A 43,030-nucleotide genomic window follows, 5' to 3' on the forward strand; every position below is an offset into this window, starting at 1 on the left:
ACGACCCGCTTAAGTTTCCCGCAGCCGATTTCGGCGTCGAGGAGTTTCCCGCGCCGGAGTTCGACGCGCCGGGGGGCGAGGGGGGGGCACAGGTCCCGTGGCGGGCCGAGACGAGCCGGCAGCCGGCTGCGGAGACGAACAGCCTGCAGTTGCTTGCGCTTCCCTGCGATGACGACCCCGACGACTTCGACCCCGCGACCGTCATCCTCAGGGGGCGGGAAACCGCTTCCTTCGAGGGGGAGCTTTCCCAGCAGGAAGAGGTGGCGGCGGCCAGCGTGGAGCTTCTCTGTTTCAGGGTGGCCAACGAGGAATACGCCATCAGCATCATGGACATCAAGGAGATCATCAAGCCGCGCGAGGTGACCGAGGTGCCCCGGGTACCCGACTTCGTGCGCGGCATACTCTCCCTGCGCGGCAACATCATCCCCATCTTCGACATGCGGGTGCGCCTGGGGCTTGCCGGCGGCTCCCGCTCCGAGCGCGAACGGGTCATCGTGGTGAGCCGCCAGGGCGGCTTCGCCGGGGTGCTGGTCGACGAGGTGGTCCAGGTGGTGCGCATACCCGAGGAGGGGATCGAGCCTCCCCCTGTGGTGCTTGAGGGAATAGACCGGGAATTCGTGCTCGGCATCGGCCGGGTCGCCGGCAGGATGCTGATCCTGCTCGACATGGAAAAGGTGCTGGACGTAGGGCTTTTGTAGCAGGCCGCGGGGAGGGAGTCGCATGGAGAAAAACAGGATCCTTGTAGTCGAGGACGAGGAGAGCTTGCTGAAACTGGAGAGCATACTCTTCACCTCGAAGGGGTACCAGGTGACCGGCGTCAGGGGCGGGGTCGATGCCTTGCGCTCCATCTCGCAGGATCGGCCGGATCTCGTGGTGCTCGACATCATGCTTCCCGACATGGATGGGTTCGAGGTCTGCCGCAGCATCAAGCAGGACCCGGAGACGAGGTCCATTCCCGTTGTCATGCTCACCGCGAAAAAGAGCAGCCGCGACCTTGAGGCCGGCCGCGTCGCCGGGGCCGACGCCTACATCACCAAGCCTTTCAAATCGGTGAAGGTGCTCGAGGTGATCGGGGGGCTTTTGGGGAACCAGGCGACCGGCAGGGGAGACCGTTCTTGACGACACAGGAGTTGCAGGAAATACAGGTTGCCTGCCTGAAGATGGGAGACGGGCTCTACGCCGTCGACATCATGAGGATCAGGGAGATCATCCGGGTCCCGAGGCTCGCCCCGCTCCCCCGGGCGCTCCCCTTCGTGGAGGGGGTGATCAACCTGCGGGGGAGCGTGATCCCGGTGGTGGACCTAAGGAAGAGGTTCGGGCTTCCCCCTGCCGAGAACGCGGAAACCGCCCGCCTTTTGATACTTTCCATTTCCGGCCAGCCGATTGCCCTCATGGTGGACGAGGTGACCGAGATGATCACCATTCCGCTTCGGGAGCTGAAGGCGCCGCCGCGAGGGGTGCGCATCGTCGGCGGCGAGTACATGGTCGGGCTCTGCCTGGTGCGCGAGGTGCCGGTCATGCTGCTCAATATAGACGCTCTGCTTACCTTCCAGGAAAAAGCTGAGCTCGGCATCTTCTCCCCCCAGACGGGGGGCACTTCCACGAACAAAAAGAGCTCCGCATGCTGATTGTCTGCCCCAATTGCAAGAAAAGGTTCAACGTGGATCCGGGAACGCCGGATCAGCCCAAGAAGCTTCGCTGCTCCAACTGCCGGGCCGTTTTCCGCCTGGTCAGGAAGGGGGAGCGCAGCGAGGGGGCAAAGGCCAAGCTCAAGGTGGTGATCGCCAACGAGAGTGCGGCCTTCTGCCAGGCCGTGGAGAAGGTGCTTGCCCACGAGTCGTTCCAGCTCTTTCTCTGCACCGACGGGAAAGAGGCCCTGGAAACGGTGCAGCAGGTGACGCCGGACGTGCTGCTTCTAGACGTCGCACTTCCCACCATGTTCGGTTTCGAGGTTTGCGAAAGGGTGCGTCAGGACCCGGCGCTGGCCAACGTGAAGATCGTGCTGATCGCCTCCATTTACGACAAGACCCGCTACAAGAGGTCCCCCAATTCGCTTTACGGCGCCGACGACTACATCGAGAAGCACCACATTCCCGATTCGCTGGTCCCGATGATCTACCGCCTTGCCTCCGGAAGCGAGCCGCAGGCCCAAAGCCCGACCGAAAACGAGCTGGCAGAGCAGGAGGAGACCCGCAGCGAGATCCGCCAGTGCGAGGTGGAGGAAACCTCCACGGTAGAGGCGGCAGCGCCGGCAGCGGAGCCCGCGGCGGCAGCGGCCGTGGCGGCGGTGCAGCCGGACCAGTCGGACTGGTCGGACCTGTCGGACAGCGCCCCGGCACCCGCGGCAGCGCCCTCACCTGCACCTGCTTCCGCGGAGACCACGCCTGAGCATGTGAAGGCACGGCGCCTGGCCAGGATCATCGTTTCGGACATCGTCCTTTACAACCAGGCCAAGGTCGAGCAGGGGGTGCGAGAGGGGACGTTCCACCAGCTGTTGGCCGACGACATCCGCGAGGGGGAAAACCTCTACCGGCAAAGGGTGTCCCAGCAGGTGCGCGACACCACCTCGTTCCTGAAGGAAGCCTTCGAGGAAGTAATCGCAAAAAAACGCGCCGAACTGAACGCCTAGGAGTCACTTCTGGCAACTGTCCTGGAAGACATATCGATAAAACTCAGCAGCCGCGACGAGGAGGAACGGCGCCTTGCCGTGCTGGCCCTGAGGGACCACCCCTTCGCGAGCACCATGCCGCTCATCTTCAAGGCCATGGGGGACGAAAGCTGGCGCGTCAGGAAAGAGGCGGTCACGGCGGTTCTCCAGGCGCAACCGCTCGAAGCGCCGGTGCTTGAAGCCTTGATCGCAGCGTTGCGCTCCTCGGAGAACGCGGGGCTCAGGAATTCCGCGGTGGAGGCGCTGGAATTGATCGGCGCCGCCGCGGTGCAGCAGCTTTGCGCGCACCTGAACGACTCCGACCCCGACCTGCGCAAATTCGTCATCGATATCCTCGGAAACATCGGCTGCGAAAAGTGCCTCCCGCTTCTGGTCCGGGCTCTCGACGACGACGACATGAACGTGCGGGTCGCCGCCGCTGAGAACCTGGGCAAAATTGGGGACGCGGCAGCTCTGCCGCACCTGTTGGCGGTGCTGGAGGGGGGGGAGATCTGGCTCAAGTTCACGGTGCTGGATGCTCTGGCCCTGATCGGCGCCCCGGTGCCGCTCGTCTCGCTTGCCCCGCTGCTTAAGGAAAGCCTGCTCAGGCGCGCGACGTATGACTGCCTCGCGGCCTTAGGCGACGCCCAATCCATTCCCATACTGCTGCAGGGGCTGCAGGAAAAGGCGAAGAACGCCCGCGAGGCGGCCGCCATGGCGCTGATGCGGGTGCGTGAACGTCTGCCGGCCGAAAAGCAGACCCCCCTGGTCGACCTCCGCTTGCAGGAAATGAGCGGCGGCCCGATCGCCAAGAAGCTGATCGATTCGCTGCACAGCGAGGACCCCGTGGTCTTGAGCGCGCTGGTCCGCATCGTGGGGACCATCGGGGACACGCGGGCGGCGCTGCCGCTTCTGCACGTCTGCCGCAGCGAACGGCTCAGAGACGTCTGCATCGACGCGTTTCGGCGCATCGGCCCCACGCTCTTGCCGGAGCTCGTGGACCACTTCCCGGCTGCGGTTCCCGTCGAGCGCGCCGTGATAGCGCAGCTCATCGCCAAGTTCGGCGACGCCGGCCAGGAAAAGCTCCTCCTCGACGGGCTCCTCGACGACTCGGCCCAAGTCAGGCGCTCTTGCGCGCTCGCCCTGGGGAGGCTCAAACCCCAGGGAGCCGTGACGCGCCTGGCCGAGCTGCTCGATGACGACGAGCCGCAGGTGCGCGAGGCGGCCCTGGAGGGGCTGCGGGCGTTTGCGGCCACCGAACCCGCCACCCTGAGCGTGCTGGCCTCGGCGCTCACGCGCGCGCAGCTTCCCGCCAAGAGGCGCAACGCAGCTCTCATCCTCGGGGCCCTTGCGGACGGCGAGCGGCTCACGCCGCTGGTGAAGGACGAGGATGCAACGGTGCGCCAGGCGGCGGTGTCGTCGCTGGGGCGGGTCGAACTTCCCCAGGCGCTCTCGCATCTGGCTCTGGCGCTTTCGGACGAGGAGCCGGAGGTACGCCTGGCTGCGGCGCATGCCCTCTCCGACCATGGTGGACCCGACGCGCTGGCGCCGCTTTTGCTGGCCTTGAACGATAGCGATCCATGGGTGCAGACGGCGGCGCTCAAAGGGCTTGCCCTCCTGGGGAACTCAGGCGCACTTCCCGGCGTCATCGCGCTCTTGGACCAGGCCAGCGGCCCGGTGCTGATCGCCGCCCTTTCGACGGTGGCGGCACTAGGGGGGGCAAATGCCCTCGCCCCGGTGGAACAGGCGCTCTCAAACGGCGACGAAGAGGTGGTGGAGGCGGCGATCGAGATCCTGTCCGGTTTCGGCTGCGGCTGGATCGATGGGCACAGCGACCTCCTTCTCGCTCACCCGCACTGGATGGTGCGGCGCAGCTTCGTGCGCGCCCTGGCGAAACTTCGGGGGGGTGAGTCCGTGGCGATCCTGGACCGGGCGCTGGCAAGCGAGTCGGACCAGCTGGTGCGAGGCGAAATTGCGGCATTGCTCGGCAGGCTGCGCTGATGCCGTTCTTCGAACCCGGACTGCACCTTACCGAAGAGGAATTCCGCCTGATCAGGGACCTGATCTATCATCACTGCGGCCTCTTTTTCGACGACGACTCCAAGTACCTTCTGGACCGGCGCCTTTTGCAGAGGGTCACCCTCCATAACCTCTCCGGGTTCAGGGAGTACTACCAGTTCCTGAAGTACGATCGCGCGAAAGAGCAGGAGATCTCCGACATCATGGATCTCCTCACCACCAACGAGACCTACTTCTTTCGCGAGGCGTTCCAGCTCCGGGCCTTCACCGACGAGATCGTCCCCGAGCTGATGAAGCTGAAACGCGACCGCACCCTGCGCATCTGGAGCGCCGGCTGTTCCACCGGGGAGGAGCCGTACACGATAGCGATGCTCTTTCTGGAAATGGGGTGCTTCGACGGGTGGCGCATAGACATAGTCGGCTCGGACATAAGCCACAGGGTGGTGCAGCACGCCCGCAAGGGGGTCTACGGCAAGGCCTCGTTCCGCGCCACCGAAGAGCGCTACCTGAAGCGCTTTTTCACCGAGACCGAAGGGGGATACCGGATCAACGACGAGGTCCGGGAACTGGTCACGGTAAGCCAGATGAACCTCTTCGACCAGAACCGCCTGGCTCTTCTGGGAAAAATGGACGTGATCTTTTGCCGCAACGTCATCATCTACTTCGACGAGGCCTCGAAGAAGAAGGTGATCGAAGCCTTTTACAACACGCTTAGGGGCGGAGGGTACCTCCTTTTGGGGCACTCCGAGTCCCTGATGAACATCACGACGTCATTCGCGCTCAAACACCTGAAAAACGATATGGTCTACCAGAAAACCAACAGTACCGGCGGCGGAGTGGTCACGTGAAAAGAATACGGGTAGTAGTCGTCGACGATTCGGCATATAATCGCCGCGCCATAACCAGGATGCTCGAGGAGCTTCCCGGGGTCGAGGTGGTGGGGTACGCCACCAACGGGGAGGAGGGAATCAGGCGCGTGATCGACCTGACCCCGGACCTGGTGACCCTCGATCTCGAGATGCCGAGGATGGACGGCTTCACCATGCTGCGCATCCTGATGGCCAACACGCCGGTCCCGGTCATCGTGATCAGCTCCACGAGCGGCGACGAGAAGGTGTTCAAGGCGCTGGAACTGGGGGCGGTGGACTTCATCGCCAAGCCCACCAGCGTCATCTCCGACGAGCTTTTGAAGATCCAGCAGGACCTGCACGAGAAGGTGCTGAGCGTCTTCAAGCTGAACATGGCGCGTGTGCAAAAGCGCAGCGAACCGGAACCCCCCGCCCCGGAGATCGCCATTGCCGCCCCGCCTGTCGGGGAGGCCGGGGCCATCGACATCGTGGCCATAGGGGCCTCTACGGGCGGGCCTCCCGCGCTGCAGCGGATCTTCGCCTCCTTCAAGGACGCGCCCCCCTTCGCCATGGTGATCTCCCAGCACATGCCGGCGGGCTTCACCACCGCCTTCGCCGAAAGGCTCAACCGCAGCACCGGTTTCGAGGTGAGGGAGGCAAAGGACGGCGACGAGGTGCTTCCGGGGCGGGCCCTGATAGCCCCCGGCGGCAAGAACCTGGTCTTCGCCAGGATGGCGGACAAGGTGGTGGCCCGCGTCGTCGAGCCCGGGCCCAAGGACCGCTACATCCCTTCGGTGGACGTCATGCTCCGCTCCTGCGCCGAGCTCTACCGGCAGCGGATGCTGGCGGTGGTCTTGACCGGGATGGGGAACGACGGGGCGCTGGGGGTGCGCGAGGCGAAGAAGGCGGGCGCCCAGATCGTGGCGGAGTCGGAGGAGAGCGCGGTGGTCTTCGGCATGCCGCGGGAGGCGATAGCCACGGGGCTGGTGGACAAAGTGGTGCCCATGGACGACATGGCACGCGAGATCATGCATCGCTGCGGCTTCATGCCGCGGTTTGGCTGACAACAAGACGAAAACCGGAGTGCGTATGCAAAAGGACGATGAACGTATGGTTCATAGCAGGGGCGAGGAGTTCCTGCAGGTTTTCAAAAAGGGTGCCGAGTTCACCCAGGACCTGCTCAAGGAGAACGAGCGGCTGCGGTTCAGGGTGCTCGAGCTCGAGAAGTTCCAGACTTCAGGCGGCGAGGCCGGGTCCGGAGCCGACCTGAGGAAGCTCACCGAGCGGATCGCCGATCTCGAAGCCGAGAAGCAGGAGATCCTGGACCGGATCAAGCACGTCGAGGAGGAGAACCAGGATTTCGCGGCGCGCTACCTGGAGATCGAGGACGAGAACAACAACCTCGCCAACCTCTACATCGCGAGCTACCAGCTGCACTCGACGCTCGACTTCAAAGAGGTGCTCCAGATCATCACGGAGATCATCATCAACCTGATCGGGGCCGAGGAGTTCGCCATCATGCTCCTGGACGAGAAGAGCGACGAGATCCAGGCTGTGGCCACCGAAGGGGTGGAGCGGAGCGAGATCCCGCCGGTGCGGTTGGGCAAGGGCGTCATCGGCGAGGTGGCAACCTCCGGCGAGAGCCATTTCGCCACCGACTTCGACGCCTACGAGCGCGACTTCACCGCGCCCATGGTCTGCATCCCGCTCAAGATCAAGGAGCACGTGATCGGCGTCCTCGCCATCTACAAGCTCCTGATGCAGAAAAAGGAGTTCGCGCCGGTCGACTACGAGCTGTTCACGCTCCTGGCCGGGCACGCGGCGACCGCCATCTTCAGCTCCAGGCTCTACAGCGATTCGGAGCGGAAACTGTCGACCATCCAGGGATTCATTGATCTCTTGACCAAATAATCAGCTATTGAAATGGGGGATACAGGTCAGATGTCAGATTACAACGTTTTGATAGTTGAAGATTCGCCGACCATGAGGCAGCTCATCGCCTTCGCCCTGAAAAGGATCCGCGGCGTCCGCATAGTCGAGGCCAACGACGGCGTGGACGGGTTGAAAAAGCTCTCCTCGGAGCGGTTCGACCTGATACTCACCGACATCAACATGCCGATCATGGACGGGTTGAAGCTGGTGAGCCTGGTGAGAAACGACGCCAACTACAAGGCGATCCCCATCGTGGTGATCACCACGGAGGGGGCGCAGGAAGACCGGGAGCGCGCGCTGGCCCTGGGGGCGAACGACTACATCACCAAGCCGATCCAGCCCACGAAGATCCTGGACGTGGCGAAGAGCCTGCTCAAGATCGCCTAGAGCCATTAGGCTCTTGCCGCGGCGGGAGAGGCGCTGGCTGAGCGCATCGCCCACCCGGCACCCTCCGAGGGGAACAAAAGCCGCCCCTGCGGCAGCCGCCCCTGCGGCCCCGCCGGATAAACTGTCGCGGTTGCGCAGGCCTTAGCGGCCGGCGGCGCTGCTGCCGGTGCGGCGCTGACGCTCCAGATCTATCCCGCTTCAGCGGTTTCAACACGAACAACTGTTTATTGCAGCAACTGCAATTTATTCAACAATACGCGCGTCCCCGAGCCGGACGCCTGGAAGGCGGTTTTTAATGGAAGAGAAATACGTTCCCTCAGCGGTTGAGGAGAAATGGCAGGGTTACTGGGCTGAGCACAAGAGCTTCAAGGCGAACGAGGATCCCAGCCGGAAGAAGTACTACCTGCTGGAGATGTTCCCGTACCCCTCGGGGAAGATCCACATGGGCCACGTCAGGAACTACTCCATCGGCGACGTCATCGCGCGCTTCAAGAGGATGCAGGGGTACAACGTGCTGCACCCGATGGGGTGGGACGCCTTCGGCATGCCCGCGGAGAACGCGGCGATCCAGAACAAGAGCCATCCCGCCAAGTGGACCTACGAGAACATCGCCTACATGCGCGGCCAGCTGAAAACGCTCGGCCTTTCCTACGACTGGGACCGCGAACTCGCCACCTGCGACCTCGACTACTACAAGTGGGAACAGCGCATCTTCCTGGAGATGTACAAGAAGGGGCTTGCCTACAAGAAATCCTCCGCCGTCAACTGGTGCCCCAAGTGCGAGACGGTGCTCGCCAACGAGCAGGTCGAGGACGGCTGCTGCTGGCGCTGCGATTCGCCGGTCCAGCAGAAGGAACTGGAGCAGTGGTCCTTCAGGATCACCAACTACGCGCAGGAACTCCTCGACGACACCTACAAGCTCACCGGCTGGCCGGAGCGGGTTCTCACCATGCAGAGGAACTGGATCGGGCGCTCTACCGGCTGCGAGATCGACTTCCCGCTGGAGAACGGGCTCGGGAAAATCAAGGTCTTCACCACCAGGCAGGACACCCTTTTCGGCGCCACCTTCATGTCCCTTGCCGCCGAGCACCCCTTGGCGCTGGACTTGGCCAGCGATGCGCAGCGCGCCGAGGTCGCGGCCTTCATCGACAAGGTGAAGAAGACCGACCGCATCAAGCGGGGGGCGGAAGACCTGGAGAAGGAGGGTGTCTTCACCGGCTCCTACTGCATCAACCCCGTCACCAGTACGAAGATGCCGATCTACCTCGCCAACTTCGTGCTGATGGATTACGGCACCGGCGCGGTCATGGCGGTACCGACCCACGACCAGCGCGACTTCGAGTTCGCCAGGAAATACAACCTGCCGCTCAAGGTGGTGATCCAGCCCGAAGGGGAGACCCTGGATCCGGCGACCATGACCGAGGCCTACACCGCCGAAGGGATCATGGCCAACTCCGGCCGCTTCGACGGCATGGGAAACGCCGACGCCAAGGAGGCCATCGCCGACTTCCTGGAAAAGGAAGGGATCGGCAAGAAGACGGTCAACTTCCGCCTGCGCGACTGGGGCATCTCGCGCCAGCGTTACTGGGGCAACCCCATCCCGGTGATCAACTGCGACCTCTGCGGCGTGGTGGCGGTCCCCGAGGCCGACCTGCCGGTCGTGCTTCCCATGGACGCCGAGTTCACCGGCGAGGGGGGGAACCCGCTGGCCCGCGTGGATAGCTTCACCACCTGCACCTGCCCGCAGTGCGGCGAGACCGCGCGCCGCGAGACCGATACCATGGACACCTTCGTGCAGTCCTCCTGGTACTTCCTGCGCTACTGCTCGCCGAAGTTCTCGGCAGGCCCCCTGGACCGGGAGAAGGTCGAGGCCTGGATGCCGGTGGACCAGTACATCGGCGGCATCGAGCATGCCGTATTGCACCTGCTCTACGCCCGCTTCTTCACCAAGGTGCTCAGGGACTTGGGTTACTGCAACGTGGACGAGCCGTTCTCCAACCTCCTCACCCAGGGGATGGTGATCAAGGACGGCGCCAAGATGAGCAAATCCAAGGGGAACGTGGTCGACCCCAACGCCCTCATCGAGCGCTACGGCGCCGATACCGCGCGCCTGTTCTCTCTCTTCGCCGCTCCCCCCGAGAAGGATCTGGACTGGAGCGACCAGGGGGTCGACGGTAGCTACCGCTTCCTGAATCGCGTCTGGCGCCTCGTTTACGACGTGCTCCCGGTGATCGGGGAGGCGGGCTCCGTGAACCCGGGAGAGCTCGGCGCCGAAGCCAAGAAACTCCGGCGTGCCGTGCACAAGACCATCAAGAAGGTGAGCGAGGACGTCGAAGAGCGTTTCCACTTCAACACCGCGATCGCCGCAGTCATGGAACTGGTCAACGCCATCCAGGCCTTTGCCGCCAAGGACGCGCCGGAAAACGTCGCCGTGGTGCGCGAGGCGGTGGAATCGGTGGTGCGCCTTTTGGCCCCCTTCGTGCCGCACTTCGCCGAGGAACTCTGGTTCCAGTTGGGCCACGCCTCCGTACTGGAAGCAGCAGGCTGGCCCGGCTACGACGCGGCCGCCGTGGTCGACGAAGAGGTGACCGTGGTGATCCAGGTGAACGGCAAGCTGAGAAGCAAGCTGACCGTCGCCCCTGACGCCAAGGAAGAGGAGATCAGAGCCCAGGCCCTGGCCGACGACAAGATCAAGCCCTATCTCGAAGGGAAGGACGTCAAGAAGGTCGTCTACGTCCCCGGCAAGCTGGTGAGCATTGTCGTCGCGTAACGGTGACAGCATGCCGGCAAGGAGCATGGCCCTGAGAACGATCGTACTGGCGCTTTTGGTCCTGGTTCTGGCGGGCGGCTGCGGCTATCGCCCGGTGGTGCAGCGGGGACCGCTCGCCGAGGCCAACGGCGTGGACATCGTTCTTTTCGCCAACAAGTCGTTCCGCCCCGGGGTGGAAGGGGTGCTGGCGCGCGACCTGATAGACGAGTTCGCGCTGCGCACAGGGCGGCGGGTGCTTCCGGGGGACAAGGCTCAACTGGAGCTCTCCGGAACCGTACTTTCCTACGCCACGTCGCCGGTTTCCTACAACCGGATGGACGCGATCCAGGAGTACTCGGCCGCCATGACCGTGCAGGCGAGTCTGCGCGAGAAGCGGACCCAGAAGGTGCTCTGGAAGGGGGAGCTGACCGAGCAGCAGGTCTACCCGGTCAACGCCAACATAGCATTGCAGCAGAATGCGGAAGAGGCCGCCGTAGCCAAGGTGACGCGCCGTCTCGCCGAGCGGATCTGGCAAAAGCTCGGGGAGCGCTTCTGAGGCTAAGCCGGGTCGAATCGATCACCTTAACGCCGCCCATTCAGCATCAGGCTGGTGGGCGGTTTTTTAACGGCAGTTCGGGAGCAGGCCATGGTCAGTGAAGACATCCGCTGGCAGCAGCGGTTCAACCATTTCGAGAAGGCGTTCTTGCTGCTTCGCGATGCCGTCGCGATACCGGCCCCCTCTATCGTGGAACGGGCGGGGCTGATACAGTTTTTCGAGATGGCTTTCGAGCTGGCCTGGAAGGTTTTGAAGGACTACGAGGAAGCAGAAGGGTTCAGCGTCAGGAGTCCGCGCGACGCGATCAAGCAGGCATTCGAGGCGGGAATGGTAACCCAAGGGCACGACTGGATCGATGCGCTGGAGGATCGCAATCTCACCACGCACACCTATAACGAAGCAACCGCCCAGGCTGTAGAGGAAAAGATACGCCACAGGTATTTCCCGCTGCTGGAGCTGCTGCATGCGGAGTTTCGCGCCAGGGCGGGCAGGTGAACATGCCTTACGGACTCCTGGAAAGAGACCTGGAGCACATCCTCGCAGCTGTGAAATCCCTGCCTGAGATCTCTCAGCTGGTGCTGTTCGGGTCGAGGGCCAAGGGTAACTTCAAGACGGGCTCCGACGTCGACCTTGCCATCAAAGGGGCGGCGGTCAATTACGACACGGCGCTCAAGCTGGCGGAGATTTTGAACGAAGAGAAGCCCCTTCCCTATTTTTTCGATGTAGTGCATTACGAAGGGGTCACCGAGCCCCGGCTGATTGAGCACATAGACCGGGTGGGCGTGGTGCTCTACAGCAAGGACGCGTAACGGCGATAGCGGATGGCTTTACCGATGAAGGAAACGAAAGAGGGACAGGCATGAAACCGGAAGAATTCATCAAGGCGGTCGACAAGGGGGAACTCGCGTCCCTTTACCTTTTGTACGGGGATGAGCCGTACCTGGTGGAGCGCGCCGTGAAGAAACTCCTGGAGCGCGCCGTGGATCCCTCCTTTCGCGACTTCAACCTGAACGTCTTCTACGGCAACGAGTGCAAGGGGGACGAGGTCTTCAGCGCCGCACAGACGCTGCCGATGTTCGCCGAGCGCAGGGTCGTGCTGGTGAAGAAGGGGGGGGAGCTTTCCGCCGGCGCCATGGAGATACTCCTCTCATACGTGCAGGACCCTTGTCCCGGGGCCTGCCTGATCCTGCAGGCGGAGAAGGTAGACGGGCGCAAGAAGTTCTACGCCGAGTTCAAGAAGCGCGGCGAAGCCGTCGAGTTCAAACGCCCCTACGAGAACCAGCTGGGACCCTACGTGCGCGACGAGGTGCGTGCCGCGGGGAAGAAGATAGACTCCGCCGCCGCCGAGCTTCTCGCCTTCCTGGTCGGCAACAACCTGCAGGAACTGGTCTCCCAGATCGAGAAACTCTGCATCTACTGCGGCAAGAAGGAATCCATCGGCGTAGCCGACGTCAAGGCCATCGTCTCCGACACCAAGGTCGAGAGCGTCTTCGAGTTCACCGACGCCCTGGGGGCGAAGGAGCTTCCGCGCGCGCTCAGGATGCTCACCTCCCTTTTGCAGGACGGCGAGGCGCCGCTGCGCATCCTCGGGGCCGTTTCGCGCCATTACCGGCAGTTGTGGCAGGTGCGGGAGCTTTTGGACCGCAGGCTTCCCCCCGCCGAACTGGCGAAGGCGTCCGGGATCAACCCGTATTTCTTGAAGAAGGTGACCGATCAGGCGAGAAACTACACGGTGGGGGAACTGAAGCAGATTTTCGAGCGTATGCTGGAACTCGACTTGGCCTTCAAGTCGGGAGCCCTGGAAGGAGCGGCCTTCGAGCGTTTCGTGATGGAGGCGTGCCGGAAGTAGGAGTCGCTCACTCCGGCCGGTAAAACCTCCCTCACCCCGGCCCTCTCCCAGAGGGAGAGGGAGGTTTGAGAGCTCAGTCGAGCGGATATTAAATCGTCTGCAGCGGCAACACAAAAAGGGAATCCCCGTATGGGAATTCCCTTTTTCAGCTTTTCCAGCTCGATCAGCCCGGGGATTAGCCCAGGGTGTTGACCAGCTTGGTGAGACGGGAAACGTTCCTGGAAGCGTTCGAGGAGTGGATGATCCCCTTGGTAGCAGCGCCGTCAATGACGGGGATGGCCACAGCCAGAGCGGCCTTTGCAGCCTCCTGGTCCTTGGTGGCAACCGCTTCGCGGACGCGCTTGATGAAGGTGCGCAGGGTGGAACGTTCGTGCTTGTTGCGCTCCGTTCTCTTAGCCGTCTGCTTGATCCTTTTCATTGCCGATTTGTGATTTGCCAAACTGCACCTCCGGGTATTTTAAAAATGTAGCTTTTTAGGGTTTTTTGAAAGAGGAATTATATAACACTGCGGCGGCCTACTGTCAACCGCAAAGTCGACGGTAAGGTAAAAAAACATGCCCAGTTCGCGAACTCGTCAACATAGCACGGTTGCTGCCCACAAGCCAGCGATATTTCTCATTATGGTGCGTGGCGATTCCGGGTGCCCAAGGTGGACCCTGGGAACGAGATTGAAGCGCTGCGAGAACTTGCGTTCCCCCCTTTGAGAAGGGTAGGGGGGATTTCCCTAACAAAGGCGAGGGATGTATTGACATTCATATCTTTGAATATTACCATTGTCGCACCAAACGGGCCGCGTCGCGGCCCCACCCACCGCCCAAGGAGAAATCATCATGCAGCAAGCCAACAAACGTGACTTCGACGCCGTTGCCAACAGTTGGGACCAGGAACCGCGCCGCGTGAAGCTGGCACAGGACATCGTGAGCGCCATGCGCCGCGAGCTCCCCCTCGATGCCGGGATGCAGGCGCTAGATTACGGCTGCGGCAGCGGACTGGTCACCTTGGGACTTCAGCCGCTCGTAGGGAAGATAACCGGTGCCGACAGCTCCAAGGGGATGCTCGAGGTCCTGCAGCGCAAGCTGGATGAAGGAAAGGTAGAAAACGTGACGGTGCAGCTGCTGGATCTGGAGCGTCAGACGCTAGAGGCTTCCTACGACCTCATCACCAGTGCCATGACGCTGCACCACATGCAGGACGTCTCCGCCTTGATCGCCTCGCTTGCCGCGGCGCTGAAGCCGGGGGGCTTTCTCGCGCTGGCCGACCTGGAGACGGAAGACGGCAGCTTTCATGGCGATTCTAAAGGCGTCTTGCACCACGGCTTCTCCCGGGAATTCCTGGCCGGGGAGTTCTCCAAAAACGGCCTGCGGGAGGTGCGTGTGGTGACCGCCGCCGTCATGGAAAAAAAGGGGGCGGACGGCGGTTCGCGTTGCTACCCCGTCATACTTTGTCTGGGGCGTAAGTAGCCCGGCTTCTTCTCCCCAATATGAAAAGCCCCCCTTGTTGCAGGGGGGCTTTTCTTCCTTCCTATCCTACTGCGTGCTTACAGCTACCACTCTTCTTTCTGCTTCTCGGCCAGCTTCTTCATGAAGAGCTCGGGGCTGGTCAGCCTCACGATTTCCTTGTCGCTGTAGCCCAGGTCCTTGAAGTTAAGCACGCCGTTGGGCGCATGGCAGTTGGCGCAGAAAAGAGCCTTGCTCTTGGTGACCAGGTGGTTGCTGCCGAAGTAAATGGTCTGCCAACCTGCAACTGCCTCCTTGGCTACCTTCTCGGGGTCTTTCATCCCCAGGGTCTTCGCCGCGGAGAGGACGCCGGCGCGGGTGTCGCCGTTGGACATCGGCTGGGCGAAGTCCATGGAGAGGAGCTCCCCGGTCTGCTTGTTGTAGAAGGCCTTCCCCTGGAAGATCTTGAACGGGGAGATCTTGCTCTTGCCGTCCATTCTGCTCCCTTTCGGGCCGATGAAGTGCGGGGTGTTCTTTACGGTGCCGTTGTACCAGGCGTAGACCGGGGTGGTCTCGTTTGCCTCTTTTTTCAGCGTCGTCGGCTCGTAGAACTTGTCGGGCGTCTGCTCCCAAACGGTGAAGTCCTTGGCGAAGGCGCCGCCGGTGCGCGGGATGTGGCAGGTCTGGCAGGCGACCTTGGCGCTGTGGCGGTTCAGGTCCGCGTCCTTGTGCGGTTTGCCCCCGTGGCAGGAGGTGTCAGAGCAGGAGATGAAGACGTTGTCGTTGGCCCAGTTGTTGGGATCGTGTCCGGTCGGGATCTTGTGGTTCTTCGCCTTGTGGCAGTCCACACAGACCATCCCTTTGGCCGCGTGCGCGTCGGTATCCTTGGTGAAGGAGAAGCCGCGTTTCACGATGACGCCGCCGCCTGCCGCCTCATGGCAGACCATGCAGTTCTTGACGGTCGGCTTGCCGATGGCGAGCGCCGCCTTGGTGCTCCTGTCCTGCCCCATCACCACCTGCCCCTTCTCGTTCTTCGAGGCCTTTCTCTGGCGGAAGTCGTAGTCGGTCGAGTGGCAGACCAGGCAGTCCACTGCCGCCTCAGCCTCGGGGCCGGTGCTCCCGACGTCGCTCAGGTGGTTGCCGGGGTGGCAGGTGTTACAGCCGGTGAACTTGCTCTTGCCGGTAACCGGACTCTTCGGGATTTCCTTCAGGTTGTTCACGATGTCGTTGCCGTTGCACATGACGTAGATGCGGTTCTTCATCCCGTACTCTTTCTTCGGGTCGACGCCGTCCACGTTGGTCACCTTGGAGGCGTGCTTCCAGTGCACCGTGTCCATGAAACCCTTGGCGCTGCCGGGGTGGCACTCCTCGCAGGTCTCGGGGCCTTTGTAGCCGCTCTTGGCGATGGACTCCTTGCCTGGATGCTCTGCCATTGCCGTGGTTGCCGCCAGGGCGAGGCCGAAAACTGCCGCTATCATGCCTGTCTTTTTCATCGGTATCCCTCTTTAGTTTCGGTCCCGCCCGTGGGGCGGGTGTGGTACACAGCGCAGGAAGTCAATGCGCTGCCGGTTAAATATTCATATAATATGATGTAAAAGCCCAAAATGAACGCTGTAATCTCGGGAAACTACAGCGTCAGGAGCAAATCGGAATAAAAAGTCACTGCCGGCGCATCAGCAGCCGGCGGTCTTCCTGAAGAGCTTGGACACGTTCTTGCCGTCGATCGTTTCGTACTTGCAGCGGATCTCGTCCCCCTCGACGATCCTGTGGTCCTTGAACTTGTCCAGGGTGAGGTCGTCGTTAACGGTGATCACCACCAGCGCCTCGGTCTTGTTGTCCTTGAGGGTGGCGGTGGCGGTCTTGGCGTCCTTGCCGGCGATATCGATCTTGGTGATTACGCCCACCATCTTGATCTCTTCTCCGGCGCTCGCGATGCCGCTGAAGCAGAGGATGGAGAGTGCCGCGACTGCTACCAGAACCATTACCGAAACTGCTTTTTTCATCTTCGTTCTCCTTTTCGGCGGGGCGGCACCCTTTGTTGCCGCCCCGCCGTTTGTTGTCAGAGCTCTATTCTGGAGCGGTTCCTTAGAATTTCACTTCCAGCGTCGCGTAGATGTCGCGGGCGCTCTTGACCGGCGTCATCAGCATCATGTCGGTCGGCTGGATGCTGGAAATCTTGACCGGAGCGCCAACCCAGTTGTTGCTCCCGGTGTATGCGAAGTCGTAGTACTGGAAGCCGATGCGGAAGAAGGCCTTGGAGATGTAAGAGGAGACCGGCTTGCTGTTGAGTTCCTGGATCAGGTAAGCTTCGTAGACGTCGCCGCGGGTACCGACCTTGGAAGTCCACATGTCGTCAGCAGCAGGTGCGAAGGTGATCCAGTTCTTGGAGCCGTGGTTGTACTCGAGGCCCAGCTTGGTCTTGCTCGGCTCGTAGTCGTAACGCGCGCCGACGTAGGTGGCCCAGCCGGTTTTGCTGGTGGGGGCTTCAGGGTTGAAGAAGCCGCCGGTCATCAGGCCTTGGAACCCGGCATTGCCGGAGACACTGTCGTTCGGATGGGTGACGCTCATCCCGACGTCGCCGAAGAAGTTGAGGTTGCCCGGGCCGACTTTCTTCAGCGTGCTCATGGCGCCGAGGCCGTACCAGTCGATCGCGCCGAGGTTGACGGCAGGAGCGGTATTGCCGAAGTAGGTGTCGTTCATGGCGGGGAAGTCGAAGATGTTGAAGCCGCGGTTGTACTGCAGCCAGACGCGCAGCGGGTCGGTGTCGACCGGGATGATGGCGAGCCCGAGCATGTCGGTGTCTTTCAGGTTGTTGTTGGCGGTTTCGAAGCCAGCCTCGAAGCCGCGGCCGTAACAGATCTTGGTGTAGGCGCCGGGAAGGGCTTCGATGTCGGGGGCCCAGCCGAGGGTCATGCCGTCGAAGGCGTAATCGACGAGAAGGGCGGGGGTGCCGCCGTTGCCCGGGCGCTCATTGTTCAGACGGAGGTTAGACGGCGCACCCTCGGTGGAGGGGCGACGGCCCACGGAGAACCAGATCGGCTGCTCGGCGATGTTGGACCAGGTTGCATAAGCGCGGTCGACGTTAAGGAAATCGCTGGAAGGAACGCGCCCGAGCGTGCCGTCGAAGACCCCGACGCGGTCGGCGAAGAACGGAGTGGCGCCGCCGTTGGTGACTGCCTGGTCGTCGCCGGATCCGAAGGTTTTGTATGCTAGCAGGCGGACGTTGACGGTCACGTCCTTGGTCGCCTTAGCATGCATGTTCAGGCCGAACCTGTTGGTATAGAGGGTGTCGTTGTTTGGCTTGTAAGCGGGGACACGCTTGGCGTAAGTGGTTTGCAACGCGCCTGCCATCTGTTGCATACCCTGGATCTGCGCCTGTTGCGCCGGAGGTAACGTGGCTATCTGGGCAGGGGTCATAGCCAACGTCTGCATCATTTGGCTTGCAGCGCTAAAGCTTGTGGTCCCCTGCATGGTCTGCACGAGCGGCATCAGGGCGGGAAGCGGAGTCCCTGCCAACGTGCCGCCGCCGAAGATTCTGCCCTGAAGGTCGTTCTGCGCGTTGGTGAGGGAGCCGAAGGCATCGGTGTACGCCTTGGTGCTGCCGTTCAGACTGTCCAGCCTGAAGCGGTAGTCGCCGCCGATGGTGAGCCACCTTCCCAGCGATTTTTCCTCGATCTTGTCCACCTTGCGGGTCAGATCCTCGATCTTCTTCTGGTCAGTGCCCCCCTTCTGCTCCTCTAGTTTCTGCACTTTCTTGGTGAGTTCCTCGATTTTCCTCTGCATTTCCTGCTCGTCCGCCTGCGCCACCGCAGGTACGGCCAGTGCGCAAACGGCCGCGCCGACCAACAGCTTTTCCAGTTTTCTCATGTACCTCTCCTTTTTGTTGCTGGTGTTAACCACCTTCACTCTGGGGGAAATAAATCGGCGCGATGTAATGTGCCGGAATAGCTTGGTTGGACCGGACCCGAATCCATACGAAAAAAAGTCACGTAACTTGCGAGGAAATTAATCCAGCTTATAATCCTTAGCTATTTATATGTCAATATATTTCTTATTGAATATTCCATTATTGCTATAGGAAATTTTAATTATATTGTCGCGCGGGGCGGAGCAGTGCGGACTCGGCGGTAATAGGTGTTGACGAGGCAGGTGCAGTTTTCGTACTATCCATCTATTTAACCATCGGGAAAAACACGTGAACCAAGCAAAAAAGCTCTACCTGGAAACCTTCGGTTGCCAGATGAACGTCAGTGATTCAGAGAAGATAGTTACCCTGATGAAGGGGATGGGATACCAGCAGACGCAGGACCCGGTCGATGCCGACCTGGTTTTATTGAACACCTGCAGCATCAGGGCTACCGCCGAGCAGCGGGTCTACGGGCACCTGGGGAAGTTCAAGTCGATCAAGAAGACAAAGCCGGGGCTCATCATCGGCGTGGGCGGCTGCGTCGCCCAGCAGGAGGGGGAAAAGCTCCTCAAGAAAGCGCCTTTCGTAAACCTTGTCTTCGGCACCCACAACCTGCACCTGCTGCAGGGGATGGTCGCGGCCGCCGAGGAAGGGAAGCGGAGCAGCCAGACCGACTTTCTTGACGACGAAAAGCGGTTCGATCTCTTCCCGCACTCCGAGGCGGAAGGGGGGGGGACCCGGTTCGTCACCGTCATGCAGGGATGCGACAATTTCTGCGCCTACTGCATCGTTCCGCACGTGCGCGGCCGCGAGATCAGCAGGAGCGCCGCCAAGGTGGTCGAAGAGGTACGGGCCCTGGCCGATTCCGGCGTCACCGAGGTGACCCTTTTAGGGCAGAACGTGAACTCTTATTGCTCCAAGCAGCCGGGGGAGCCGGATTTCCCGGACCTTTTGCGCTTGGTGGCGCAGGTCGACGGCATTGAGCGTATCCGGTTCACCACCTCGCATCCCAAGGACATGTCGCCAAGGCTCATAGAGTGCTTCGCCGATCTTTCGAAGCTTGCCCCCCACATTCACCTTCCCGCCCAGTCGGGAAGCGACCGGGTGCTGCAGAAAATGAACCGCGGCTACACCGCGCAGCAGTACCTGGCCAAGGTGGCGGCGCTCAAAGAGGCCTGCCCCGGGATCCAGTTCACCGGCGACATGATCGTCGGCTTTCCCGGCGAGGACGAGGCGGCCTTTCAGGACACCATGGCATTGATGGAGCAGGTGCAGTACGCCGATCTCTTCTCCTTCATCTACTCGGCGCGTCCGGGGACCAAAGCCGCAGAGTATGCCGACGACGCGACCCGTGCCGAGAAGCAGGGGCGCCTGGAAAGGTTGCAGGCGGCACAGAAGCAGACCACCCTGGCCAGGAACCGGAGCCTGGAAGGGACGGTGCAAAAGGTGCTGGTGGAGGGTTTGAGCAGCACAGGCGACTCCCTCTTCGGCAGGACCGGCGGCAACCGCGGCACCGTCATGGCGGGGGACCCCTCCCTGGCCGGACGGGTGCTGGACGTGAGGATAGTGGAAGGGTTGCAGACCCTGCTCAAGGGCGAAATCGTCCATGACTGAAATGAAAACGGGGGAGGCGAAGATGTATCTGGAGATGAAGGTGTTCGGCTTCGCGCTAGATGCCATCGCGCAGATGCCGGTGATCATACTGAAGGATGCCGAGGAAAAGCACGCGGTGCCGGTCTGGATCAACGCCCAGGATTCCGTCGCCTTTGCCGCCCAGTTCGTGGGGCGCGAAGCGGCTGCCAGGACCCGCCGCAAGGACGTCTTTACCGCCCTCGTCGAACAGATGGAGATGACGCTGTCCCGCATCGTCATCGAAAGCCTTAAAGACGGCGCTTTCACCTCCTCCGTGCGGCTGTTGCCCAGGGACGGTGAGGAAATCCGGCTGGAAGTGCACGTGACCGAGGCGATGCTCCTTTCGCTCAGGTACCAGCAACCCGTGCTGGTGGACCCCGACGTGCTGGCCCAGGTCTCCACCCTCGACCTCAAGGAGGACGGCCTGGCCGGCGAGAACAACGCCCGTCGTTTCGTCGACTTCCTGGATCACATGGATCCCGCCTCCATGGGGAAATACCCCATGTAGAAGAGGCAGCCCGTGTAGAAAAGGTGCCCGGCATGTGAATGAAGCCTTGGCAGTTCGCAGTTTCTCAATCTTAATCTCAATCTTTATCTTTATCTGCTTCTCGGAGGTTTCATGCGCGACGCATCTTTCGAATTCCTGCAGCAATTGCTGGCGGCGCCCAGCCCCTCGGGGTACGAGCAGCCTGCCCAGCGGGTCTTCCGCTCCTACATAGAACCCTTCTGCCAGGTGGCGACCGACGTCATGGGGAACGTCTTCGGCATGATCCAGGGAGCGGGAAATAACCGCCCACGCATCATGGTCGTCGGGCACTCCGACGAGATCGGGCTCCAGGTCCGCTACCTGGATGACAACGGTTTCATCTATTTCTCCGCCATCGGCGGGGTCGACCCCCACATCACCCCCGGCATGCGGGTCCACGTACACACCGCCAAAGGGAAGCTGAACGGCGTGATCGGCAAGCGCCCCATCCACCTGATCGAGCCCAAGGAGCGCGATACCGTCATCAAGCTGGACGCCCAGTACATAGACATCGGCGCCGCCAACAAGAAAGAGGCCCTGGAGTGGGTGCGGGTAGGCGATCCCATCACCTTCGCCGGCAACCTGGAGCGGCTCTTCGGGGACCGCGTCAGTTCGCGGGGACTCGACGACAAGGCCGGCAGCTTCGTGGTAGCCGAAGTGCTCCGCCGCGTCTCCGAGCTTCCCGACCAGCTCCCCATCGACCTCTACGGCGTCTCCTCGGTCCAGGAGGAAGTCGGCCTGCGCGGCGGCACCACCAGCAGCTACTCGGTGAACCCCGACGTCGGCATCTGCGTCGAGGTGGATTTCGCCACCGACCAGCCCGACGTGGACAAAAAGCACAACGGCGAAGTAGGCCTCGGGAAGGGGCCGATCCTTCCGCGCGGCGCCAACATCAACCCGGTCCTCTTCGACCTTTTATCTGACACCGCTACCGGCAACGGCATCGCGGTCCAGTACACCGGCATCGCCCGGGCGACCGGCACCGACGCCAACGTGATGCAGATTTCCCGCGGGGGCGTCGCCACCGCCTTAGTGAAAATTCCGCTGCGTTACATGCACACCCCGGTGGAGACCCTGTCCCTTGCCGATCTGGACGGGGCGGTCGAGCTGATCGTCGCGTCGCTTGCCAAGATGGGGCACAAGGAAGCCTTCATCCCGATGTGATTCACGTTGAGGTTGCCCCTTTGCGAAACTTCATCGGGGGAACCTGTCCACCGAGCAGAGCACGACCACTCACGTTCCCCCCTTTGCGAAGGGGGGGCAGGGGGGATTTGTCTGGATCTCGTTAACCCCCTCTATGTAAACGATAAATTTGGGAAATCATATGATTTTTGGGCCCTTGATTAGGCAAATTTCAGTTGACTTGGACTGCCCCTTGTAATAGGTTTTCCGGTTAATATCCCGCGCCCCAAACAACAAAAGGAGTCTCCCTAATGTTAGAAAGCAGCCTCCCGGAAGGTCTTACCTTTGACGACGTCCTGCTCCTCCCTGCCCACTCGCTCATCCTCCCCCGCGATACCGATTTAAGCTCCAGGCTCACCAACAACATCCAGTTGAACATCCCGCTGGTGAGTGCCGCCATGGACACTGTCACAGAATCGAGGGCGGCTATCTGCATGGCGCGCGAAGGGGGTATCGGCTTCATCCACAAGAACCTCACCGTCGCCGAGCAGGCGATGGAAGTGGATAAGGTCAAGAAGAGCGAATCCGGGATGATCGTGGACCCGATCACCATGCGCCCCAACCAGCGCATCCGGGAGGCTCTGGAGATGATGGCGAAGTACAGGATCTCCGGGGTGCCGATCACCAAGGCCAACGGCAAGCTGGTAGGCATACTGACCAACAGGGACCTCCGTTTCGAGACCAACCTGGACCTGCTCATCTCCGACCGCATGACCAAGAGGAACCTGGTCACCGTGCCGGTCGGGACCACGCTGGAGCAGGCGAAAGAGCACCTGAAGCACACCAGGGTAGAGAAGCTTCTGGTGGTCGACGGGGAGAAGAACCTCAAGGGGCTCATCACCATCAAGGACATCGAGAAGATCAAGAAGTACCCCAACGCCTGCAAGGACTCCCTCGGGCGCCTGCGGGTAGGCGCTGCAGTCGGCCCGACCCCGGACGTAGACGCGCGCATCGACGCTCTCCTGAAGGCGGGCGTGGACGTCGTGGTCATCGACACCGCCCACGGCCACTCCCAGGGGGTAATCGACACCATCGCCCGCATCAAATCCGACTTCCCGGGGCTTGAGCTCGTGGCCGGCAACATCGCCACCGCCGACGCCGCCGAGGCTCTGATCAAGGCCGGCGTCGACGCCATCAAGGTCGGCATCGGACCGGGCTCCATCTGCACCACCCGCGTGGTCGCCGGCATCGGCGTCCCCCAGATCACCGCCATCGCCGAGTGCTCCAGGGTAGCCAAGAAGCACGGCATACCGCTCATCGCAGACGGCGGCATCAAATACTCCGGCGATCTCACCAAGGCCGTTGCCGCCGGCGCCGACGTCGTCATGATCGGTTCCCTCTTCGCAGGGACCGAAGAATCCCCGGGCGACACCATCCTGTACCAGGGCCGCGCCTACAAGAGCTACCGCGGCATGGGCTCCATCGGCGCCATGAAGGAAGGGAGCAAGGACCGCTACTTCCAAAGCGACGTCGACAGCGACGTGAAGCTCGTACCCGAAGGGATCGAGGGGATGGTTCCGCTCAGGGGACCGCTTTCCGCCAACGTGCACCAGCTGATGGGCGGCCTGCGCGCCGGCATGGGCTACACCGGGAGCCGGACCATCGTCGAGCTGCAGCAAAACGGGCGCTTCGTCAGGATCACCGGCGCGGGCCTCAAAGAGTCCCACGTGCACGACGTCATGATCACCAAAGAAGCCCCGAACTACCGGGTGGAAAAATAAGGCGCAGGGAACGGCAAGGCGCAAGGAACCGGCTCACGCAAAGCCGCAAAGACGCAAAGAAAAGCTGGTTCGGCAGTACTTTGCGCCTTGGCGTCTTTGCGTGACAGCTTTTGACTTAAAAAATAAGGAATTCATCCAATGACCATCGACATACACTCCGAGAAGGTGCTGATCCTCGACTTCGGCTCCCAGGTAACCCAGCTGATCGCCAGGCGCGTGAGGGAGCAGAGCGTTTACTGCGAGATCCACCCCTACAACATGGCGCTCGAGAAGATCAAGGCGTTCGCCCCGAAGGGGATCATCCTTTCCGGCGGCCCCTCCAGCGTCTACGACAAGGACGCCCCGCACTCCGACCTCGGCATCTACGATCTAGGCATCCCGGTCCTCGGCATCTGCTACGGCATGCAGCTGATGACCCAGCAGCTGGGCGGGCGCGTGGAGCGCTGCGACAAGCGTGAATTCGGCCGCGCGACGCTTGCCCTCGACGGCAAGAGCGAGATCTTCGCCGGCTTCGACGGCGGCGCCGAGGTTTGGATGTCCCACGGCGACCGCATCGAGGCGATGCCGGCCGGCTTCCAGCTCATGGCCCACACGACAGGCTGCCCCGTGGCCGCCATGAAGGATGAGAAGCGCAACTTCTTCGGCGTCCAGTTCCACCCCGAGGTGGTGCACACCCCGCGCGGCGACGAGATGATCGGCAACTTCCTCTTCAACGTCTGCGGCTCGAAGCCCACCTGGACCATGGCCAACTTCATCGAGACCGAACTGGCCAGCATCCGCGAGAAGGTCGGCACCGGCAAGGTCCTCTGCGCCCTCTCCGGCGGGGTCGACTCCGCCGTCGTCGCCGTCCTGATCCACAAGGCGATCGGCGATCAGCTGCACTGCGTCTTCGTCAACAACGGCCTTCTGAGGAAGGGCGAAGCCGACAAGGTGGTGAACCTCTTCACCAAGCACTTCAAGATCAACCTCGCCCACGTCGACGCCGCCGACCGCTTCCTCGGCATGCTGGAAGGGGTCTCCGACCCCGAGCAAAAGCGCAAGATCATCGGCAACGAGTTCATCTACCTCTTCGAGGAGGAGGCCAAGAAGCTGGGTCAGGTCGATTACCTGGCGCAGGGGACCCTCTACCCCGACGTGATCGAATCCGTCTCCACCAAGGGCCCCTCCGCCGTCATCAAGAGCCACCACAACGTGGGCGGTCTCCCCGAGAAGATGAACCTGAAGCTCCTGGAGCCGGTGCGCGAGCTGTTCAAGGACGAGGTGCGGCTTCTGGGCAAGGAACTCGGCATGCCCGACGAGGTGGTGTACCGCCAGCCGTTCCCGGGTCCCGGCCTCGCCATCCGCTGCATCGGCGAACTCTCCGCGGAGAAGCTCGACATCCTGCGCGATGCCGACGCCATCGTCATCGAAGAGATCAGGAAAGCCGGGTTATATCGCGAGATCTGGCAGTCGTTTGCCGTACTGCTGCCGGTCAAGACCGTCGGGGTCATGGGCGACGCCAGGACCTACGAGTGGACCGTGGCCCTTCGTGCCGTCAACTCCCTGGACGGCATGACCGCGGACTGGGTCAAGCTCCCCTACGAGCTACTCGGCAGTATTTCCTCAAGAATCATCAACGAGGTGAAGGGCGTGAACCGCGTGGTTTACGACATCAGCCAGAAGCCCCCCGCAACCATCGAGTGGGAATAAATAGCCCCTCCCTATGGAGGTTCGCTTTTTGCAGTTGAAACGCCGCGGTAGCCGGGTAGAAGCCGGTTGCCGCGGCTCTTTCATATCTGGGGACTTTCGGTGGGGGACTGGCTCCGCCAGGTGCCTGTCCCCCTTTTCACCGTCCCCCTTTACTTGGAGAAAGAACATGGCTCCTACGCGGCTGCTCATTTTCGACCTGGACGGGACGCTGATCGATTCGCTCCCCGACCTGACCGACGCCACCAACCTCATCCGCAGCAACTACGACCTCCCCGAAATAGGGATTCCCGAGGTCCGCAAGCTGGTAGGGCAGGGGGCGCGGAACCTGGTAGAGCGGGCGCTTCCCGGATCCACTGCGGCGCAGGTGGACCAGGCGCTGGGCGTATTTCTCGATTACAACCTGGCCCACATAGCCGACAAGACCCGTCCCTATCCCGGCGTCCCCGAGACCCTGAGGAAGCTGAAGGGCTTCGGCATCCCCATGGTGGTCCTCTCCAACAAGAACGTCGCCCTCTGCAAGGAAGTCCTCGCCAAGCTGGGTCTCGGTGACGCCTTCGCCGAGGTATTCGGGGCCGATTCATTCCCCTACAGGAAGCCCTCGCCCGAGCCCGTGCTGGCCGTCCTGAGGCAATATAAGATCGAAGCCGCTGAATGCGTCATGGTGGGGGACAGTATCAACGACATCGCAGCAGGATTAGGGGCTGGCGTTTTCACCGTCGGCTGTAGTTACGGTTATGGCGAGGTGAGTGAGCTTGCAGGAGCCCACTATCAGGTATCCGATTTTCAGTCACTGCTGAATTTGCCGTTTTTTAACACAAAAACGGTGAGCGATGAAAAAAAGCTAAAGTTATTTTCTTAGCTGTCGAAACAGAACTAAACCTTATTCCGTACCTTACTTATCGGGGGCAAGAATCAGATGAAAATCGAAGAACTCAATCCGAATCCGGCAGCAACCCAACTCTCAGTCGTGCGGGCGGACAAGCCCGAAGTGGCCGAAGCGAATGGGGAAGCAAATGCTAAGCAGCAGCCGGCAGCCGACAAGGTCGCGCTTTCCAGTTACATCCCGGTAGTTCCCAAAGCGCAGCGGCGTCTGGATTTTAGAAACGAGAAGGTGGAGGAATTGAAGTCGCAGATACAGGCAGGGACCTATCAAGTATCAGGTCGTGCCGTAGCAGAGAAGATGCTTTCCAAGATCGTGATGCCGAGCGCCGCTTAACCAAATGGAGGAGCGGAAGAAAGAAAAGGTAGGGACAGGTAACTAAACAAAACCATTGACAGCGACGGGTAAAGTGCGGTACAAAGACCACTCGATTTAAGCGGGAATAACTCAGTGGTAGAGTGTCAGCTTCCCAAGCTGAAGGTCGCGGGTTCGAATCCCGTTTCCCGCTCCAAAAGAAAAACAATCCCCAGTTGCCAAGAAGCGACTGGGGATTTTGCTTTTGGTCACTATTTCATGTAGCATTCCCTAAGTACAGCCTGAGCACATCACGTTAAACCGAAGAGGAGTTGCAGCGTGAAAAGAGAATACACCGTCATAATTGAGCAGGATGAAACGGGCTACTATGTTGCCGAAGTGCCGGAACTCGAAGGGTGCCACACTCAGGCCAAATCGTTGGATGAACTAATGGAGCGCGTGAGAGAGGCAATAGAGCTCTGCAAGGAAGCAGCAGAATCCCAACGTCCTCGCAAGCATCTGGTTGGAGTGCAGAGGATCGCGGTGTGACACGTTTCCCTGTCCTCGAAGGTAAGGTGGTCGCCGAAATCTTAAAGACCTTTGGCTTCTTCGCCGAGCGGCAACGAGGAAGCCATCTCTTTATGAAGCACCCAGATGGCCGTGTAACAGTCGTCCCATTGCATGCCGGCGAAGTTATTGGACCTGGTCTGTTCGCAAAGATCCTGCGTGATGTGAAACTGACAAGGGACGACTTTTTGAAAGATAAAAAAGGAAAACGAAAGGCCTGAGATATCAGACCATCCTCGATGAGTACATTTCCGCATTGTTCCATTTCACCCCCCTCAGTATCACAGATCTCCTGTATTCTTTCACTCTTCAAAAGAAGCTTTCAGTAACAGTTGTGCCCCCCCCTGATGTCTAATCTGACCCGGTTCCCAACCGTCAATGTAGGAAAGCCTTTCGGAGAGTTGCGACCAATGACTCTCTTGTTTGACCACCATATTCTTATTTGACCTCCATATTTTGACGGGTATATTTTAACGTCTTTTAATTGTGCAGATTGGGAGGACGCATGGACATCAGCCAGGAACGAATGGAACAACTGGGTAAATTAGCGTTCGTGAACAAGATAGCGGAGATGTTACTGGCGACCGAAGCCGTCTCCCGTGACAATGACTTCCAGACTGTTTGCTACCATGTCGCGAAGGTGTTGGATGAAGCTGAGGAACATGGGATCAAGACAGAGCGGTTGATGGGGATGTACGTGCTCCTGCGCCTGGGCGACCGGGTCAACCCTTACGACATTCCCAAATACGCCGCCGTACTTGATGATCCTTCCCTGCCGGAAGCAGACAAAGCCCACCTGTTACAGATGATCCGCATCGGCGAGCTATGAGATGGCTGGCCGTTGTTGGCGGAAACATCGCCGGAAAACTCGGGGAACTAAGCGCCCCGCAAGATACTGGTTCTCCTGAATTCAAGAAACGGCAGGCAATCCAGGAGTACAACGCGCTCCTGGACCGGACCAGTCCGACTGAGCCGGCGGGCGACCCTTGCATGAAGTGTCTGAGGTCGCAGAAGGGTAGGCGGCGCAACGAGCGGCATGATCTGATCCGAAAGGTGCAGAACGATGCAGCGTCGGAGGAGAACCCGGTAGTCCACAAACGTATGATGGAGACCGCCGACCGCCTGTCCAAAGACATGGACCGGGTAGAGGATGCCAGGCTGTCGCTTCACACCTACACCGCGAATGAAGATGGTCCCCAGGAAGAGTTTCTGAAGCCCCTGCGCGACCAGGCCCCGCCGGGTTTCAAGATCGCCTCCTTGGATAAGGTGGCTGAGGATTTTGGGGTGGATCGGGGAGAGCTCGAAAGTATCCTTAACGATAAAGACTGCCCTACCCAGAAAATCATGATTTACGAGCGCGATACAGAGCTCCTAGGACCAGGGCCTAAATATACTGTGGCTTTCCGCGGCTCTACCAGGGACAAACGTGACTGGAACAACAATGGCCGGAATGAGGCTGGATTCGAAGCGCCACATCAGAAAAACGCTGCGGAACTAGGAGGCTTTCTCAAAAAGGCAGTAGATAACACTGGCAAACGAATAGACGATTTGATCTCTGCAACGGGTCATTCGAAGGGAGGATCTGAGGCTCAAGCCTTTGCCGCAGCCTCAGGGTGTTCAGCGCGAGTTTACAACCCAGCGGGGTTCAACCCAAAGCAATATGAAGAAACGAAAGGGGTCGCCGCGGAAAAAATGCGTGTTGACCGCACAACTGTGATCGTTCGACGCGCTGATGGAGAAGTTATTTCTTCCTCAGAAAAAGAAGGCCAAACAGACCCTCTTTATTATGCACAACATCAGGGACTTACCCAACTTGTCATGACTAAACCGGTTACAACAGGTCCACCACGTGAACTGGCTCCGATTGACCCAAATCTGAGTGTGCCGTGCAAGGAACAGTCGGATACTGAGGCGCACTCGATGCTTCAAGTTATTGAAGCGATGGAAAGAGATAAACGGTCTGATCAGGAAGCACTGAGCCGCTACACCCAAGCAGTAACCACCTGTTGAGGTCGGGTAGCGAGAGGCATATGAAAAAGATATCTTGGATGCTCAGGCAGCTAACGGTTTTTCTAACTTGCATCATAGCAACGTCGTGTTCAATAAATTCGAGAGGGACCTCTATGAAGGCAGCAAATTATTTCAGCGACGAACAACTTTCCGCCTATGGTTTCGCCCACGATGGTGATGTCGAAAGGCTGGTTGAAGTTACCAGGGTAGGAGTGGACCTGAATAAACCGGCAAAAGAAGATATGACACTACTCGGGTTTGCTGTTTTGACTGCCGATCACGAAGCCATCGTCAATTTGATGCGTGCAGGAGCTAACCCAAACCAAGTCATCCCGAACGCCGGTTCTCCGGCAATTCTGGCAATAACGCATCACTACGATCCGCCTCGGACAAAAGCGCTGGCGGCACTGTTCGACGGCGGCTACGATCCAAACCAGTTACTGAGCTATGGCACGCCTTACATGTTTTATTTCGTCAAATACGACCATTGGCCAGGTCTACAATTGGCACTAGAAATAGGGGGCAATATCAATATCAGAAGAAGTAATGGGAAGTCACTTCTAACATACCTCATAGAGCGGGGGCATTATCCCCAAGCACGTGACCTCATCTCGAAAGGGGCGGATGTTGCTGCCCGTGGAGAGCGTGATGAGACGGCCTTGGAAGCTATTGAGTTTAATGTGACCAGAGTCGAGCCTTCAATCCGGGAGGTATGGAAAGAGGTCGTGGCAATGAGGGAACTTATTCTGACCAAACTTTCTGACTCCAAGGATCGGCGCAGTGCATTCACTGACAGAGCAGAGGAGAAGATCCGGCAGAACCCTTAAATGGTTGTTGTTCATCTCACAGTCATGTTCCGACTCTCCACTTCTGAGATGCGCTAATCTGGCAGACGGCAAGCCCGTTCTAACCGGTGAGGATGTGCCGGAAGAAACTCAACCTGCAGAATAATCTCTTCGTCTACCCCGCTCCCCCCCCCGCTGACCTCATCTCAGGTTTTCTCAGATTATCTCCGTGGCAAACGGTTTCCGGATGGTTTTAAAGTTTCCCCCTCACTCCGGTTTTCTCAGATGTCCTCAGAATTTCTCCTTGCCAATGGTTTTGAGTGGGAGGCGGCGGTAGACCCCTTTATGAAGTAAGCATGAAGGAGCCTGCCCCGGCTGCTTTCATGTGTCGTGGTTTTATCGGTATTGTGTCCCCCGAACATTCCCGAACATCTTATCCTTGTTGTCCGTTCTTAAGTCTTAAGTCAGAAGATTTCTTCGCTTCAAAGGTCGACATCTTGTTAATAATTGTTTACCATGGCTGGCCAATTGCTGTATATTGCCCCGCGACGCATGGGCCGGCAATGCAAGAATTACGATTGGTTGGCTATAGGTAGTTACCAAATGTATGTGAATGAGGGTTTGATTCCATAGACCCACATGATGTAAATTCCATCGAGAAAGCTCATTAATGGAAAACCTGGCCACGATAACTTTTCCCCCAGTTCTGGACACCTCAAGTGCGGATATAATCCGCGATTTTTTTAATCCTGCTCTAGCAGCTTCAGTCCGCTACGACCGTGGTGTCGGCTTTTTCAGCGCGGCTTGGCTGCGGTTGGCTGCGCAGGGTATGACGACGTTTGCCGCCAATAATGGCTATGCCCGTTGGGTGACAAGTCCCATTCTCAGCGAAGATGACTGGCAAGCTTTGCAGGAGGGGAGTGTAGCGCGAACCGATGAAAGGCTTCGGCAGTCGATGGAGGCGAATATTCACGACCTGCGTAACGCGTTGAACGAAGAGACCCTTTCGGCGTTGGCGTGGCTGGTAGCGGACGGCATTCTTGATTTCAAACTGGCTCTGCCACGCAACAAGTTGGATCAGGGGGAGTTTCACGACAAGTTCGGCATTTTTACCGACACGGAAGGGAATCAGGTCAGCTTCAACGGCTCCTATAACGACAGCATTCAAGGAACACGCAATTACGAATCCATCAAGATTTTCACCTCAGCGCAACCGGTTCTGGCCTTGCTGGTGAAGGCCGACAATGACCGGTTTGCCCGCCTCTGGAGCAACAACGACCCGAATGTTCAGGTGTTTGATCTGCCGGAAGCGGCCAAGGCAAATATCATCAAGCTGCGCACTCAGTCGCGACCATACCCGGAGCCGAACAAGGAGCAGTTGAGCCTCATCAGTGGCGGCGGGAGTCTGGCCTATGTGCCGAAACCTACCATGCCGGTAAGCGTTGAGCTGCGAGACTACCAGAACGAAGCCATCACTGCCTGGTTTGATCACGACTGTCGCGGCCTGCTGGAAATGGCCACCGGTACGGGCAAGACCATTACAGCCCTGTCTGCTTCAGTACGGCTCTACGAGAGGGAGAAGCGCTTAGCGGTCATCATGACCGTGCCGTATCAGCATTTGGTGGATCAATGGCAGAAAGAGAGTCAACCCTTCGGCTTTAGGCCGATACTGGCCTATCAGAGCAAGTCCAGCTGGTTTGATCAACTGAACAGCATGGTCATGGACTTCACGTCCGGCTACAGGGATACATTTTCTGTAATCACCACCCATACCACCTTTGCCTCGCCTGACTTTCAGGCCATTATTACCCGCCTTATCGGCCCCTGCCTGATACTGGCCGACGAGGCCCACCATCTCGGTTCGGAGCGGAGCAGGCAGTGCTATCCTGAGCATATCCCCTATCGCTTGGCCCTTTCCGCAACCCCTGACCGCTGGTTTGACGATGAGGGGACCGCCGCCTTGCGGGGCTATTTCGGCGACACGGTCTTTTCCTTCCCGCTGGAGAAAGCAATCGGTGTTAGCCTTACCCCCTATTACTACTTTCCACATCTGGTGCAGTTGACCAGTGACGAACTGGCAGACTATCAGGAGTTGTCGGCGAAGATTGCCCAGCTTGCGGGACGGGATGACGAGCGGGCGCAGGAGTTAATGAAGTTGCTGCTCATGCGGCGGGCGGAGCTCCTGAACAGGGCGACCAACAAAATTACCGAACTCTCCCGGCTGATTGACGAAAGCGATCATATTGACCATACGCTTTTCTATTGTGCATCGGGACAGATTGATGATGTGCAAAAACTGCTCGGTTGGGAACATGGTCTTTTGGTGCAGCGTTTTACGGCTGAAGAGGACACCCGCGAACGTCAGCAGCGCCTGGCCGATTTTGACAGTGGTGAGATTCAGGCACTGGTAGCCATGAAGTGTCTTGACGAAGGGGTTGACGTGCCCAGCACCAAGACTGCCTATATTTTGGCCAGCAGCAGCAATCCGCGGGAGTTCATCCAGAGGCGCGGGCGGGTATTGCGTAAATCGAAAAATAAAGATCATTCGGTAATCCACGACATGATTGCCGTACCGCCGACCGCCTGGACAACAACCCAGGATTCGGCAACCTTCACTATTGAGCGAGGGATTATCCGTAAGGAGTTGGAGCGGTTCAAGGAATTTGCCTCACCAGCACTAAACAAGCACAAGGCGCTGGACGTGATTTGGGAAATTGCCAGGCGTTATAATCTGATGGATTTCTGAGAGGGCTTATGCAGAAAGAGGGATTGATGAATCTGTTTGAAACCTTTGATCCAGCAGTGCGGAACATCATTCTCGGCGTTCTGGATATCGAGCAGGAACACATATCCATGGAGCGACCACGGGTCAAGGACCAGATTGATGAGATTGTCACTGCTGCCGCAAAAAAGGAAGTAGAACGGCTTGCTGTTGAGGACTTGCCATGAAACTGGAACGGATCACCATTGAAAACTTCCGCCAGTATTGCGGCAAACAGCGGGTCGCATTCGCCAAAGACGACCAGAAACGCATCACCATCATTCACGGCATCAACGGTGCGGGGAAAACATCCTTTTTCCTTGCCATCAACTGGTGCCTGTATGGGAAGAGTGTCGAAAATATCAAGGTAGTTGATAACGTTGGCGAACTGATGAGCAAGGAGGCGGTCAATCAGGCCGCTGCAGGCGAAACAGTGCGAGCGTCGGTGGACCTTTCTTTTCTGCACAATGGCGATCGGTACCAGATAAAGCGTGTGCTGCAAGGGGTAAAACAGCTAGACGGTTCAGTGAGTGTGGAAGAGACCGACACCTTCACCATGATGCGCACTCGGGCAGATGGTCAGGCTGAGCGGATCAACAACCCCATTGGCACCATGAACTCTATCCTGCCGGCCAATGTGCGGGAATACTTCCTGTTTGACGGTGAAAAGATCGATAACTTTGCCAAACCGGAAGCGGCATCCCAGGTGAAGCAGGCGATTTATCTGGTGCTGAAGCTGGAGATTCTGGAACGGGCCCGTCGCCATCTTGAAGCAGTTGCCACCGAGTACCGGAAGGAGTTGAAAAACAAGTCCGGTCAGCAGCTGCGTGATTTGCTGGAAGAGGAAGAAAAGGCCCGGACGGAGATTAAAAAGGCCAAGGACCGTGTCATTGAACTGCACCAGGAAATTGAGTCTGCCGAACGGAAAATTGCTGAAATTGACAAGCGGCTTCGGGAAATGGAGAACACCAACATCCTTCAGCAGCAACGCGACCGGATAGAGCGTGAGCTACGGCAGCGCCGGACTGAAATGGAAGAGATAGTCAATTCTGTGCGGGATTTGGGGACATCCGGCTATTTCGTTGTTGCCGAGGCGGCAATCAAGAAGGCAGTGTTGCTGCTGGAAGAAAAGCGGGCGCGGGGTGAAATCCCCAGCGACTTCCGCCAGCAGTTTATCAAAGACCTTATCGGTAAAATGATTTGCGTCTGTGGCAGACCGTTTAGTGACGGTAGTGAGGAGCATCGTACCTTGCTGGCAAAGATCAGCCACGGGCTGCCCGATGCCTTGCAGGATGAAGTGCTGAACAGCTGTGCCGTGTTGCAGGCTTTTGAAGAGCGCACGGAAAAGCATAGAGCCGATCTTGATACCTTTATGCGGCGGCGTTCAGAGCTTATCGACATTATCAAGATTCTTGAAGAAGAGCTGGATGACGTCAGCCGCCAGTTAAAGGGCTCACCACTTGAGGAAATCAGCAAGTTGGAGCGGAAACGGGAGAATTACAAGGCGGATATTCAGGAATACACGCTGGAGATTGGTTCGCTCCATACTCGAATGGAAGAGTTTAATCGTAAAATTGTTGAGCTGAAAAAAGAGATTGACCGGGCACGCCGGGAAGAGAAGCGGGAGGCGCTACTCAGCACCAAGCTGGATCTGGCCCAGCGGTCAGCCGATGCCATTGGCGAGATGTACCAGTCTTTTGCCGATGACATGCGGGAAAAGATTCAGGACAAGACCAAGGAGATTTTCAAGAAGCTGGTCTGGAAGGAGAGCCATTTCCAGGACGTCAAGCTCGGCCCGGATTTCAATCTGGAAGTAATTGACCGGTATGGCTATTCGGCCCGTCCAGAGCTTTCCGCCGGTGAGCGACAGGTGCTTAGTCTCTCGTTCATTATGGCTATGTCGCGCATCAGCGATGAAGAAGCGCCGCTTGTTATGGACACCCCCTTTGGTCGGCTCTCTTCCCACCACCGCAACGCGATTTGTGAGCACTTGCCGGGGCTGACAAGCCAGTTAGTTCTGTTCGTGACTGATGAGGAGTTGCGGGATGAGGCACGACAGAATCTTGAATCCCGGATTGGAGCTGAGTATCGACTTGAGTTCGATTCAAGGACCAGCTGCACAGAAATAGTCGAGGTGAGATGATGGATATCCTAGCCAGTCGAGATACGGTAACCATTGATGAATCGGTGCATCACATCTACAAAGACCTTACCGAAGGGGCCGACCCGGTAACGGTGCCGTTCAAGACCATGAAGGATGTTTTTCTCTGGGCGGCAGTCCTGGGGTGCAAACGTGGTGAGCGGAGGCCAATAGTTGGGAAGAAAGTGACGGTTTTTCGCTGGGCACAATTTAGTGTGCAGACAGATGCTCCTGTGATCAAAGCTATTTGTTTAGCTGATGGTAGCGATGTTGATGTCCTGCTAAACCAAGATCAAATGCTAGGAGTAGTTGAAGAGTATGCGAATGCTGGAATTCATGAATTAAAGACCAGATTGACCGGTGGATATGGCCAGCCATTGTTCAATTTAGTTGAATTGCAAAACGGTTAAATCAGGGGATGTAAATGGACTATATTGGTTCGCTGTTTAAGCGGTTATGGAACGCACTTGCCACACTCAAGTTCTGGACTGAAGGGTTGATTGTGTTTATTCTTGGTGGTCTCGGAATCTGGTGGCCCCTTTTCTTTAATTGGAAGGGATATGAAAATTTCTTCTATCCTGAACCATGGTTTACTTATGGTTTGGCAACTCTTATGGTAATACTTGGGCAACGTCTGTTTATGAAGGAAGAGGATGATACGTATATTATGCCCAATCGTCTGATACTATTTGTATTAGTACTCACTGGTTCATTGATGTACGGAAAATCAGTTAAACAATATTTTGAATTTGTAGCTGATGGAAAGCATAAGACAGTTTTTGATTATAGTCTCACTCGGTACGGTATGTTTACTACCTTGTTTGCTTGGATTATACATGTGGTTGGAGACAATAAGTTTGACAGCAAAGATGCAAGTAATGCGTTGGGAGGCAAAGTAAAATGAGTAACTTCTTGGAGCTTCCTGCAATCAAGATCTCACAGCCATTGGGTATTTTTTATTCGGTTGTTATCCCGGCGAATACGTTGAAGTTGATTACCTACGTTGCTAGAGCTAAGTATAAAAGAGAGGGTATTTTTAATAAAGTGCTGTCTCCTATTACTGGTACTCAGCGGGACCATGATGAAAAACGAGAGAAAGACATCGCTGCCTATATTGACAGTACTGAAAGTGCTCTACCCAACACAATTATTCTTGGAGCTAATATTGAAGAGAATGGCTCCCTGACTCGTGAATCTGATCGCTGGCACGCTATCGAAGTGGGGAATGGATTTTATCAGTTGATTGTCCCTACGGGGAGGGCGTTAGCATCAGTTATTGACGGACAACATAGACTTAATGGGTGTGTGCAGTCTGAAAGACAAGATTATAACCTTATATGCTCTGTGTATTTGGATTTACCTGCACCTTATCATGCGTATCTTTTTGCTACCATAAATGCAAATCAAAAAAAGGTAGATAGAAGTCTTGCATATGATTTATATGGGTTCAGCTTAGATCAGGAGCCTAGGACTATTTGGTCGCCAGAAAAGTTGGCGGTGTATCTTGTAAGAAAAATTAACGTTAGTGATGGTCCGTTTAAAAACAGAATTATTCTAGGCGCTCAGTCTGATGAAGAATCAGATAATGGACTCATTTCTTTGGCAGCACTTGTAGATAGTATTTTAAATCTAGTTAGTTCGAATCCAAAACAGGATCGAGATAAAATTTTGTATCATAAAAATGACAAAGGGCGGAAGTCGCTTATTGTTAAAAAATACTCGCCTCCTCTAAGAGAATTGTATATAACTGGTCAAGATGATAAAATAGAATTTATTCTTTTAGATTTTATTGCTGTTGCTAACGAAATTGTGCTTAAAGGCCAGCCTGACAGATCTTATATTGTTAAAACGGTCGGAATACAAGCCATTCTTGATTGGTTTAAATGTTACCTGCAAATAAAAGGTCACGATTTTGATCGCGGTGATTTGCTTGATAAGCTTCACCGTATCAACCGAATTGATTTTACGGATAACTTTTACACTGCCTCCGGCTTAGGAAGGGGAAGGATGAAAAATGTCATGCTAATTAATACCGGACTTAAGGCGTTGGATTCTCTGAGAAAAAGTAAAGATTTCGAGTTTTACGGGCAGCGGCAACTCGCCCCTGCAGGTTCCGTCATGTAAAATTTAGTTGACTTCCTGGCAGAATAAAATAAACTTCCAAGCATTTTGGAAGTTTATTTTATTTTGGGGGGCGTATGCCTATAGCCGAATATTCCTTCCCGGCCATAAAGGGGCGTCAGGCAGGGCGTGAGTTTTACATTTCAATGTGCCCCTTAAAAATTGTGCCTCGCCTCTTCCTTTTTCAAGCAGATGACCTACCTCCTGAACTCCGTTCCCAGCGCGTTCTTAACAAAGCCCGCATCCCCGAGATATCCCGTTATATCACCGCCAACCGGGAGAACTATATCTTCTCCGCCATAACTGCTTCTATTGACCGTCAAGTCACTTTTGAGAGACTGATTGTTAACGGGAAGGAGGTTGAGGATATCGGTAGATTGCGAATCCCGCTTGACGCACGTTTCATTTTGAACGACGGTCAACATAGGAGAGCTGCCATTGAGGATGCGCTGAAGGAGCAGCCGGACCTTGGCGATGAAACAATCTCGGTTGTTTTCTTCATCGACAAGGGATTGAAACATTCCCAGCAGATGTTTGCTGACTTGAACAAGCATGCGCTACGCCCTTCCAAGTCTACAGGAATTCTCTTTGATCACCGTGATCCGCTGTCCAGCCTCGCCTGCGAGATTGTTGAAAAAATCCCTGTGTTCAGAAACCTGACCGAGATGGAGAAGACTTCCATTTCAAATCGCTCCACCAAACTCTTTACCTTGAGTGCCATTTACCAAGGCACGTTAGCTATTCTCCGCAAAACCGAAAGGTCAAAAGCAATTACCGATGCCGAAATGAAGGTGGCCTTCGATTACTGGAGTTGCGTTACCGAGAACATGCGTGACTGGAAGCTGGCTGCAGCGAAGAACATAAGTACATATGAACTTAGACGTGATTATGTCCATGCTCATGCCTTGGCCCTTCATGCCATAGGGCGACTTGGTGCAGCATTACTTTCGACAACCGGTCGAGATTACCGGCAGGAGCTTAAGAAGCTGGACACAATCGATTGGACCAGAAAGGCCATCGCCCTGTGGGAAGGGCGGGCAATGCACAACGGTAAAATCAGCAAGTCTCATACCTGCGTCACCCTGACCACAAACTACCTGAAAACCTACTTCGATCTCCCGCTGACCCCGGAAGAGACTGAAGTTGAACTTGCATTCCTCAGGAAAGCCTAACCAATCTATGGATAAAATTACCGAAATCAAAGAGCACATCAAAAGGGTGTATCTGGCCTACAACCGTCCGTTTGTGGTAGGCTACTCCGGCGGCAAGGATTCCACAGTTGTCCTGCAACTGGTCTGGGATGTCATTGAAGAGCTGCCCCGTGAGCAGTTGACCCAGGACGTACACGTCATTTCGACCGATACCCTGGTTGAGACACCGTACATCATTGACTACGTGACCAAAACGCTGGAACAGGTCAACAAGGCTTCCAGTGAATGCGGTCTGCCAATAAAGGCCCATCGACTGACGCCGCTCAATAAGAACAGTTTCTGGGTGAATCTGATCGGCAAGGGCTACCCTGCGCCAAGCCGCAATTTCCGCTGGTGTACGGAACGACTAAAGATTGAGCCGGTGAACCGCTTCATTGCCGAGCATGTGGACGAGTGGGGCGAAGCAACGGTGCTGCTGGGTGCCCGGCGGGACGAAAGCGCTTCCCGTAGCCAGGTGTTGGCAAAGAAGGTTCGGGACCAGATGGGGCTGTCTAAGCATCCGACCTTGCCAGCGGCTTTTGTCTTTACCCCTATTGAAGAGATGACCACCGATGATGTCTGGTCGTACCTTTTGAATCACAAATGCCAGTGGGGCGGCAACAATCGGGATCTGGCGGCCATGTATCAGAACGCCGCCGGTGGCGAATGCCCGATGGTAGTGGACAAGTCGACGCCATCGTGTGGCAGTAGCCGTTTTGGCTGTTGGACCTGCACTCTGGTACAGCAAGACTCCACCATGGAAAACCTGATCGACAACGGTGAGGAGTGGATGGCGCCGCTGCTAGAGTTCCGGGATTTCCTAAGTGAGACCCAGGACCCGGAAAAGAAGCATATCTACCGCAGTCACAAACGACGAGACGGACAGGTTGCCTATGTGCGTGACGGTACGCGGATTGCCTATGGTCCTTATAAGTTGGAGTGGCGTAAGGAGTTTCTAAAGCGGCTTTTGACCATCCAGAAGGATGTGCAGCAAAACGGACCTGACCCGTCCATGCAGCTAATTGCAGTTGAAGAGCTGGAGCTGATCCGCGACTTTTGGCGGGAAGAGGAATGGTCAGATTCCGTCCCTGAAATATACCGGGAGGTCATTGGCGCTGACCATGTCTGGCCGGACGATGACGGTATCAGGTATTCACTGGCGGATCATGAATTGCTCACTACCCTCTGCCGGCAAGCCGGTATAAATCCTGATTTGCCGACTAAACTGCTAGACCAGGAACGTCGCTTACAGGGGATGACCCGCCGGGCCGGGATTCTGGACAAGATCGACCGGATCTTTGCCGAGGAGTGGCGCACGGAAGAGGAAGTGCTGAAGGAGCTTGAGGCAGGGCATGATATTTAACAAACTGACACTTGTGAACGTGGGCAATTTTGCCGGAACGCACGTCTTTAACCTGAGACAGAAAGAGACGACCGCAGAACCACAGCCGATTGTGCTGTTCGGCGGCCTGAACGGTGCCGGGAAGACAACGATTTTCGATGCCATCAAGCTTTGTCTCTATGGCCAGGAGATGTTCGGCGCTATTCCGGTCGCCAGGTACCATGACTACCTGCGCAAGAAGATCCATGCCTCTAAAACAACCGATTTACAGCCAACCTTTGCCTCCATTGCCCTTGCGTTTGACTATACCCAACAGGGACAGGCCTGTGCCTATCGAGTTGAGCGTTTCTGGGAAAATCGAGAACATAAGCTACACGAATCATTGAAGGTTTCACGCAACGGGAAAACGATTGCAGAAGTGGAGCGGGACTCGTGGCAGGATTTCATCAAGGAAATTATTCCTATTGGGCTGTCCCAACTATTCTTTTTTGATGGTGAAAAGATCCAGAAAATGATGTCCGAGGACAGCAGTGAGCAATTGCGAAAATCGATCTTCGCCCTGCTGGGGCTGGATCTGGTGGAGCGGCTCCAGGCCGACTTGAAAATATACCGGAGCAAACATCTGCAGGAAACCCAGCACGAGAATTACCGGAATGATCTGGATGAGCTTGAAGGGCAACTGAGGGATGTAGATGCTGAAATCAAGATGATCAACGATAACAAGGCCAGCTTGCAGAATGCTATTGATCAGCTTACCGACCAGATTGCTACCTATCGCGACAAGGTTGCCGCGCAGGGGGAAGGGTACTATCGCAACCGGCTGAGCCAGGAAGACGTGCGCCGCAAGTTGGAATATGAGATTGACGCCATCAGGGACCGGTTTCGTGAGTTAGCTGCGGGGCTGTTGCCCGTGGCGGTCGCGGCTTCCGTTGCTTTAAAGCTGAAAGCACAGGTGGAAACTGAGCGGAGCCAGAAAGCTGCAACGCTACTGGCTGCCAGTCTTGCTCTCAAATATCAGGAGCTTCTGACCAGGATCGATGCCCCTGATTTTCTGGTCGGTATATCGATGCAGACTGTGGCACTCAATGGTCTTAAAGAGGCCGTAAAGGCAGAGCTTTCTCGCCTGTTTAGTCGGGATGACCGCACAGAGCCCAGCCTCGAGGTGTTTGGCTACTCGGGGAAGCAGACGATTGACGTTTTGCATGCCATTGATGCTGCATTGAATAACCTCCCTGAGGAGATGGCAGCGCTTTCAGTCCGCTATGAATCTGGCTACAGGCAGTTGCAGGAGACTATCGCCTTTTTGAACAAGGTTCCTGATGAAGAGCTGATTCAGCCGATGTATGAACAGCTGGCCAGTCTGAATATGCAAATGGGAGGGCTAACTGAGAAGCGCAACACTATGGATGCGCAGCTTGGTGAACTTGCCAACCGTCGGAATGAGATTGAGCGGTGGGTTGTGCAGCTGGAGCGGAAGCTTGGCGCAGCATATGACCTTGAAGAGCGGCTGCAGACCGTTTTCAAGGTGGAGCGGGTGCTTGCCGATTATCACCGGCAACTGGCCCGGCAGAAGGTTTTCACCGTTCAGAATGAGTTCACAACGATCTTCAGGATGCTGCACCGAAAAGAAGACATGATTGCCTCGGTGAGAATCGACCCAGACACGTTTGGCGTCCGACTTTTCGATCGGCAGGGAGCTGAAATCAGCATCGGAAGCCTTTCTTCAGGGGAGTTGGAGATTTACGCCATGTCCATGCTCTGGGCTCTGGCCAAAACGTCAGGGCAGAAGTTACCATTCATTGTCGATACGCCGCTGGCTCGCTTAGATTCGAAGCACCGGGATAATCTGGTGGAGCTGTTTTTCCCCTACGCGTCCCATCAGATGATGATCTTTTCCACCAACACGGAAGTTGACCAGCAGTATTTCGAGCAGTTGGAGCCCAGTATCGCCCAGGCATATAACCTTGAGTACTGCGAAGAACGCAAGTCAACCGTGGCAAAGGAAGGTTACTTTTGGAACTGAACGGACTAGAATTCAAACGGATCAAGCTTTCCCTGGAGTCGACCAAGAAGCTCCAACTCTTCAAGGCGCGGACGGGATTGACACCCAACATAGCCTGCCGGTTGGCACTGGGCATATCTCTCGCTGAAAACAATATGCCGGCTTTGGAGCTGTTCACCGAAGAATCTGGCCAGGAGATTAATCGCTACACTCTTTTCGGTGAGCATGAGTTGATCCTGACCTCACTTTTTTTCCAGTGGTGCCACGACAAGAGGATTGAACCTGAAGAGCGGGAAGACTATTTTCTCGCCCATATCAATAGAGGTGTTGAGCTGCTGGTAAACCGTGTTCGGGGGTTGGAGAATTTGGCTCAGCTGGTAAAGGTGAGTTGATGACGGAACCAATTTATCTCGACCATAATGCCACGACGCCAGTTGACCCTCGGGTGCTGGAGAAGATGCTGCCATATTTTTCCGAGATATATGGTAACGCCTCCAGCATCGATCACCTGCACGGTAATCGGTCGAAAAAGGCCGTGGACGCGGCACGGCAAACGATAGCAAAGCTTCTTGGCTGCCGTAAGGATAACGAGGTAATCTTTACAGGCGGTGCCACTGAAGCGAACAACCTCGCCCTTATCGGCAGCTATCGTAGGCTGCGCGAAAAAGGTCGTCACATCATCTCTTCTGCCATCGAACACCCTGCTGTTCTCGACACGCTCCACTATTTGGAGAATGAGGGTGCGGAAGTAACCCTGCTGCCGGTTGATTGCTATGGTGTAGTAGATATTCAGGCACTACAGGCCGCAATTAGAAGCGACACGATTTTGATCTCGGTAATGTTTGCCAATAACGAAATCGGCACCATCCAGCCAATCAAGGAAATTGGCGAGGTTTCCAAGAAACATGGGGTTCTGTTTCATGTCGATGCCGCCCAAGCGGTCGGACATGAGCCTTTGCATGTTTATGATCTAAACATTGATCTCTTATCTTTCAGTGCCCACAAGTTCTATGGTCCGAAAGGTGTAGGAGGGCTGTTCGTCCGGACTTATGCACCGATGGTACGACTTGACGCAGTAATGTTCGGTGGTGGTCAGGAGAGGGGGCTGCGTCCGGGAACGCTGAACGTGCCGGCGATTGTCGGTATGGCAGAGGCTCTGGCTATTGCTGTCCAAGGTCAAAAAGCAGAGCGCGAGAGATTAGGGGATTTGTCAGCTACAATCAAGGCTAATCTCCTTGCCGCATTCCCGGGCATCATCTTTAACGGTCATCCCGAAAAGAGATTACAGCACAATCTGAATATAACTATTCCTGGCGTAGAGGCGAAGGGGTTGATTCATTTGCTGAAGGACAGACTATCTTTCTCGGCAGGGTCCGCTTGTTCGACAACCAAGGTTGAGCCGTCGCATGTTTTGAAGGCCATCGGACTGAGCGATGATGAGTGCTTCCAGACCATACGGTTTGGGGCAGGTCGGTCAACGATGAATAGCTTGCAAATTTCTGAAATTCTTATTGAAGGAATTCGCAAATTGAACTAATGGGGAGGTTCCGGGGACACAAGGGGGGGGACGGGGTCGGCGCGTGTCAAGCTAGTTGTCGCCTGACCTATGCAGCGTTGACAGTTTTATTTTCTTCTTCGAGGACGACTTTGGTCACTACTGCCTCGCGTTCTGGATTGAGTGTCACGGCTGCCACTGGCGTCCAATCACGGGTACTACCTGACCACCGCCGAGGGTTCGCTTCTCTTGCTTTTCCATAGAGCTCGTGGCGAGCCCTGAGAATCTCAACATCCTCTCCGGCATGACGTTGAGCGGGGGTTACGTACTTGATGCCACTGTGTCGATGATCGAAGTTGTACC

At 57.3% G+C, this 43,030-nt stretch carries 42 protein-coding genes, 1 tRNA gene and 1 pseudogene (1 of these 44 only partly in view); 39 read left to right on the forward strand and 5 right to left on the reverse strand.

Going from position 1 to position 43,030, the window contains the following annotated elements; all coding sequences use genetic code 11:
• The 14 genes from K419_RS0120450 to holA form a co-directional block, all read left to right on the forward strand.
• A protein-coding gene (locus tag K419_RS0120450) for a chemotaxis protein CheW (RefSeq protein ID WP_026843167.1) crosses the window boundary here: on the forward strand, positions 1-698 show its 3' portion. It extends 130 nt beyond the left edge of the window; only the last 698 of its 828 coding nucleotides appear in the window; its start codon lies beyond the left edge, outside the window; it ends in the stop codon at positions 696-698.
• A 22-nt stretch (positions 699-720) separates the two neighbouring features.
• Positions 721-1,119 carry a response regulator transcription factor gene (locus K419_RS0120455; RefSeq protein ID WP_026843168.1) on the forward strand — a complete coding sequence of 133 codons (399 nt, stop codon included), beginning with the start codon at positions 721-723 and terminating at the stop codon, positions 1,117-1,119.
• Positions 1,116-1,628 (forward strand): chemotaxis protein CheW, encoded by a 513-nt coding sequence (locus K419_RS0120460; RefSeq protein WP_026843169.1) that lies wholly within the window; start codon positions 1,116-1,118, stop codon positions 1,626-1,628. The genes K419_RS0120455 and K419_RS0120460 overlap by 4 nt, the downstream gene beginning before the upstream one ends.
• A complete protein-coding gene (locus K419_RS24340; protein WP_026843170.1) occupies positions 1,622-2,629 on the forward strand; it encodes a response regulator in 1,008 nt (335 codons plus the stop codon). The genes K419_RS0120460 and K419_RS24340 overlap by 7 nt, the downstream gene beginning before the upstream one ends.
• 36 nt (positions 2,630-2,665) lie before the next feature.
• Entirely contained in the window at positions 2,666-4,648 is a 1,983-nt protein-coding gene (locus K419_RS0120470) for a HEAT repeat domain-containing protein (protein ID WP_226377750.1), read from the forward strand.
• Positions 4,648-5,514, forward strand: a complete 867-nt coding sequence (locus tag K419_RS0120475) for a CheR family methyltransferase (RefSeq protein ID WP_026843172.1) — start codon at positions 4,648-4,650, stop codon at positions 5,512-5,514. Before K419_RS0120470 ends, K419_RS0120475 begins: the two co-directional genes overlap by 1 nt.
• Entirely contained in the window at positions 5,511-6,578 is a 1,068-nt protein-coding gene (locus tag K419_RS0120480) for a protein-glutamate methylesterase/protein-glutamine glutaminase (RefSeq protein WP_026843173.1), read from the forward strand. The genes K419_RS0120475 and K419_RS0120480 overlap by 4 nt, the downstream gene beginning before the upstream one ends.
• A gap of 25 nt (positions 6,579-6,603) precedes the next feature.
• Positions 6,604-7,425: a GAF domain-containing protein gene (locus tag K419_RS0120485; RefSeq protein WP_026843174.1), complete on the forward strand. Its 822-nt coding sequence runs from the start codon at positions 6,604-6,606 to the stop codon at positions 7,423-7,425.
• Positions 7,426-7,455: 30 nt separating this feature from the next.
• Positions 7,456-7,833: a response regulator gene (locus tag K419_RS0120490; protein WP_012529183.1), complete on the forward strand. Its 378-nt coding sequence runs from the start codon at positions 7,456-7,458 to the stop codon at positions 7,831-7,833.
• 295 nt (positions 7,834-8,128) lie between these two features.
• A complete protein-coding gene (gene leuS, locus K419_RS0120495; RefSeq protein ID WP_026843175.1) occupies positions 8,129-10,603 on the forward strand; it encodes a leucine--tRNA ligase in 2,475 nt (824 codons plus the stop codon).
• A gap of 25 nt (positions 10,604-10,628) precedes the next feature.
• Positions 10,629-11,138: an LPS assembly lipoprotein LptE gene (gene lptE / locus K419_RS0120500; RefSeq protein WP_226377748.1), complete on the forward strand. Its 510-nt coding sequence runs from the start codon at positions 10,629-10,631 to the stop codon at positions 11,136-11,138.
• A 90-nt stretch (positions 11,139-11,228) separates the two neighbouring features.
• Complete coding sequence (locus K419_RS0120505) at positions 11,229-11,633, forward strand: nucleotidyltransferase substrate binding protein (RefSeq protein WP_026843177.1); 405 nt, start codon at positions 11,229-11,231, stop codon at positions 11,631-11,633.
• A 2-nt stretch (positions 11,634-11,635) separates the two neighbouring features.
• Entirely contained in the window at positions 11,636-11,947 is a 312-nt protein-coding gene (locus K419_RS0120510; protein WP_035497668.1) for a nucleotidyltransferase family protein, read from the forward strand.
• A 50-nt stretch (positions 11,948-11,997) separates the two neighbouring features.
• Positions 11,998-12,987, forward strand: a complete 990-nt coding sequence (gene holA / locus K419_RS0120515; RefSeq protein ID WP_026843179.1) for a DNA polymerase III subunit delta — start codon at positions 11,998-12,000, stop codon at positions 12,985-12,987.
• Positions 12,988-13,162: 175 nt separating this feature from the next.
• Here holA and rpsT read toward each other — a convergent pair whose 3' ends face one another.
• On the reverse strand, positions 13,163-13,426 hold the full coding sequence (rpsT, locus tag K419_RS0120520; RefSeq protein ID WP_012529189.1) for a 30S ribosomal protein S20: 264 nt from the start codon (positions 13,424-13,426) through the stop codon (positions 13,163-13,165).
• A 391-nt stretch (positions 13,427-13,817) separates the two neighbouring features.
• Between rpsT and K419_RS0120525 the strand changes: the two genes are divergently transcribed.
• The gene (locus tag K419_RS0120525) at positions 13,818-14,447 is read left to right on the forward strand and encodes a class I SAM-dependent methyltransferase (protein WP_026843180.1); all 630 of its coding nucleotides are present in this window, start codon (positions 13,818-13,820) and stop codon (positions 14,445-14,447) included.
• Positions 14,448-14,530: 83 nt separating this feature from the next.
• Here K419_RS0120525 and K419_RS0120530 read toward each other — a convergent pair whose 3' ends face one another.
• The 3 genes from K419_RS0120530 to K419_RS0120540 all read right to left on the reverse strand — a co-directional run bounded on the left by K419_RS0120530 (position 14,531) and on the right by K419_RS0120540 (position 18,290).
• A complete protein-coding gene (locus K419_RS0120530) occupies positions 14,531-15,916 on the reverse strand; it encodes a cytochrome c (protein ID WP_026843181.1) in 1,386 nt (461 codons plus the stop codon).
• A gap of 180 nt (positions 15,917-16,096) precedes the next feature.
• Positions 16,097-16,426 (reverse strand): hypothetical protein, encoded by a 330-nt coding sequence (locus K419_RS0120535; protein ID WP_026843182.1) that lies wholly within the window; start codon positions 16,424-16,426, stop codon positions 16,097-16,099.
• An 82-nt stretch (positions 16,427-16,508) separates the two neighbouring features.
• Positions 16,509-18,290 carry a DUF3373 domain-containing protein gene (locus K419_RS0120540; RefSeq protein WP_026843183.1) on the reverse strand — a complete coding sequence of 594 codons (1,782 nt, stop codon included), beginning with the start codon at positions 18,288-18,290 and terminating at the stop codon, positions 16,509-16,511.
• A 328-nt stretch (positions 18,291-18,618) separates the two neighbouring features.
• Here K419_RS0120540 and miaB point away from each other — a divergent pair, with 328 nt between their 5' ends.
• The 24 genes from miaB (at position 18,619) to K419_RS0120660 (ending at position 42,709) form a co-directional block, all read left to right on the forward strand.
• Complete coding sequence (gene miaB, locus K419_RS0120545; RefSeq protein ID WP_026843184.1) at positions 18,619-19,944, forward strand: tRNA (N6-isopentenyl adenosine(37)-C2)-methylthiotransferase MiaB; 1,326 nt, start codon at positions 18,619-18,621, stop codon at positions 19,942-19,944.
• Complete coding sequence (locus K419_RS0120550; RefSeq protein ID WP_051293144.1) at positions 19,937-20,470, forward strand: bifunctional nuclease family protein; 534 nt, start codon at positions 19,937-19,939, stop codon at positions 20,468-20,470. The genes miaB and K419_RS0120550 overlap by 8 nt, the downstream gene beginning before the upstream one ends.
• A 111-nt stretch (positions 20,471-20,581) precedes the next feature.
• Entirely contained in the window at positions 20,582-21,652 is a 1,071-nt protein-coding gene (locus tag K419_RS0120555; protein ID WP_026843186.1) for a M42 family metallopeptidase, read from the forward strand.
• A gap of 269 nt (positions 21,653-21,921) precedes the next feature.
• Entirely contained in the window at positions 21,922-23,391 is a 1,470-nt protein-coding gene (gene guaB, locus K419_RS0120560; RefSeq protein WP_012529197.1) for an IMP dehydrogenase, read from the forward strand.
• Positions 23,392-23,529: 138 nt separating this feature from the next.
• The gene (gene guaA / locus K419_RS0120565; RefSeq protein ID WP_012529198.1) at positions 23,530-25,080 is read left to right on the forward strand and encodes a glutamine-hydrolyzing GMP synthase; all 1,551 of its coding nucleotides are present in this window, start codon (positions 23,530-23,532) and stop codon (positions 25,078-25,080) included.
• A gap of 166 nt (positions 25,081-25,246) precedes the next feature.
• Positions 25,247-25,939, forward strand: coding sequence for an HAD family hydrolase (locus tag K419_RS0120570; RefSeq protein WP_026843187.1), 693 nt, complete (start codon positions 25,247-25,249; stop codon positions 25,937-25,939).
• Between the two features lie 57 nt (positions 25,940-25,996).
• Positions 25,997-26,296, forward strand: coding sequence for a flagellar biosynthesis anti-sigma factor FlgM (gene flgM, locus K419_RS0120575; RefSeq protein ID WP_026843188.1), 300 nt, complete (start codon positions 25,997-25,999; stop codon positions 26,294-26,296).
• Between the two features lie 100 nt (positions 26,297-26,396).
• Positions 26,397-26,471 (forward strand) — tRNA-Gly (locus K419_RS0120580).
• A gap of 122 nt (positions 26,472-26,593) precedes the next feature.
• Entirely contained in the window at positions 26,594-26,803 is a 210-nt protein-coding gene (locus K419_RS0120585; RefSeq protein WP_026843189.1) for a type II toxin-antitoxin system HicB family antitoxin, read from the forward strand.
• Entirely contained in the window at positions 26,800-27,042 is a 243-nt protein-coding gene (locus K419_RS0120590; RefSeq protein WP_026843190.1) for a type II toxin-antitoxin system HicA family toxin, read from the forward strand. The genes K419_RS0120585 and K419_RS0120590 overlap by 4 nt, the downstream gene beginning before the upstream one ends.
• 284 nt (positions 27,043-27,326) lie before the next feature.
• Positions 27,327-27,650, forward strand: coding sequence for a hypothetical protein (locus K419_RS0120595; protein WP_026843191.1), 324 nt, complete (start codon positions 27,327-27,329; stop codon positions 27,648-27,650).
• On the forward strand, positions 27,647-28,831 hold the full coding sequence (locus K419_RS0120600; protein ID WP_026843192.1) for a DUF2974 domain-containing protein: 1,185 nt from the start codon (positions 27,647-27,649) through the stop codon (positions 28,829-28,831). The genes K419_RS0120595 and K419_RS0120600 overlap by 4 nt, the downstream gene beginning before the upstream one ends.
• A 113-nt stretch (positions 28,832-28,944) precedes the next feature.
• Positions 28,945-29,658, forward strand: a complete 714-nt coding sequence (locus K419_RS0120605) for an ankyrin repeat domain-containing protein (RefSeq protein WP_026843193.1) — start codon at positions 28,945-28,947, stop codon at positions 29,656-29,658.
• Between the two features lie 628 nt (positions 29,659-30,286).
• Positions 30,287-32,362, forward strand: a complete 2,076-nt coding sequence (locus K419_RS0120610) for a DEAD/DEAH box helicase family protein (RefSeq protein WP_026843194.1) — start codon at positions 30,287-30,289, stop codon at positions 32,360-32,362.
• Positions 32,363-32,388: 26 nt separating this feature from the next.
• Positions 32,389-32,565: a hypothetical protein gene (locus K419_RS23770; protein WP_156912263.1), complete on the forward strand. Its 177-nt coding sequence runs from the start codon at positions 32,389-32,391 to the stop codon at positions 32,563-32,565.
• Positions 32,562-34,520, forward strand: a complete 1,959-nt coding sequence (gene dndD, locus K419_RS0120620; RefSeq protein WP_026843195.1) for a DNA sulfur modification protein DndD — start codon at positions 32,562-32,564, stop codon at positions 34,518-34,520. The genes K419_RS23770 and dndD (K419_RS0120620) overlap by 4 nt, the downstream gene beginning before the upstream one ends.
• Entirely contained in the window at positions 34,517-34,927 is a 411-nt protein-coding gene (locus tag K419_RS0120625) for a hypothetical protein (protein ID WP_156912264.1), read from the forward strand. The genes dndD (K419_RS0120620) and K419_RS0120625 overlap by 4 nt, the downstream gene beginning before the upstream one ends.
• A 14-nt stretch (positions 34,928-34,941) precedes the next feature.
• Positions 34,942-35,421, forward strand: a complete 480-nt coding sequence (locus K419_RS0120630; protein WP_026843197.1) for a hypothetical protein — start codon at positions 34,942-34,944, stop codon at positions 35,419-35,421.
• The gene (locus tag K419_RS0120635; protein ID WP_026843198.1) at positions 35,418-36,641 is read left to right on the forward strand and encodes a DGQHR domain-containing protein; all 1,224 of its coding nucleotides are present in this window, start codon (positions 35,418-35,420) and stop codon (positions 36,639-36,641) included. Before K419_RS0120630 ends, K419_RS0120635 begins: the two co-directional genes overlap by 4 nt.
• A gap of 74 nt (positions 36,642-36,715) precedes the next feature.
• Complete coding sequence (gene dndB / locus K419_RS0120640) at positions 36,716-37,810, forward strand: DNA sulfur modification protein DndB (RefSeq protein ID WP_026843199.1); 1,095 nt, start codon at positions 36,716-36,718, stop codon at positions 37,808-37,810.
• Positions 37,811-37,817: 7 nt separating this feature from the next.
• Positions 37,818-39,191, forward strand: coding sequence for a DNA phosphorothioation system sulfurtransferase DndC (dndC, locus tag K419_RS22555; protein ID WP_084154303.1), 1,374 nt, complete (start codon positions 37,818-37,820; stop codon positions 39,189-39,191).
• Positions 39,181-41,193, forward strand: coding sequence for a DNA sulfur modification protein DndD (dndD, locus tag K419_RS0120650; protein WP_026843200.1), 2,013 nt, complete (start codon positions 39,181-39,183; stop codon positions 41,191-41,193). The genes dndC and dndD (K419_RS0120650) overlap by 11 nt, the downstream gene beginning before the upstream one ends.
• Complete coding sequence (gene dndE / locus K419_RS22560; protein ID WP_051293146.1) at positions 41,184-41,564, forward strand: DNA sulfur modification protein DndE; 381 nt, start codon at positions 41,184-41,186, stop codon at positions 41,562-41,564. Before dndD (K419_RS0120650) ends, dndE begins: the two co-directional genes overlap by 10 nt.
• The gene (locus K419_RS0120660; RefSeq protein WP_026843201.1) at positions 41,564-42,709 is read left to right on the forward strand and encodes a cysteine desulfurase family protein; all 1,146 of its coding nucleotides are present in this window, start codon (positions 41,564-41,566) and stop codon (positions 42,707-42,709) included. The genes dndE and K419_RS0120660 overlap by 1 nt, the downstream gene beginning before the upstream one ends.
• Positions 42,710-42,776: 67 nt before the next feature.
• On the opposite strand, the pseudogene K419_RS23380 reads toward K419_RS0120660, so the two are convergent.
• Positions 42,777-43,030, reverse strand: a pseudogene (locus K419_RS23380) (hypothetical protein); the annotation flags it as partial.

The organism is Citrifermentans bremense R1, from assembly GCF_000426865.1.
Lineage (GTDB): Bacteria > Desulfobacterota > Desulfuromonadia > Geobacterales > Geobacteraceae > Geomonas > Geomonas bremensis.

Excerpts from the sequence above, each read along its gene's own strand:
- K419_RS0120455 (WP_026843168.1), top strand. The coding sequence starts at position 721 with ATGGAGAAAAACAGGATCCTTGTAGTCGAGGACGAGGAGAGCTTGCTG.
- K419_RS24340 (WP_026843170.1), top strand. The coding sequence starts at position 1,622 with ATGCTGATTGTCTGCCCCAATTGCAAGAAAAGGTTCAACGTGGATCCG.
- K419_RS0120475 (WP_026843172.1), top strand. The coding sequence starts at position 4,648 with ATGCCGTTCTTCGAACCCGGACTGCACCTTACCGAAGAGGAATTCCGC.
- K419_RS0120485 (WP_026843174.1), top strand. The coding sequence starts at position 6,604 with ATGCAAAAGGACGATGAACGTATGGTTCATAGCAGGGGCGAGGAGTTC.
- K419_RS0120490 (WP_012529183.1), top strand. The coding sequence starts at position 7,456 with ATGTCAGATTACAACGTTTTGATAGTTGAAGATTCGCCGACCATGAGG.
- leuS (WP_026843175.1), top strand. The coding sequence starts at position 8,129 with ATGGAAGAGAAATACGTTCCCTCAGCGGTTGAGGAGAAATGGCAGGGT.
- lptE (WP_226377748.1), top strand. The coding sequence starts at position 10,629 with ATGGCCCTGAGAACGATCGTACTGGCGCTTTTGGTCCTGGTTCTGGCG.
- K419_RS0120505 (WP_026843177.1), top strand. The coding sequence starts at position 11,229 with ATGGTCAGTGAAGACATCCGCTGGCAGCAGCGGTTCAACCATTTCGAG.
- K419_RS0120510 (WP_035497668.1), top strand. The coding sequence starts at position 11,636 with ATGCCTTACGGACTCCTGGAAAGAGACCTGGAGCACATCCTCGCAGCT.
- holA (WP_026843179.1), top strand. The coding sequence starts at position 11,998 with ATGAAACCGGAAGAATTCATCAAGGCGGTCGACAAGGGGGAACTCGCG.
- K419_RS0120525 (WP_026843180.1), top strand. The coding sequence starts at position 13,818 with ATGCAGCAAGCCAACAAACGTGACTTCGACGCCGTTGCCAACAGTTGG.
- K419_RS0120530 (WP_026843181.1), bottom strand. The coding sequence starts at position 15,916 with ATGAAAAAGACAGGCATGATAGCGGCAGTTTTCGGCCTCGCCCTGGCG.
- K419_RS0120535 (WP_026843182.1), bottom strand. The coding sequence starts at position 16,426 with ATGAAAAAAGCAGTTTCGGTAATGGTTCTGGTAGCAGTCGCGGCACTC.
- K419_RS0120540 (WP_026843183.1), bottom strand. The coding sequence starts at position 18,290 with ATGAGAAAACTGGAAAAGCTGTTGGTCGGCGCGGCCGTTTGCGCACTG.
- K419_RS0120550 (WP_051293144.1), top strand. The coding sequence starts at position 19,937 with ATGACTGAAATGAAAACGGGGGAGGCGAAGATGTATCTGGAGATGAAG.
- K419_RS0120555 (WP_026843186.1), top strand. The coding sequence starts at position 20,582 with ATGCGCGACGCATCTTTCGAATTCCTGCAGCAATTGCTGGCGGCGCCC.
- guaB (WP_012529197.1), top strand. The coding sequence starts at position 21,922 with ATGTTAGAAAGCAGCCTCCCGGAAGGTCTTACCTTTGACGACGTCCTG.
- guaA (WP_012529198.1), top strand. The coding sequence starts at position 23,530 with ATGACCATCGACATACACTCCGAGAAGGTGCTGATCCTCGACTTCGGC.
- K419_RS0120570 (WP_026843187.1), top strand. The coding sequence starts at position 25,247 with ATGGCTCCTACGCGGCTGCTCATTTTCGACCTGGACGGGACGCTGATC.
- flgM (WP_026843188.1), top strand. The coding sequence starts at position 25,997 with ATGAAAATCGAAGAACTCAATCCGAATCCGGCAGCAACCCAACTCTCA.
- K419_RS0120595 (WP_026843191.1), top strand. The coding sequence starts at position 27,327 with ATGGACATCAGCCAGGAACGAATGGAACAACTGGGTAAATTAGCGTTC.
- K419_RS0120600 (WP_026843192.1), top strand. The coding sequence starts at position 27,647 with ATGAGATGGCTGGCCGTTGTTGGCGGAAACATCGCCGGAAAACTCGGG.
- K419_RS0120605 (WP_026843193.1), top strand. The coding sequence starts at position 28,945 with ATGAAGGCAGCAAATTATTTCAGCGACGAACAACTTTCCGCCTATGGT.
- K419_RS0120610 (WP_026843194.1), top strand. The coding sequence starts at position 30,287 with ATGGAAAACCTGGCCACGATAACTTTTCCCCCAGTTCTGGACACCTCA.
- K419_RS23770 (WP_156912263.1), top strand. The coding sequence starts at position 32,389 with ATGAATCTGTTTGAAACCTTTGATCCAGCAGTGCGGAACATCATTCTC.
- dndD (WP_026843195.1), top strand. The coding sequence starts at position 32,562 with ATGAAACTGGAACGGATCACCATTGAAAACTTCCGCCAGTATTGCGGC.
- K419_RS0120625 (WP_156912264.1), top strand. The coding sequence starts at position 34,517 with ATGATGGATATCCTAGCCAGTCGAGATACGGTAACCATTGATGAATCG.
- K419_RS0120630 (WP_026843197.1), top strand. The coding sequence starts at position 34,942 with ATGGACTATATTGGTTCGCTGTTTAAGCGGTTATGGAACGCACTTGCC.
- K419_RS0120635 (WP_026843198.1), top strand. The coding sequence starts at position 35,418 with ATGAGTAACTTCTTGGAGCTTCCTGCAATCAAGATCTCACAGCCATTG.
- dndB (WP_026843199.1), top strand. The coding sequence starts at position 36,716 with ATGCCTATAGCCGAATATTCCTTCCCGGCCATAAAGGGGCGTCAGGCA.
- dndC (WP_084154303.1), top strand. The coding sequence starts at position 37,818 with ATGGATAAAATTACCGAAATCAAAGAGCACATCAAAAGGGTGTATCTG.
- dndD (WP_026843200.1), top strand. The coding sequence starts at position 39,181 with ATGATATTTAACAAACTGACACTTGTGAACGTGGGCAATTTTGCCGGA.
- K419_RS0120660 (WP_026843201.1), top strand. The coding sequence starts at position 41,564 with ATGACGGAACCAATTTATCTCGACCATAATGCCACGACGCCAGTTGAC.